59 protein-coding genes and 4 pseudogenes are annotated in these 57,671 nt (G+C 32.3%); 39 read left to right on the forward strand and 24 right to left on the reverse strand.

The genetic code is table 11. The features are described from left to right. Both BAQ46_RS31230 and BAQ46_RS24435 read left to right on the forward strand, forming a co-directional pair. The coding region (locus BAQ46_RS31230) for an adhesin (protein WP_071742970.1) at positions 1-1,866 on the forward strand (1,866 nt) is incomplete at its 5' end. Between the two features lie 280 nt (positions 1,867-2,146). Next, on the forward strand, positions 2,147-2,596 hold the full coding sequence (locus tag BAQ46_RS24435) for a hypothetical protein (protein ID WP_001028512.1): 450 nt from the start codon (positions 2,147-2,149) through the stop codon (positions 2,594-2,596). 235 nt (positions 2,597-2,831) lie between these two features. Here the strand turns inward: BAQ46_RS24435 and lepB are convergent, their stop codons facing one another. Then, complete coding sequence (lepB, locus tag BAQ46_RS24440) at positions 2,832-3,386, reverse strand: signal peptidase I (RefSeq protein WP_029948453.1); 555 nt, start codon at positions 3,384-3,386, stop codon at positions 2,832-2,834. Positions 3,387-3,655: 269 nt separating this feature from the next. On the opposite strand from lepB, the gene BAQ46_RS24445 reads away from it, so the two are divergent. The 10 genes from BAQ46_RS24445 (at position 3,656) to BAQ46_RS30825 (ending at position 11,426) form a co-directional block, all read left to right on the forward strand. Further along, on the forward strand, positions 3,656-4,177 hold the full coding sequence (locus BAQ46_RS24445) for a hypothetical protein (RefSeq protein WP_000695115.1): 522 nt from the start codon (positions 3,656-3,658) through the stop codon (positions 4,175-4,177). A gap of 23 nt (positions 4,178-4,200) precedes the next feature. Beyond that, positions 4,201-4,389, forward strand: a complete 189-nt coding sequence (locus BAQ46_RS24450; protein ID WP_000939328.1) for a hypothetical protein — start codon at positions 4,201-4,203, stop codon at positions 4,387-4,389. A 66-nt stretch (positions 4,390-4,455) separates the two neighbouring features. After that, on the forward strand, positions 4,456-5,316 hold the full coding sequence (locus BAQ46_RS31235; RefSeq protein ID WP_249024567.1) for a hypothetical protein: 861 nt from the start codon (positions 4,456-4,458) through the stop codon (positions 5,314-5,316). A 15-nt stretch (positions 5,317-5,331) separates the two neighbouring features. Continuing rightward, positions 5,332-5,931, forward strand: coding sequence for a hypothetical protein (locus BAQ46_RS24465; RefSeq protein WP_000565598.1), 600 nt, complete (start codon positions 5,332-5,334; stop codon positions 5,929-5,931). Continuing rightward, positions 5,909-6,646, forward strand: coding sequence for a hypothetical protein (locus tag BAQ46_RS24470; RefSeq protein WP_000158352.1), 738 nt, complete (start codon positions 5,909-5,911; stop codon positions 6,644-6,646). The genes BAQ46_RS24465 and BAQ46_RS24470 overlap by 23 nt, the downstream gene beginning before the upstream one ends. A 16-nt stretch (positions 6,647-6,662) precedes the next feature. Beyond that, positions 6,663-7,658 carry a hypothetical protein gene (locus BAQ46_RS24475; protein ID WP_071742972.1) on the forward strand — a complete coding sequence of 332 codons (996 nt, stop codon included), beginning with the start codon at positions 6,663-6,665 and terminating at the stop codon, positions 7,656-7,658. Further along, on the forward strand, positions 7,655-8,056 hold the full coding sequence (locus tag BAQ46_RS24480) for a ThiF family adenylyltransferase (RefSeq protein WP_000615507.1): 402 nt from the start codon (positions 7,655-7,657) through the stop codon (positions 8,054-8,056). The genes BAQ46_RS24475 and BAQ46_RS24480 overlap by 4 nt, the downstream gene beginning before the upstream one ends. Before the next feature lie 699 nt (positions 8,057-8,755). Next, the gene (gene ltrA / locus BAQ46_RS24485) at positions 8,756-10,636 is read left to right on the forward strand and encodes a group II intron reverse transcriptase/maturase (RefSeq protein ID WP_084638383.1); all 1,881 of its coding nucleotides are present in this window, start codon (positions 8,756-8,758) and stop codon (positions 10,634-10,636) included. 63 nt (positions 10,637-10,699) lie between these two features. Beyond that, a complete protein-coding gene (locus BAQ46_RS24490; protein ID WP_001203209.1) occupies positions 10,700-11,227 on the forward strand; it encodes a hypothetical protein in 528 nt (175 codons plus the stop codon). 61 nt (positions 11,228-11,288) lie between these two features. Further along, on the forward strand, positions 11,289-11,426 hold the full coding sequence (locus BAQ46_RS30825; RefSeq protein WP_001030565.1) for a hypothetical protein: 138 nt from the start codon (positions 11,289-11,291) through the stop codon (positions 11,424-11,426). A 172-nt stretch (positions 11,427-11,598) separates the two neighbouring features. Here the strand turns inward: BAQ46_RS30825 and BAQ46_RS24495 are convergent, their stop codons facing one another. Beyond that, the gene (locus BAQ46_RS24495) at positions 11,599-12,570 is read right to left on the reverse strand and encodes a hypothetical protein (protein ID WP_000945234.1); all 972 of its coding nucleotides are present in this window, start codon (positions 12,568-12,570) and stop codon (positions 11,599-11,601) included. Between the two features lie 471 nt (positions 12,571-13,041). On the opposite strand from BAQ46_RS24495, the gene BAQ46_RS24500 reads away from it, so the two are divergent. The 10 genes from BAQ46_RS24500 (at position 13,042) to BAQ46_RS24540 (ending at position 19,096) form a co-directional block, all read left to right on the forward strand. Beyond that, positions 13,042-13,344 (forward strand): hypothetical protein, encoded by a 303-nt coding sequence (locus BAQ46_RS24500; RefSeq protein ID WP_001016162.1) that lies wholly within the window; start codon positions 13,042-13,044, stop codon positions 13,342-13,344. 30 nt (positions 13,345-13,374) lie between these two features. Beyond that, a complete protein-coding gene (locus BAQ46_RS24505) occupies positions 13,375-13,863 on the forward strand; it encodes a hypothetical protein (RefSeq protein ID WP_001103071.1) in 489 nt (162 codons plus the stop codon). Between the two features lie 305 nt (positions 13,864-14,168). Further along, complete coding sequence (locus BAQ46_RS24510) at positions 14,169-14,510, forward strand: DUF4257 domain-containing protein (RefSeq protein ID WP_000961792.1); 342 nt, start codon at positions 14,169-14,171, stop codon at positions 14,508-14,510. Positions 14,511-14,603: 93 nt separating this feature from the next. Beyond that, on the forward strand, positions 14,604-14,798 hold the full coding sequence (locus BAQ46_RS24515; protein ID WP_000087396.1) for a hypothetical protein: 195 nt from the start codon (positions 14,604-14,606) through the stop codon (positions 14,796-14,798). An 86-nt stretch (positions 14,799-14,884) separates the two neighbouring features. After that, complete coding sequence (locus BAQ46_RS30830) at positions 14,885-15,052, forward strand: hypothetical protein (RefSeq protein WP_000102280.1); 168 nt, start codon at positions 14,885-14,887, stop codon at positions 15,050-15,052. A gap of 132 nt (positions 15,053-15,184) precedes the next feature. Further along, positions 15,185-16,150 carry a hypothetical protein gene (locus BAQ46_RS24520; protein WP_025921774.1) on the forward strand — a complete coding sequence of 322 codons (966 nt, stop codon included), beginning with the start codon at positions 15,185-15,187 and terminating at the stop codon, positions 16,148-16,150. Positions 16,151-16,273: 123 nt separating this feature from the next. Continuing rightward, positions 16,274-16,789: an alpha/beta hydrolase gene (locus BAQ46_RS24525; protein ID WP_000888885.1), complete on the forward strand. Its 516-nt coding sequence runs from the start codon at positions 16,274-16,276 to the stop codon at positions 16,787-16,789. 647 nt (positions 16,790-17,436) lie between these two features. Then, positions 17,437-17,919, forward strand: coding sequence for a hypothetical protein (locus BAQ46_RS24530; protein WP_000865354.1), 483 nt, complete (start codon positions 17,437-17,439; stop codon positions 17,917-17,919). Between the two features lie 78 nt (positions 17,920-17,997). Further along, entirely contained in the window at positions 17,998-18,519 is a 522-nt protein-coding gene (locus BAQ46_RS24535; RefSeq protein WP_000822988.1) for a hypothetical protein, read from the forward strand. A 91-nt stretch (positions 18,520-18,610) separates the two neighbouring features. Next, positions 18,611-19,096 carry a hypothetical protein gene (locus tag BAQ46_RS24540; protein WP_025921775.1) on the forward strand — a complete coding sequence of 162 codons (486 nt, stop codon included), beginning with the start codon at positions 18,611-18,613 and terminating at the stop codon, positions 19,094-19,096. A 262-nt stretch (positions 19,097-19,358) separates the two neighbouring features. On the opposite strand, the gene cesH is transcribed toward BAQ46_RS24540, so the two are convergent. The 4 genes from cesH to BAQ46_RS24565 all read right to left on the reverse strand — a co-directional run bounded on the left by cesH (position 19,359) and on the right by BAQ46_RS24565 (position 22,244). After that, positions 19,359-20,141 carry a cereulide biosynthesis alpha/beta hydrolase CesH gene (cesH, locus tag BAQ46_RS24545; RefSeq protein ID WP_000291475.1) on the reverse strand — a complete coding sequence of 261 codons (783 nt, stop codon included), beginning with the start codon at positions 20,139-20,141 and terminating at the stop codon, positions 19,359-19,361. A 319-nt stretch (positions 20,142-20,460) separates the two neighbouring features. Further along, positions 20,461-20,781 carry a DUF960 family protein gene (locus BAQ46_RS24550; protein WP_000776829.1) on the reverse strand — a complete coding sequence of 107 codons (321 nt, stop codon included), beginning with the start codon at positions 20,779-20,781 and terminating at the stop codon, positions 20,461-20,463. Further along, positions 20,778-21,188: a hypothetical protein gene (locus BAQ46_RS24555; RefSeq protein WP_000024606.1), complete on the reverse strand. Its 411-nt coding sequence runs from the start codon at positions 21,186-21,188 to the stop codon at positions 20,778-20,780. Before BAQ46_RS24555 ends, BAQ46_RS24550 begins: the two co-directional genes overlap by 4 nt. Before the next feature lie 525 nt (positions 21,189-21,713). Further along, complete coding sequence (locus BAQ46_RS24565) at positions 21,714-22,244, reverse strand: hypothetical protein (protein ID WP_000146716.1); 531 nt, start codon at positions 22,242-22,244, stop codon at positions 21,714-21,716. 304 nt (positions 22,245-22,548) lie between these two features. Between BAQ46_RS24565 and BAQ46_RS24570 the strand changes: the two genes are divergently transcribed. The 3 genes from BAQ46_RS24570 (at position 22,549) to BAQ46_RS24580 (ending at position 25,031) form a co-directional block, all read left to right on the forward strand. Beyond that, positions 22,549-23,337: a sulfotransferase family 2 domain-containing protein gene (locus BAQ46_RS24570; protein ID WP_043937167.1), complete on the forward strand. Its 789-nt coding sequence runs from the start codon at positions 22,549-22,551 to the stop codon at positions 23,335-23,337. 88 nt (positions 23,338-23,425) lie between these two features. Further along, positions 23,426-24,199 (forward strand): sulfite exporter TauE/SafE family protein, encoded by a 774-nt coding sequence (locus BAQ46_RS24575; RefSeq protein ID WP_000027993.1) that lies wholly within the window; start codon positions 23,426-23,428, stop codon positions 24,197-24,199. A gap of 40 nt (positions 24,200-24,239) precedes the next feature. Next, a complete protein-coding gene (locus BAQ46_RS24580; RefSeq protein WP_043937166.1) occupies positions 24,240-25,031 on the forward strand; it encodes a sulfotransferase family 2 domain-containing protein in 792 nt (263 codons plus the stop codon). A gap of 68 nt (positions 25,032-25,099) precedes the next feature. Here BAQ46_RS24580 and BAQ46_RS24585 read toward each other — a convergent pair whose 3' ends face one another. From BAQ46_RS24585 to BAQ46_RS30835, 7 genes are all read right to left on the reverse strand, one after another. Continuing rightward, positions 25,100-25,504, reverse strand: a complete 405-nt coding sequence (locus BAQ46_RS24585) for a DUF6262 family protein (RefSeq protein ID WP_000247457.1) — start codon at positions 25,502-25,504, stop codon at positions 25,100-25,102. Next, positions 25,497-27,506, reverse strand: a complete 2,010-nt coding sequence (locus BAQ46_RS24590) for a tyrosine-type recombinase/integrase (RefSeq protein ID WP_043937165.1) — start codon at positions 27,504-27,506, stop codon at positions 25,497-25,499. Before BAQ46_RS24590 ends, BAQ46_RS24585 begins: the two co-directional genes overlap by 8 nt. Continuing rightward, positions 27,503-28,600 (reverse strand): tyrosine-type recombinase/integrase, encoded by a 1,098-nt coding sequence (locus BAQ46_RS24595; RefSeq protein ID WP_043937164.1) that lies wholly within the window; start codon positions 28,598-28,600, stop codon positions 27,503-27,505. Before BAQ46_RS24595 ends, BAQ46_RS24590 begins: the two co-directional genes overlap by 4 nt. A 186-nt stretch (positions 28,601-28,786) precedes the next feature. Then, positions 28,787-29,143 carry a class Ib ribonucleoside-diphosphate reductase assembly flavoprotein NrdI gene (gene nrdI, locus BAQ46_RS24600; protein WP_000959157.1) on the reverse strand — a complete coding sequence of 119 codons (357 nt, stop codon included), beginning with the start codon at positions 29,141-29,143 and terminating at the stop codon, positions 28,787-28,789. 100 nt (positions 29,144-29,243) lie between these two features. Beyond that, positions 29,244-29,717, reverse strand: a complete 474-nt coding sequence (locus BAQ46_RS24605; protein WP_000462742.1) for a hypothetical protein — start codon at positions 29,715-29,717, stop codon at positions 29,244-29,246. A 1-nt stretch (position 29,718) separates the two neighbouring features. Beyond that, complete coding sequence (locus BAQ46_RS24610; RefSeq protein ID WP_002170406.1) at positions 29,719-30,234, reverse strand: hypothetical protein; 516 nt, start codon at positions 30,232-30,234, stop codon at positions 29,719-29,721. 76 nt (positions 30,235-30,310) lie between these two features. Next, positions 30,311-30,484: a hypothetical protein gene (locus tag BAQ46_RS30835; RefSeq protein ID WP_000009395.1), complete on the reverse strand. Its 174-nt coding sequence runs from the start codon at positions 30,482-30,484 to the stop codon at positions 30,311-30,313. Between the two features lie 365 nt (positions 30,485-30,849). Here BAQ46_RS30835 and BAQ46_RS24615 point away from each other — a divergent pair, with 365 nt between their 5' ends. The 4 genes from BAQ46_RS24615 (at position 30,850) to BAQ46_RS24630 (ending at position 33,829) form a co-directional block, all read left to right on the forward strand. Continuing rightward, a complete protein-coding gene (locus BAQ46_RS24615; RefSeq protein WP_000613334.1) occupies positions 30,850-31,449 on the forward strand; it encodes a hypothetical protein in 600 nt (199 codons plus the stop codon). A 63-nt stretch (positions 31,450-31,512) separates the two neighbouring features. Next, complete coding sequence (locus tag BAQ46_RS24620) at positions 31,513-31,968, forward strand: hypothetical protein (protein ID WP_025921776.1); 456 nt, start codon at positions 31,513-31,515, stop codon at positions 31,966-31,968. 186 nt (positions 31,969-32,154) lie between these two features. Then, positions 32,155-32,376, forward strand: a complete 222-nt coding sequence (locus BAQ46_RS24625) for an aspartyl-phosphate phosphatase Spo0E family protein (protein ID WP_000961673.1) — start codon at positions 32,155-32,157, stop codon at positions 32,374-32,376. Positions 32,377-32,395: 19 nt separating this feature from the next. Continuing rightward, positions 32,396-33,829 (forward strand): hypothetical protein, encoded by a 1,434-nt coding sequence (locus tag BAQ46_RS24630; RefSeq protein ID WP_002170405.1) that lies wholly within the window; start codon positions 32,396-32,398, stop codon positions 33,827-33,829. 250 nt (positions 33,830-34,079) lie between these two features. Here BAQ46_RS24630 and BAQ46_RS24635 read toward each other — a convergent pair whose 3' ends face one another. Together BAQ46_RS24635 and BAQ46_RS24640 are read right to left on the reverse strand one after the other, a co-directional pair. Further along, complete coding sequence (locus tag BAQ46_RS24635) at positions 34,080-37,043, reverse strand: Tn3 family transposase (RefSeq protein ID WP_071742974.1); 2,964 nt, start codon at positions 37,041-37,043, stop codon at positions 34,080-34,082. Positions 37,044-37,352: 309 nt separating this feature from the next. Further along, entirely contained in the window at positions 37,353-38,480 is a 1,128-nt protein-coding gene (locus BAQ46_RS24640) for an exosporium leader peptide-containing protein (RefSeq protein WP_071742976.1), read from the reverse strand. A 348-nt stretch (positions 38,481-38,828) separates the two neighbouring features. Between BAQ46_RS24640 and BAQ46_RS24645 the strand changes: the two genes are divergently transcribed. Further along, positions 38,829-39,398 (forward strand): recombinase family protein, encoded by a 570-nt coding sequence (locus BAQ46_RS24645; protein ID WP_000583544.1) that lies wholly within the window; start codon positions 38,829-38,831, stop codon positions 39,396-39,398. A gap of 344 nt (positions 39,399-39,742) precedes the next feature. Here BAQ46_RS24645 and BAQ46_RS24650 read toward each other — a convergent pair whose 3' ends face one another. Then, the gene (locus BAQ46_RS24650) at positions 39,743-40,819 is read right to left on the reverse strand and encodes a Ger(x)C family spore germination protein (RefSeq protein WP_000724497.1); all 1,077 of its coding nucleotides are present in this window, start codon (positions 40,817-40,819) and stop codon (positions 39,743-39,745) included. A 177-nt stretch (positions 40,820-40,996) separates the two neighbouring features. On the opposite strand from BAQ46_RS24650, the pseudogene BAQ46_RS30220 reads away from it, so the two are divergent. The 5 genes and pseudogenes from BAQ46_RS30220 to BAQ46_RS24690 all read left to right on the forward strand — a co-directional run. Then, positions 40,997-41,163 (forward strand): annotated as a pseudogene (locus tag BAQ46_RS30220) (IS4 family transposase); the annotation flags it as partial. 152 nt (positions 41,164-41,315) lie between these two features. Continuing rightward, positions 41,316-41,546: pseudogene (locus BAQ46_RS24660) on the forward strand (helix-turn-helix domain-containing protein); the annotation flags it as partial. A 719-nt stretch (positions 41,547-42,265) separates the two neighbouring features. Next, the gene (locus BAQ46_RS24670) at positions 42,266-43,429 is read left to right on the forward strand and encodes a Ger(x)C family spore germination protein (RefSeq protein WP_000876124.1); all 1,164 of its coding nucleotides are present in this window, start codon (positions 42,266-42,268) and stop codon (positions 43,427-43,429) included. A 420-nt stretch (positions 43,430-43,849) separates the two neighbouring features. Continuing rightward, positions 43,850-44,197, forward strand: a pseudogene (locus BAQ46_RS31615) (DUF421 domain-containing protein). Between the two features lie 1,232 nt (positions 44,198-45,429). Next, positions 45,430-45,735, forward strand: coding sequence for an ArsR/SmtB family transcription factor (locus BAQ46_RS24690; RefSeq protein WP_001123520.1), 306 nt, complete (start codon positions 45,430-45,432; stop codon positions 45,733-45,735). Positions 45,736-45,891: 156 nt separating this feature from the next. Here the strand turns inward: BAQ46_RS24690 and BAQ46_RS24695 are convergent, their stop codons facing one another. From BAQ46_RS24695 to BAQ46_RS24715, 5 genes are all read right to left on the reverse strand, one after another. Then, positions 45,892-47,046, reverse strand: a complete 1,155-nt coding sequence (locus BAQ46_RS24695; RefSeq protein WP_000766211.1) for a Ger(x)C family spore germination protein — start codon at positions 47,044-47,046, stop codon at positions 45,892-45,894. Then, entirely contained in the window at positions 47,043-48,578 is a 1,536-nt protein-coding gene (locus BAQ46_RS24700) for a spore germination protein (RefSeq protein WP_001255449.1), read from the reverse strand. Before BAQ46_RS24700 ends, BAQ46_RS24695 begins: the two co-directional genes overlap by 4 nt. 3 nt (positions 48,579-48,581) lie before the next feature. Then, positions 48,582-49,661 carry a GerAB/ArcD/ProY family transporter gene (locus BAQ46_RS24705; RefSeq protein ID WP_001190587.1) on the reverse strand — a complete coding sequence of 360 codons (1,080 nt, stop codon included), beginning with the start codon at positions 49,659-49,661 and terminating at the stop codon, positions 48,582-48,584. Between the two features lie 321 nt (positions 49,662-49,982). After that, on the reverse strand, positions 49,983-50,828 hold the full coding sequence (locus BAQ46_RS24710) for an AraC family transcriptional regulator (protein WP_000383879.1): 846 nt from the start codon (positions 50,826-50,828) through the stop codon (positions 49,983-49,985). A 112-nt stretch (positions 50,829-50,940) separates the two neighbouring features. After that, positions 50,941-51,516, reverse strand: coding sequence for a recombinase family protein (locus tag BAQ46_RS24715; protein WP_001226075.1), 576 nt, complete (start codon positions 51,514-51,516; stop codon positions 50,941-50,943). A gap of 147 nt (positions 51,517-51,663) precedes the next feature. Here BAQ46_RS24715 and BAQ46_RS24720 point away from each other — a divergent pair, with 147 nt between their 5' ends. The 4 genes and pseudogenes from BAQ46_RS24720 (at position 51,664) to BAQ46_RS24735 (ending at position 55,656) form a co-directional block, all read left to right on the forward strand. After that, positions 51,664-54,630, forward strand: a complete 2,967-nt coding sequence (locus BAQ46_RS24720; protein WP_000861527.1) for a Tn3 family transposase — start codon at positions 51,664-51,666, stop codon at positions 54,628-54,630. A gap of 118 nt (positions 54,631-54,748) precedes the next feature. Then, positions 54,749-54,945: pseudogene (locus BAQ46_RS24725) on the forward strand (AbrB family transcriptional regulator). Between the two features lie 60 nt (positions 54,946-55,005). Next, a complete protein-coding gene (gene hfq, locus BAQ46_RS24730; RefSeq protein WP_000850601.1) occupies positions 55,006-55,239 on the forward strand; it encodes an RNA chaperone Hfq in 234 nt (77 codons plus the stop codon). A gap of 225 nt (positions 55,240-55,464) precedes the next feature. Next, positions 55,465-55,656 (forward strand): hypothetical protein, encoded by a 192-nt coding sequence (locus tag BAQ46_RS24735; protein WP_000283264.1) that lies wholly within the window; start codon positions 55,465-55,467, stop codon positions 55,654-55,656. Between the two features lie 133 nt (positions 55,657-55,789). Here BAQ46_RS24735 and BAQ46_RS24740 read toward each other — a convergent pair whose 3' ends face one another. The 3 genes from BAQ46_RS24740 to BAQ46_RS24750 all read right to left on the reverse strand — a co-directional run bounded on the left by BAQ46_RS24740 (position 55,790) and on the right by BAQ46_RS24750 (position 57,418). After that, positions 55,790-56,383, reverse strand: coding sequence for a TasA family protein (locus tag BAQ46_RS24740; protein ID WP_000118547.1), 594 nt, complete (start codon positions 56,381-56,383; stop codon positions 55,790-55,792). Positions 56,384-56,673: 290 nt separating this feature from the next. Then, entirely contained in the window at positions 56,674-57,006 is a 333-nt protein-coding gene (locus BAQ46_RS24745; protein WP_000448097.1) for a hypothetical protein, read from the reverse strand. A 112-nt stretch (positions 57,007-57,118) separates the two neighbouring features. Further along, positions 57,119-57,418, reverse strand: coding sequence for a hypothetical protein (locus BAQ46_RS24750; protein ID WP_000694314.1), 300 nt, complete (start codon positions 57,416-57,418; stop codon positions 57,119-57,121). Positions 57,419-57,671 lie beyond the last annotated feature (253 nt).

Consider the following 57,671-nt stretch of genomic DNA (forward strand, 5'->3'; position numbering starts at 1 on the left):
CCAACAGGCGGAGATGGTAACGATGGTGGAGGCGGTACAAAACCACCAACAGGCGGAGATGGTAACGATGGTGGAGGCGATACAAAACCACCAACGGGCGGAGATGGTAACGATGGTGGTACAACAAAACCAGAAAAGGATACAGTGGCACCAGTAATTACAGCGAAACAAGGTGTAACTGTTTATGTAGGAGATAGCTTAAATGCAGGAGATTTAGTAGAAGTAAAAGATAATAAAGATCCAAACCCAGTAGTAACAGTGGGAGCGTACGATACAAGTAAGGCAGGAGAAATTCAAGTAACAGTAACTGCAACAGATGCATCAGGAAATAGCTCAAGTACAACAGTAACCGTCAGCGTAGTAGAAAAAGAAGAAGAGAAAGATACAGAAGCACCAGTAATTACAGCGAAACAAGGTGTAACTGTTTATGTAGGAGATAGCTTAAATGCAGGTGATTTGGTAGACGTAAGAGATAATAAAGATCCAAACCCGGTAGTAACAGTAGGAGCGTACGACACAAGTAAGGCAGGAGAAATTCAGGTAACAGTAATAGCAACAGATGCATCAGGAAATAGCTCAAGTACAACAGTAACTGTTAACGTAGTAGAAAAGGAAGAAGAGAAGGATACAGAAGCACCAGTAATTACAGCAAAACAAGATGTAACTGTACATGTAGGAGATAGCTTAAATGCAGGTGATTTAGTAGAAGTAAAAGATAATAAAGATCCAAACCCAGTAGTAACAGTGGGAGCGTACGATACAAGTAAGGCAGGAGAAATTCAAGTAACAGTAACTGCAACAGATGCATCAGGAAATAGCTCAAGTACAACAGTAACCGTTAAAGTAGTAGAAAAAGAAGAAGAAAAGGATACAGAAGCACCAGTAATAACAGTGAAACAAAATGTAACTGTACATGTAGGAGATAGCTTAAATGCAAGTGATTTAGTAGAAGTAAAAGATAATAAAGATCCAAATCCAGTAGTAACAGTGGGAGCGTATGATACAAGTAAGCCGGGTACAATATCAGTTCAAGTAACAGCAACTGATAATGTGGGTAACAGCTCAACTGCAACGGTAACTGTCAACGTAGTCGAGAAAGAAGAGGAGAAAGATACAGAAGCACCAGTAATAACAGTAAAACAAGGTGTATCCGTACATGTAGGGGATAAATTAAGTCCTGAAAGTTTAGTGAGTGTAAAAGATAATAAAGATTCAAATCCAGTAGTAACAGTGGGAACGTATGATACAAGTAAGCCGGGTACAATATCAGTTCAAGTAACAGCAACTGATAATGCGGGTAACAGCTCAACTGCAACGGTAACAGTAAAAGTAGTAGAAAAGGAAGAAGAGAAGGATACGGAAGCACCAGTAATAACAGCAAAACAAGGTGTAACCGTACATGTGGGAGATAAATTGAGTCCAGGAAGTTTAGTGAGTGTAAAAGATAATAAAGATTCAAATCCAGTAGTAACAGTGGGAGCGTATGATACAAGTAAGCCAGGTACAATATCAGTTCAAGTAACGGCAACTGATAAGGAAGGAAACAGCTCAACTGAAACAGTGAATGTGGTAGTTCTTGAGAAAGAAAAGCCGGAACAGAAGCCGGAACAGAAGCCAGAGCAGAAACCAGAACAGAAACCAGAGCAAAAGCCAGAACAGAAGCCAAAACAGAAACCAGAACAGAAGCCAGAGCAGAAACCAGAACAGAAACCAGAGCAAAAGCCAGAACAGAAGCCAGAACAGAAACCAGAACAGAAGCCAGAGCAGAAACCAGAGCAAAAGCCAGAGCAGAAACCAGCAGAAACAACATCTAAAGAGCAGGGAAATGGATTGCTTGCATCAAATTCTAATGATGTAGCGAAATAAGATATTAGCAAAATGATAATTTAGTAAAAGTATAGAATCTCAACTACTAGTTGGGATTCTTTTTTTAATCGATTAATATATGGAAAATTCTATCATTTCGTCTTATAATGAATTTATACTATTTTCTTTTTTATTTTTAAATTCTAACTATAACTTTTAGCCCTTCGGGTTTTGTTAAATTATGAGATTACTCTATGTAGTCTACTAATATGACATATCCCAAAGGGCTTTTTGTTTTGAAAAAAGAAATTAGTAAATACAGAAGCGAAGGGGAATAAAAATGAACATTGTACAATTACCAAATCGTGTATTTAAAGCAAAAGAGGAAAGGGAAAAAAATGAGTATGTAAACTATATTCGAGATGTGGTTTTTGCAAATTGCACAAAGGGAGAAATAGAAAAGTTTAATGAAGTACTAATGAGTAAGAAAGAGAACTTAATTAAGAGGCAGTTAAGTTTATTGTTTTTCAACTCAATAGTTCGGTCTTCGTTAAAAGAAGCTTTATATGTTGCTTTAGATGCAGAAGTGGAATTTTCAATAAATCAAGAGCAAGGTGAAAAATTACTAGATTTTAAAGTTAGGAAGGAAAGAGAAGAAGTTAAGGATTATTTTACCGTTTTAGAAGATAAAATAATAAATGAAGTAGATGACGAAACAAAAATTCAGCTAGCTGAAAATTACAATAGCGAGAATTTTAGAAGGTTCATTTATAAATTTTTGTATCAGTAATGAATAGCTAATTAAAAGTTATTTTAAAAAGAACTGACAGCCCTACTATTAGTTTAAAATAAAGAAACTTCATAAATTCTTATTTTAATACCAGCTAAATACTTCAAAAGTTTCATTTAAATGTAACTCATAAAAAATAAAATGTACCCTATCGAATACATAATTAAAATGTATATTCGATAGGGTATTTCACTTTTTACAGGACATTTTTTTAAGTTGTTACAATAATGTTTTCTTAAAACTTCACAAATCTGTCCAAAGGTTTATAGCGTAGAACCACCTTGCCTTCTATATTATTCAAAGGTACAAAGCCTATTTCTTTAAAGCGGCTGTCTAAACTTTCCTCGCGATTATCTCCTAATATAAAAATTGTATCATTCGGAACTTTATCGAAACCGTAAATACCTTTTAATGAAAAATCAGCTGTTTTACCTTTTGCGTATAGATCTTTTACCACAAGTCCATTTATATAAAGCTGCTGTGATTTATATTCTATTGTATCTCCAGGTAAACCAATTACCCTTTTTATAATGGTTTTATTATTAGAAGTGTTTTCTAACGGGGAATTAACAACAACTATATCAAATCTTTGCAGATCTTCTATTGAATGGGAGAGGTGATTAATTAAAACCTTGTCATTATTAAATAAGGTATTTTCCATAGAGACTCCAGAAACCTTATATGGAAAAAAAACGAACTGTCTTAATAAAAGTAAGGTAACGCCAATTATAAATATTAATATTGGAAAAATAGAAATTAGACGTTTTTTCAATTGTAAATCAAACTCCATTCTGAGGGTTTATAATATTTATCATAACATAAATTTAACGGATTAAATATTCTGAAGATTGTTGTTTTTGCAGGTGTAATTTGTTAAAATTAAGTATACCTTTTTTTAATTTCAATTTTTTATATCTATAACTACTATAGCCCTTTCGGGGTTTCGATTTTCAAAGATAGTTTAAGTTTTTTACTTTTACTTTCTTTTTAAATATAACTCCGAAAAGGGCTTTTTTGCGTTTTTTGGAGAACATCACATTGTGAAAGGATGAAGATTTTATGAAGATCAAAAGATTATTTTTAGTGTTAGGCGTTTTAGCTATGATGTTTGTTTTTTATAACACCTTTATAAAATATGAGCCTCAAACTGATGCTTTAACTCCAATCAAAGTAGAAGATTTGAAACAAAAGATTCAATACGATTATTTGTTTGAAGATGAATTATCACAAAATGTGATTAATGACTTAGGTGGGCAATTCAAATTAATATTTGATGATATTGATAAGAACGGTCACTTAACTATTTATCAAAACAAAAAAGAACTAGAAATGTTTTTAGGAAATCATGTAACAACTGCAGAATTAGCTGATGGATATATATCAGACTATTTTAGTACAAATAAGAATTACAAAGTTACTTATAAAAGTAAACCAAGTCTATTTAATTATGAAGAACCAAGAACTGTTACAAAAGTAAAAAAAGGATTGTTTTTGGTTAAACAAAACGACTTAATTCTGGAATTTAAATATGTACCAGAAATAGATGGATTTCGAATTTCTGAGATTACATATTTAAAATAAAAAAATATTAGGAGGAACTTATTATGTTACAAATTAGAACTGTTATTGCTGATGCATTAAATATTGATAAAGAAGTGAATGGTTTTTTGAAGTATTGTGATAATCACGGGAAAATAGTTAAAGAAATAAAACCAGGTGGGATCATTAATCGTGAATATGATCAAGGCCAACCACTTGTAACAGTTTTAGTTGTTTATGAAGAGAAAAATTAACTGCAGTTATGAAAAAGACGAGGATCAATTCCTTGTCTTTTTTATTTTCTAAGAAGGGTGGATAAATTGACTATGAAAATAATAAAAAAAGTGGCCGTCTTTAATTACAAAGAATTTGAGAATTCTTTGTTAGAGATGAATAATCGTGAATTAGATGTGGATGATTTAATGGTACCTATTGATTTAGCGAAAGTTCTAAAGTTTATACGTAAAGATTCATTCTCGGTTAAAGAGTTATTGGATCAGAACTTTCAACTTGAATTAATAGTTGCAGCTGCAGATTACATGAGACCTGAATTATTCGAAAATCAAACTATTTTAGATGAAATCACAGGAAATGTTGAATATGCAGATACAACAGATGAAGACTTCCCATTTTTAAATGGTAGAAAAAGAGGGGATTATATGTGGAATGATATTGAAGAGTTTTTTGTTGGAAATGATACTACTGGTATATACGACATGTACAATTCTTTTTTTCAATTAATCTATTTTATTTGTAGTTCTAAAGACTTGCTAGCAAAAGCTAATATGGATGATTACGAAATTGCTATTCAAGATCATGATATTGAGTCTAATAGTGAATGCGCCCATATTAATTTTGTTAATGCGTTACTGCAATCTATAAATGATGAATGTAAGTTTCAAGCAGCATTTTTAATGGATGAGGAAGAAGTATATTTATTTCAATTAGAAGACTCAGTATTTCGAGAATACAATAAAAAGCTATTTTTAAATGATACGTGTTTATTACAAATTAAAAGTAACATCGATTTAAAAAATGTAAAGGATATATTTCCGGATTTAGTTTTAATAAGTGACTATGCTAATGAAGATGTATTTTATGTAATCCATGAGGACATTCATGATGTGTTAGATACAAAGAAATTGAATCGATATATAGATTTATTGATATTAATTAAATAGTAAGGAGTCCTGATCATGATAGATATATGGGAACGTTTAGAGATGGATGAACATGAAGAAAATTCTAATCTAACAATAATAAATCTTATTTCTTTATTTATCTCAATGAAGAATGAAGGGGTACCAGCGGAATTATTTGAAGAGGTTGTAATTCAAAAATTAGATTGGAATGCAGAATTCTATTCCTATAATGGCTTCAATCCATATACAGAGCTTGTAGAAGGAATACTTAACTGTATTGGTTATTTAGAAGAAGCTACTGTTAGAGAGTATCTAGAATGTGAAGCAAATGAACTATTTGAAGGAGATTTTGATGAACCTATTATATTAGTTTTCATTCCCCTACCTTCAGGATATGAAATGAATGATATTAAGAATCTATTTAAGGAAAAGGTAATCCATTTTAAAGAAGATGTGGATAACGAATTCGATAATGAATTTGCTTTTGTTATGTGTAGTCAATTTGAATATTTTGACGTATTTACTTGGATTGAACTATTTGAAGTGGTGTATTTCATAAAAAAAGTTCAAGAAGAAAAAGAAAAATTTAATTTAAGCCTTTATAAAGAAGAGATTGTTGGGAGGACTTACTTTGACAATTTATTTAAAAATTGAGGAACATTCTCCAATAGTAGAAGCAAAGATTGTGGATGATTTAGGAGTAATAAAAAAGGATTTTAAATTTCCTGCGGTTGAGCTTGGAAAATCTATTGCTAGGTCTATTTCACTAGCAAAGGAAGAATTAGATTTTGAATTTAATTATGATTCAGGTTTTATGCCTAAGAATTTAAAGCAGCATCTTTCTGTTGGTACAAAAGATGGAATTAAGCACTTTTATTTTTTGGAATTAGAGAAAGCAAATAGAAAAGTTGAGTTATGGAGAGGTAATCATAAAGAAAAATTAACTTTTAATATTGTGGGTTTTCCAAAGGTCTTATTAGTACTCGCGGTATTACAAAATCCAAAAGGGGTTAAATCTTTTCAGAGTGCATTTGCATATGCGATGAAAGATGAACCTATTAAATTAGATTCTCCACTATATGTATATCCATTTCCGAATGTCTACTATAGTGGGAATGTATGCATGGGTGGGAATAAACCTCCAACAATAGAAAATTTAACAGCTTTTGAACGATGGTTTCACCAATTACCATTCGGTGCAGATATGTATACACCGGATAGAATTTCGAAGGATCTAGAATTAAAAAATAAATCTGATGTTTTTCAACTTTTTAGTTTTTTAGATGGAAAAGAATTTAATGATAATTGGTTAGTTTCATATAAGAAAACATATAAGCAATTGGTTAATGAATTTAAGAATTCAAAATAATAAGGAGTAAGTTATTATGAGTAAAAAAGAACTTGATATTTTTGATTATTTATTAGAGGAAAATAAACAAAGTGAAAAAAATGGAGCCGAAACAATAAATAGCTTAGATGAAGGAACGATTTTGGCAATACAAAAGATGGAGGAACAAAAAAGGGCCAGCGAAGAAAATAGAGCATCAAGATTAAAAGAACCTAATAGAAGTAAACAGCAGCAGGCATCTAAGAAAGAGCAAAAAGATAATAAACAGAAACCCGATAACGATGCAATAATTAGAGATTATAAATTGTGGAAGCTTAATAATGAAACTGTAGTGAAGTATTGGGGTAACACACATGCTTTAATAGAGTACTTTAGTGAAGAAGAGATTCTTAATAACGGAAAACCAGACTTCATGGAAATTAGTGGAGAAAAATTGAGAGAAAGAATGGAGAACTCAGGATACGATGAATTGGTAAAAGGTCATGTAATAATGGGTTATATCAAAGATAAAAATATTATCACAGTATCCATTGACATGAAGAAAAAGGGGAATAGTACTAAAATTACACCTTTCTTTCCAATACCACAGTATATACTTCAAACTTTTATAGAGCATGCAAAATTCTACGCTACTAAAGAGTTAGAATTACATGCAGAAGTATATCTTGATCAAAATGGGTGTTATGAAATAGTCTTTCCTAAGCAAAAAGTAAATAAATATTGGGTTAAACCTGAGACTGATATTTTAATGCAAATGGGGAAGAGATTAGTGCTTCAAATACATTCACATCATAATATGAGTGAAATACCAAGTGTATTGGATAATCAAAATGAGGTTGTTCCAAATATTATTTATGTAATTGTAGGTAGATTACATCGATATTTTCCTTCAATACATGCAAGGATTTATAAAGATGAGTTACATCAACAAGTAGACCTTACAAAGGTATTTGCATCACCTTTTAATGTTAATGGACCACTGGAACAAGTGGAGGTTGTAGAGTCTGCAATTCATGAGGTGGACGAAATATGATTCAATTATATCCATTTAATGTAGATATTCCTATTCATATTGTTCAAGTTGGTACTGGTGGTACGGGGTCATTAGTGGCTCAGTATGTAGCGCAGCAAATGGTTACTTCTAGAATTACGGAAATCAAGGGGATTTTAGCAGATGCAGATAGTATTGAAGAGAAAAACTTAAGAAATCAGTATTTCATTAAAAATGAGATAGGTAAGAAAAAAGCAGACGTATTAGCAAAAAGATATTCTAATCCGTTTGGAATTGATTTGCGGTCATATTCTGAAGAGTATATAGAAACTACTGATCTTTTAATGAAATTATTTGATTCATTGAAAGTAAATAATAAAAAGGAAACAATAAAAATTCTTATCAGCTGCGTCGATAATAATTGTGCGATTCGTTCCTAACTGAAAAGGTTAGGTACTAATCCTTAATTGGATTAGGAAAACTAATATTCTGAAAGGTAGAATGAGGAGGTAACGCTCTAAAATGCCTTCCCTGATACTCCGATATGCAATCTTGTTGATAAAGACAAGATTGTATAAAGCTCGGTAAAGTCGGTTGAATGTTACCCCAGTATGCTCTAAAAGGCATATGGAAAACTGCTCAGAGGTGAGTGGCGTAGCAGATAGACCGGGGGTCTATAAAATACCTATGGTTAGAATGTTACTAAATGTAACTGACGAAATTCTGAATGTAAGTGTCTAAATATCGATATGGTAGAAATGCCATACCCACCGAAGTTGTGGGGGTTGTGAGGTGGAGTAAGAATAATTGTTATGAAACACCTTATATTGTTAAAGGCAATATCCAGCAACCAGGCGCAAAGGAATGACCTAAGGGTATATGAAAAGATAAGAATATTGGAACGAAGAAAGCTAGGAACACGGAGGTTTTATCGCCTGTGAAGTGTTGAAATGGAAAGGGTTTAAATAAATTTATAACATTTCTTTATCCTAGTGAGAGCAATGGCATGACCTATGAACTATTTGTAATAAATAGGGAGGAATAGCCATTAGTCAAAAACAACTATCAAATTATTGAGTGATGTAAGTGGACGTGAAATCGCAAGGTTCGTGTAAGACTAAGAGAGGTGAAAGTAATTTATGAGTAACCGACTTGAGATGGAACGAAAGCCAAAGAAACATAAGAAACTTAGATTTAATGAGTATTATGATACACAGCAATTGTTTGATGACCTTTACAATAGAAGTAGTAAAGGGGAGATATTCAAAAATCTAATCTCCCTTATAATGAGTGAAGAAAATATAAAACTTGCCTATCGGAATATAAAGAGGAATAAAGGAAGTTACACTAAAGGTTCTAATGATACTACTATTTTAGAAATAGCTGAACAAAATTTAACTACATTTGTAGCAAAAGTACAAAAAGCGCTAGAAAATTATAATCCGAAACCTATTAGGAGGGTGTACATTCCAAAGAGGAATGGTGACAAAAGACCACTAGGTATTCCAACAATGGAAGATAGGATTGTTCAGCAATGTATTAAACAAATTCTGGAACCTATTTGTGAAGCGAAATTTTATAACCATAGTTATGGTTTTAGACCAAATAGAAATGCAAAACATGCTATTGTTAGAGCTATGTCCCTTATGAATATTTCTAAGTTCCATTATGTAGTTGATATTGATATTAAGGGATTCTTCGATAATGTAAATCATGGAAAGCTACTAAAACAGATTTGGTCGTTGGGAATTAGAGATAAAAGTCTATTATCTATTATTTCTAAAATTCTCAAGACGGAAATTGAGAACGTAGGAAAAATGGAAAAAGGAACCCCTCAAGGTGGAATCATTTCTCCATTGCTTTCTAATATTGTTCTTAATGAGCTTGATTGGTGGATAAGTTCACAGTGGGAAACTATGATTACAAGACACAACTATGAAAGTATTGATAAAAGAAATAATACAATTATTCGCTCCCACAAATATACTGCATTAAGAAGAACGAGTAACCTTAAAGAAATGTTTTTAGTGAAATATGCAGATGATTTTAAAATCTTTTGTAAAGATTTTAATTCTGCACAAAAGACTCTAATAGCAGTTAAGAAATGGCTTAAAAATAGATTAGGACTTGAAGTGAACAATGAGAAATCTAAAGTCACTAATCTTAGAAGAAATTACACCGAGTTTCTTGGGTTTAAGCTTAAGGTTGTTAAAAAGAAAGCTAAGAAAACAGACTATGTTGTAAAATCGCATATTACCGAACAGGCCAAGAATAATATCACTGAAAAATACAAAAAGGCTATTAAGCGTATCAAAGTTAGACCACATGCTGATGAGGTTCGTTTGCTTAATTCAAAAATTTTAGGGTTTCACAATTACTATAATATCGCTACGATGGTAAACAAAGATTTTGCAGACATATACTATAAAACAAAAAACTTTGTTTACAATCGGTTACATCGTATATCGTCTTTAAAATTTAAAGGTGGAGAGACTCCTCCAACTTTTCTGAAATACTACGGTAAGTATAATTTTAAGACGTACTATATTATGGAAAAGCCAATATATCCGATAGCAGGTATTACACATAAATCTGCAAAAGCGCTAAATAAAGAGGTAAATTCATACACCGAACGAGGGAGAAGGCTAATTCATGATAGGTTAAAATCGATTAACATAACAATATTAAGGTATTTGATGGAAAACCCTATTATCGATCAATCAATTGAGCTTAATGATAACCGTATTTCACTCTATGTAGGGCAAAATGGTAAATGTGCCATTACGAAAGAGCCTCTAGAAATAGGGGATATGGAGGTCCATCACATCATTCCAAAGTCAAAAGGTGGGACTGATGAATACGTAAATTTAATTTTTGTTCGTAGTGATATCCATAAACTCTTTCATGCAAAGAAAAAGGAAACAATAAATTACTATTTAGATAAAATCGGAATACTCAGCAGGTCTATGATACGTAAGATAAATAAAATGCGTACTTCTATTGGTAACGAGGAGATTTAATGAATTAACACTCAAAATGATAGTTTGGATTTGATGGAACGCCGTATGCGGTGAAAGTCGCACGTGCGGTGTGAAGCGGGGGAAAAGATAGAGATAATATCAAAGTCTTACCTATCGCTATTTTCAAGACAACAATTTCATCAATTTTTCAATGAACAAGAAAATATTGTTTATATAGACACAGGTAATGATGCAGTAGATTTAATAAAAGGAAATCCAAGTGAGGAAACTATTAAACAACAAGAAGAGAGCGGTTATACAGGGCAAACAGTAACAGGGTTAAGAGTGAAAGGTGAAACAATTTTAGCACCTGTTGCTGAATTGTATCCAGATGTTTTAACAGATGAGGATACAATAGCACCCAGTGATATTTCGTGTGATCAAGTAATAGTATCGCAGCCACAAAGGCGTATTACAAATCAATACTCGGCTTTGGCGGTTAATAATATGTTGAATTTTATTGTTAATCAATATTTGATTGTAAATCATCATATGGTATTTCATGCGAAAAAGGGATATAGCAGGGCATTTCCTGTAACTGAGGAACAAAGACTGCTGTTTAATCGAACAAATAAGGGTATTAAAGAATAATTATTTAAAATATGTAATTTGATTTTGAGTATCAAACGGGATATTGAAAGGAGAATGAATAATGAATAAGTGTACATTTTGTGGAAGAGAATCAGATTTTCATGATACTAAAATCGTAGGTGGTTATCAAATATTAACATGTTGTACAGATTGTGAAGAAGAAATACTTCAAGATCAAGAGGGTTTTAGTATAAATTAAATTTAGAGAAATAAAAGAAGTGAATGGACCAATTGGTTCATTCATTTCTTTTATTTCTCTACCCATAGTACTACATAGAATTACTATTTCTAATTGAGCTTATAGATGTTGTTAACTAAACACATGCTAACTATGTCAATAATATGAAAGGTCTTCTATGATACTAATTTTATCATTTCAATCTTTCCTCAATTTTAAGTACTGGGAAGTAATCACCAATCTCATTTGTTTCCTTTTCGTTACGAGTCATACTAATACTTCCTATGTTAGCATATGTAACAGCTAGTGTTTGCCAACCTTCATGTTTTAGTAATTCATCTGATAATTGACTGTATCTATTAACAGCCATATCCTTAGCTGGAAATAGATTGTTAGATGCTAATACAATAGTTGCTTTTATTTCACCATTTTCAACAGCTACGTCATTTAATTTGTCATTTTCTCCAATAGAATAATACTCAATAATTTCTTTTACATTATCAACTGTAAGTTGCTGTGGCGATTGTTCTACTACTGATTCCTTGTCCGCGGCTGGTATCTTCTCTTCTGCATTTTGTTCTATCGGTTGCGTTTGGGTATCTTTAGTCGCTAAGTCTACCTCTTGCTCAGACGGCTGTGTTTGGGCAGTTTCAGTTTCTGCTTCTACTGGTGCATCTTCTTCAGATATTTTTCCAATACTTTTTTCTGTTGTACCTACTTTATTTCCGTATTGTATATCTACAATATTCCCAGCTGCAATAACATACATATTTGTCGCTTTATTGAACTGATTAATACCATCTTTCCACTCGGTACCTTCTGTATCAGACATTCCTGTTAATAGTTTTGATGTAGATAATTCATATTCTTCCATTGCTTTTATTAGGTTCTTGTGTTGAGTTTCATACTTTTTGTCAGGAACTAAGTCTTTAAATTCTTTAGTTACCTTTCTAAATTCCATAACCGCTTCTTTATACTCTTTTTGTGACGAAGATAGCGAATGGTCTTTCTCTTGTATTTCAGTCATTTTATTGGATGCCTTCCTCATAGCTCCAGTTCCTTTTAAAAATCCTTTTTCATACTTTGTTTCATCTTCTATGTTTCCGCAACCCCCGACAAATAGCATAAGTGGAAGTAATAAATATACAAGCCTAAGCCTTAACATGTTGTAAACCCCTTACTTTCTAATTTTTTGTTTTATTCGTTATAGATTAAACTACTACACTCTTTTTAGGGATTCTAAAAAAATGTAGTAAACCCAGATTTTAAAATGTATGTATTTGATATTCATCTCAATATCTTGGTTTACGAATAATATGTTTGAATAATATTGTAATTGTAACATTTAAATCGAATACTGCACTATAAAAGTTAAAGAAATTATTTCTTGTTTTGATATACAATAAAATAAAAAACAGACCATAAACCAGCAATATAATTTAAAGTTTTTGTATTATTTTCAGTTTATAAATTAGCTGTTTTTGGTTATTGATATGGTATAATAAGTATATAATCTTTTTTCTTTTTCCTTTCTGTAATTAAAGCAACCTATCGGGTTGAAGAGTACGCATTTTTATGTGTTATGTCTTCTCCTTTTAGGTTGCTTTTTTATTTTGCTTAAAAAAGGAGTTATAATTTGAATCATTTATTGAGAGTTTCAAAAACAATACATCCTGTTATTTTAAATGCTTATCGATGGAAAATTACTAAAGGGAAACTTATTAGCAAACGATTAATTAGAATTGAAAATATCGATTTAAGAATCGATACAGAACTCGAAGGTGTTAGCGTAGGTGATACGGTTTATATTCATGTAGGAGATGTTATCTCGTATATCACAGCTGCTGAATGGGATCAGTATCAAAAAGAACAACATGTAATTGAAGATAGTTACAATAAGATGGTAACTAGTAGCATTGGTAATAGAACCTTATTTTAATAAAAACGATAAAAAAAGGAGTGTATATTGATGAATGTATCTATTTATAATCGCGAAAATAAAGAATGGAAAGAGAGAAAAGAAACAAAAAACAACAGTTTTAACGAAGTACTGAAGACATTGCAAATTCTAGAAAAAAATTTAGGAGGTAATACCTGTATTGCACCGTCAGAAATAGATATGGGAATTTATCCAGAGCTGATAAATATGGAAAATATAATACGAAATAAGTTAATAGGATATCAAGAAGATTTTTATTTCTTTGATATATATTATTATTTCTTATTTGAGCGAAAGGTATTGTGGTTAGTACGAGAGACAGGAACGAGAATAATAAATTTATGCAATTATGAAAACGTTGAAGAAAAACAGGTAGCATTTGAAATACTGGAATTCTATATTTATCAAAATTGTAGTGTAATCTATAGCATAATCGATGGGAGATTGAAAAAATTAAATAACCATCAGGCTTTAGAATTATTAGAAAGAGTAAAGATATCAAAGAATTTGATTTGTTAACTTGAGAAAGTTAAATAACAAAATAAATTTTCTGAATTTAAAGATAAAACAAACTTCAATGTGATATAATTTAGTTGCATTTTTTTCTTTTTCTTTTTTATATCACTAATTACTTATAACCTTTCGGGTTAATGAAATTACACAAAAAGGAACTTTATGTTACTTTATTTCATTGTGTAAACAATTCATTTTCCTGGAAGGTTATTTGTTTTGCCTGAAAGGGGTGATGCTATGTTATAGCAACTAATTATTAAATAGAAACTGCTGCTGCAATGTCAAAAGTTTTTCGAAAAGGGGTGCATATTATGTTGGTTACAGTAATTGTGTCAGTTGTGGCTGGTATGGTCTCAGGATTGGCTAGTCATTACATCACAAACAAAAAGTTTTTGTTGCCTCGTAAGAGCAAGCTTGCATTTCACCCGGGTTTCTTGGGAGAGATGTTTGTAGGAAGTATTGCTTCACTCGTTGGTGTTGCAATGTTTAACCCTGAAACAATGATGGATATTCTTAAGGTGAGTATTCTTGCTGGGATTTCAGGGCAAGCCTTTTTGCTGCACAATCGTTTGGCAACGGAACAGGTGAAAACCGACGAGATTCAGTCGATTTCAAAGAAATTGGCCGAACTCGAAAAAAAGAATAAGGAATAAAAGAGGAGTAATTTGGTATAAATAGAAATAGAGAGATGAGGAGATTTGGTTATGTAACGGCCAAATAAAGAGAGTTGAGTTGAGGTGAGCCCGATGTCTCGAAAGGAAGTTTTTGATTATCTAGATGATCAAGAAAAGGAAGATTTAGCAGAATGGACAGAAGAGCTTAAGAATGCTCAATCTACGAAAGCGGTTATACTTTATTCAAGTAAGATAAAGGAACTGCTAGGAAAGATTGAACAACGAATGATTAGTTCAGGAGAGGAAGCAGCGACGGTTAGCTTCTAATTGAATAGCAAGAAATAGAAAAGCTGGTGGAGGATTTATCCATCAGCTTTTCTTTATTATTAAAAAAATTATGAGGAGTGTTTACAATGAGTACAGATTTATTACAACAATTATTAGAGGTTGATCAAAAAGCAAGAGAACAAGAAAGAATACATTTAATACAAAACTTTTTCAATTTAGGTGTTTCAATTAAAATCATAGCGGAAGCAACTTCAGTAAGCGTAGAAGATGTAAAAAGGATAGTTAATAGTTAAATAATGAATATATAAAGTTAAAAACGTTTATAATTGTTTTAAAAGTCCCATCAATAATTACTAAAATAAGGTAAAATGGGTAGAGATGGAGAGACTGGCGATAAGGTCAGTGAAGGGGGATCTGTATTCGATATGTTAAAAGATGATATTATTTTGGATAAGTTACAGCAATTTGTTTCTGGGGAATCTATACAACGCCAAAGTATGAAGAGTAGCCTTGCTGATTATATACTGTCATCTGGTGAAACGTCTAAAGCTGCAAATTGGATAGTTAGCTATATTGAGAGCTTATGTCATGACAAGCATGACAAGGGTGTTTACACTCAAATGAACAATCCTGAATTAATTGCTGATTTATTAGAAGTGGCTTATGAAAGTCTGAGTAGGGACGCTGATCTACAACCATACGTTACAAAAATCGTACGATTATTGTATATTGATAAAAAGGAACGAGATAAGTTAGATTCTGAACGATATGTTCAGTACTGGGCAGCTGTAATGTTGGATGAATTAATTTCGTTAAACGTTTCGTTGCCACAGGAAGTAGTAGAGCTGATTCTATCGGATTATTATAGACAAGATATACCGACAAATGAGTTCATTTGTAGTATATGGAGGAGATTGGCTGAAAGAGGCATTAATATATCCAATCATATAAATTCACTTGTCATAAATGTTAATAACCACGAATCTTCTACTCTCACTAATAATAGTATACTAGCTTTATGGGCATGCATTCACAGGGGATTCTTTGATACACCTATCCCTGATAGTAATCAAACTTACCATGTATGGCTTTGGCATATGACTACAAGCTGTGTAGATAAACTAAAGAAAACATACGAGGAACCTACCCGCTCAGTGGCAGTTGGCTGTCTTCTTGAAACTGCAAGGATATACCCGGAGACTCAATCTTTGATTCTAGAGTGCATGAATAAATGGGGAATTGCAGAACCAAAGCGTCCACGTAGTGATTTTCAACGAGATTTAAAAGAGCTTTTTTCACGTTGCGAAAATCATCCAGGCATAAATTGCTTACCAGAGAATTATGTTATTACTAAAAGAGGAATCATGTTGAGATCTAAATCTAACTCGTAATTCAAATAACATAAGGATCTTACGAATCAAGTCTATTCTTTCAATTAGCCTATCAAAACTGAATTAAGTAAATATATGGTATTCCAAATGAAATAGTAATGCTAAAAATGAGGGGGGCTAAAAATGCTAGAAGAATTTATAGTAACTATGTCAACTTTAGATAGACAAAGACGAGTGAGAGTGTATTTACCGAAAAGTTACGAGAACTCAACTAAACATTATCCTGTTTTATATATGCACGATGGCCAAAATTTGTTTCAAGATGAGGAATCTTTTTTTGGAACTAGTTGGAGAATAACGGACTGTCTTAAAGAAAGTCGTCTAGACATTATTATTGTAGGAATTGATTGCAATGGAGAAGGTACAAAACGTTTTGATGAGTATGGACCTTGGATAAGCAATAAAACCATAAATCGAGGATTATCATTAGATGAGACCATCGACTTAGGTGGGGAAGGAGAAAAATATATAGATTTCATAGTGAAGGAATTAAAGCCACATATTGATAAAAAATATAGAACACTAACAGATGATACAGCAATTGCAGGAAGCTCATCAGGGGGACTCATTTCAACTTATGCAATGGTGAAATACCCATCTATTTTTCGAAGGGTAGCCGCTCTTTCTTCTGCATACTGATTAAATCAACTTGAAATTGAAAACTTTGCCAAAATAAGCGATTTATCAAATATAAAGTATTTTTATTTTGATGTAGGAACAGAGGAATCGACAGTTACGTTTGATTCCAAGGCCTATATTGACTCGAATCAATCCTTTAAGACCGTAATAGAGGAAAAGGGTATAAATTATAGATTTAAAATTATTGAAGGAGCTCCTCATAATCAAATAGCCTGGAGAGAGAGATTTCCTAATATTCTTAGATACTTATATACTAGTTAAAGATTTGTATCATTTCTATTATAAAAAAACAGATATTAATATTGAATAAACTATATTCACTTACTTCCGTTTTCAAGAATTATGTAAATCAGCTGTCCATATGGGCAGCTGATTTTATTTTTCGGCATAGCATAGATTATTGTGAAAAACGCTGACGGTATCCTAGAGAGAATAAAAAGCAACAAAATACTAAACTTTAGAAGTTGAATAAAGGATTATTAAAAAAGAATATGGAGCCAGATACTTTGCAATTGTGATACATATTTTAAGATTGTAAGAACAATAGCAATTTATCGTAAGAATCGCTATTTTTTTATAGTATATTTATGTAAATTATGTTATGGTTTCATATGTTAATTACTTACAATTTCTTAGGGGGTGGGGGGTTGAAGGTAAAGAATCTAATTTTATTAGCATTTTCACTTATGTTTGTAGCATGGGGATCAGCAGGGTGTACTACAAAAGAAAAACAAGTAGACAGTAAAATTTCTATTGAGCAAAATAAGAAAGCAGACTATGAGGAAAACTTAGCATATCTAATGAAAGATGTTTCTGAACAGTCCAAGGTCGTAAGTGACATATTAACAGGCCAAAAGTCAGTAGAAGAGAAGAAGAAAGAATTTGATTTAGCTTCTAAAGACTTACTTGAAACATCTGAAAAGGTTAAAAAATTAAAGCATGATGAAAAGTATAAAGATGTGCAATTTACAATAGATACTGCTATGGGTTTACTAGATATGTCACTTAAATCAATTGGAGACGGTCTAGAATTAAAAGATAGGAAATTAATAGAACTAGGTAATGATGCAGTAGTCAAGGCTTCTAAGAAGATAAACGAAGCAAACGAGATGATGAAAGACATTAAGTAGTCAGTTAATTTCATACAGTGGTAATTTAGTTAGCTTCTAAACTACTAGAAAATGAGTTTGAAGAAAGTAGGAAAAGATATGAAACGAAAGGCACTAAAACTTGCTTTACCCGTCATGCTATTAATAGGAGGAGTTGGTTGTGGAAGTAATGCGATAGATGAAGAGAACGCTATTGTTTCGAAAGAAGATGCAAAAAAGGAAGACATTTATGCAGGAAATCTACTCCAGTTAAATAAAGAGTTTAACACTATTATTGAAGATCTAGCTATAGCCGAGGAAAAGGGGTATAGTTCTGAATCATCCAAAGCTGAGTTTGAAGAGAAATTTAAACAAGCAAAGTCAGTTACAGCACAAATGAGAAGATTAGCACCAAGCTCAAAATATAAAGATGCCCATAAAAAGGTATCTCAAGCAACTGCAGCGATAGATAAATCATTTAATAAGCAATTAGACGCTATTAAACAAGAAAATTCAACTAAACTTAAAGAAGCTACAGACAGTATGAGTGAACCATTTGACCAGTATTTAGAAGGGATAAGTGATGTGAACGATATATATCTAAAAGAGATTGAAGATATTGCTGAAACATTAGGAAAATAGGTAAAATAAACGATATTCGTAGTGGCGAATAAAATGGAAACAAATATAAAAGTGGAAAGAATAGAAAAAGCATTTTTAAATAAAGGGGTATATGTCAATGAAACGTAAAATTTTATCTTTTTTAGTAGTTCCAATGTTAATGTTAACTGGGGTTGGATGTGAGACAAAGGTTAAGAAAGATGAAGCAATGGAAGCTTCTGTTAAACAGAATAAAAAAGAAGACTTCAGTAAAAACCTAGAATATTTAATGAAAGATTTCTCCGAACAATCTAAGGAAATAGACGATATTGTAAAAAGTAGCAAGTCAATGAAGAAAAAGTCAGAAAAGTTAAAAGAAGTATCTAAACCATATTTAGAGTTAGTGGACAAAATAAGTAAGTTAGAGTACGAAGAAAAAGATCACCCAGTACAACAAAATGTAGGTGTAGCGATGATTCATGTAAAAGATGGAGTGGCAATCATACAAGAAGGTTTAGATAAGGGTAAAGAATATGAAGTTGATGCTGGGGTTGAAAGATTAGAGACTGCTTCTAAGTTAATTGATAAAGCAAACAAAGAATTAAAAAAATCCAAGTAACCTAACTATTGTAAATGAATAATAAAATTGTTTAATTTTGATCTAAAAAATAAGAGCCTTACTACATTTGAAATGTAATAGGGCTCTTTGAAGTTGTTTAATATCAAATTGATCTATACAATTTCATTCATAAAAAAGATAATAAAGTTGTTTAATTCTTACCGAGCAAACGCCCCCGTTAGTTAATAAGTAGGAAACTCTACTACGGATATAAGTAAATCAAAATCATAAAATGGTGAAGGCACATTAAAGACCTAAATTTTCAACTATTAGATGCCAATTTCACTTCATCTATAATTAAATTACTATCTAACCATTCTTCTAACATCTTATTGAATAGTTTTGGATTTGCTAAAGGTACCCCATGACCAATCTTAGGAATGATAACTCCTTGACAATTGGGGTTGTTAGCCATAATTTCCTTCATTGAATCCTTCATTATTTTTTTCTCTTTTTCACCAACAGTAACTAATATATTGTGTGGGTATTCCCTGAATGTTTTAGGTATTTTAAATGAAGAATTTTCATTCATAACCCTTAAAAAAGCGTCTTTGTTTACTTGTAGACTTTCTTGATAATAAAGATTAAAATACTCCTCGCCTATATATAGGGTTTTTGCTTGAATTTTAGAAAACGTTTTATTCTTTACCAGTGGTAATGCCATTGTCATTATCTTATTTAATATATTTGCAAAAGGAATTGGTTTAACCAAAGCACTATTAATCATTGCAAAATCAATTAAATCTTTTTTCTTACTAAGCATTGAAAGGAGTACTTGGGAACCTAAAGAGAAACCTATTGCCACAACAGACTTGCCTTCTCTTTTTTCTTCTATTAATTTAATTATTTGCTCTGCTGCATAATCAATTGAAAAAATTTGTTCATCTTTTCTGCTATATCCATGTTCAGGTAGGTCAAGAACTAAACAATGAAAATTTTGAGAGAAGAAATCAACTTGTTTATCCCACATCCAACCACTTACTCCACCACCATGTATATAAACCATCATTCTTTCATGTTCTACTCCAAATTCTTTATAATACAAGGTAATTCCCCCCAGCTATGAATTTCCCCCCTTACCAAGATTATACAGTACTTTTTTACTTGAACTATATTTATTCGTACATTGCAGGTACTTTTCTTACACTAACCTGCCGCTTTAGTTCAATAAGAATTAAACAACTTTATTGTCACTAAACAACTATAGGGGAGTGTGTTATATCTAGAGGCTATCCTATAATTAATGAATCCTAAAGCTTAATACATAATAAAAATACCGGTTCTTATTAGAACCGGTATTTTTAATGGTATTATTTCGAAGCACTTATTTTACTTAGTAAAATAAGTGTGTAGTCTAATTCCTATCAATAATCCGTAGGTAACATCATAATAAAACTTCTACCGTTATCAATAATCCATATATGGTGTGCTAATGGAAGTTTATCCACTTTTACATTTGTTTTGGAACGTATCTCAAAATCTTGACTTTCTTGTTGATAATTTAATACTAAATAATTATCTTCCAATTTTAAATCAAAGATGTGTTTATAACTTAATAATGAATTGTTTTTTAAAAGTATTTGTGTTTTGAAGAAATCCCAGATACTTTTAGTTATTATAGAAGGAAGCATTTTATCTATACTTGCAGTTCCATAACATTCACGGTAAATATTACGTAGTTTCATATTGTATCCTCTCTTTCAAAACCAAAGGAGATTGAAACATTTAAGGATAAATCTAATGATGGTACACGTAAGTTACCCCATGTATCTAATGGATCATGCCCATCTATAACATACCTTTCTTCAATTCTCGCTAAATAATAGTTTTCAGCACCAATGCAATTTAGCCAATAAAATAATAGTAAAATAGGCTCGCTATTTTTAATATCGCTTATATTGTTACCTAGTTCTTCTGGCATATCCCAATTAAACTCCGACCAATGCCATAACAGACCGTGTGGCAGTGTATTTTTTGTTTTTGCCTTATTTAGTAAAGCATGCACTTTTTCTACTGATTCAGAATTAGTTAATATTTCATTCATAGATTTTAATAAATCTGAATTTCTTATAATTAACACAACATTTGCCATGTGCTTAATACCTCCTAAAGTATTCTTTATAAAATTTCACGTACCATATATTTAATATATTTTTAAACACCAAGTAATCAAGGGAATGCTGTCCTTGAAGGGACGGAAATATCATTTTAAACTTGACACGTAATTACGTAAAACATAATCACAATCGCTACATATATCCTCATATGATTTTCCGTGTATGGTTTTCTTTTCAATTAGTTCAATTGTCTCGACATAATAGGAACAATTTGTACATTTTTTTAAGTGTAAATCCAATTGATCGGTAGGTAATTTATTTTTATATAGCCAAATATCTACATCAAACTGTATTAGTTTTTTGATTCTTGGAAATTTCATAGTAGGAGTTTGGGATTTAAAATTAACTAAATTAAGCATTAAGGACCTCCTTAAAATATTTCTGATTCACCTCAATTATTTTGGTGAATCAGAAATTTTATCCAAGTATTTAAAATTCAAATCTCATCAAAGTTAAACTTAAAAAGAATATATTGACTATTAATAAGTGAAAAAATTTTCTTAAATACGAATAAATTCATGAGTGTTTATATGAAAATCTTTTTGTTTTTGAAACATAATCACTTCAGAACAATCTTCACTCTTTTTTATTTTGTTTATAAAGGTATTTAATTTTTTTTGATCATAATTTTCTAATTGCCAATATACTAACTCATTCTTCATCGACCAGCCTTTTAAATAATTTTCGCGGAGACCAACTACTAATAAGATTAAATCCTTATTCTTTTTACTAATTTTTTTATATACCTTTTCTAAATTTACATATCCGAGTAGTAGTGCAAATAGCATTTCTATATCACGAGACATACTGGAAATGAAATTTTCATGTTTGGCATATGCAAATAATCTTTGCTTAATAACGGTTAAATCATAATTATTAAACTCCAATACCATTGGGCCGCCCCAATCACCATCAGATATATAGCCAGCTTTTTTTCCATCTATATATACCACTGCTTGTTGAAGTGGTTCACCCTCATGTCCGCGTTTAATTGTGTAAGTCTTGATTTCAATTCCGCTAATACTTGCCATTTAACCATATTATCAAGACTTTTTTTCGATTATTGTAGCGATATTAATGCCTCTATCGTTGTATACATATCTTCATACATAATTCTCTTTATAATAGATTTCTATATTTTAAAGTTTGTTAAGCAATTATTACATTTTGATAAACCTGGAAAATTAAAACACCTATGTAAGGTGTTTTTAATACACTGGGATTTTATATGCCAACTTAAGTACCTTTACAGTGGTGTTTAAATACAATGGTATGAGTAGTTACCATTGTATTTAAGTGTTCAATAAATATCAGAATAACGAAGGGGTTTGGCTGATGAAGAACAATATTAAAGGATTAATTGAATATGGCGAACGTATTCCACATTTTCATAAAGATTTCCCCATAATTTTATTTTGGAGTCACAGAAGTGGTTGCACTTCTCTGGCGAATTGGTTTTTCTTCCAAATTGGGTTATATGAGGAAGCAATGAAATATGCACCGTTCATTCATTACTATGAATCTGAAATATACAAAAATAAAGTTGATTACTACACAAATTTAGAAATGCAACTCTTGGAACTAAGTAAGGATACCATAAAACTTGTGCGCAACCCTTATAAAAGAGCTGTAAGCTCATTTTTAATACTTTATGACAACCCTTACGCCTCGAAACAATGGGAACAGATTAGAGAATATTTTTATAATGATAAAAATGAATCGAAAGGAATTTCATTTAAACAATTTTTATATTATGTAAAAGAAATAGGGGCTAAATCCATTCTGTTAGATCAACATTTTTCACAACAATATATTGAGGGAGAAGAAAAGGTCATCAAACAAAATATAAAACTAGAGAATTTTAATACAATAATTCCGCAGCTGGAGAAAGAATATGGATTACTTTCTTCTGATATATCACTCCTTACAAACTCCAATCACCATAGGGCACATCAAATGATTCATAAAGGAAATTATGCAGATGATGATATTACAAATCCACACTTCCCTTCATTACCAACCTATCGAAGTTTTTATGATGAAGAAGCTCTAAACCTTGTTTCAGAAATATTTACTGACGATTTTGAAGCATATGGATATAAGAAGAATGGAATTAATTTTTAACTAATATACCTATCACCCGACTATGTATAGAGTCTCTTTAAAAACTATAACCACTATGAAAAGCCAGCGGTATGGAAGGGGAATTATAATGAGCATTTCTATTATAATGATGGGTTTCATCATAGGGGGATTGGTTGGAGTAACAGGGATAGGTGGGGCCGCATTACTGACTCCATTTCTTCTAACATTAGGCATAAGTCCTTCTGTAGCTGTTGGAACGGATCTAGTATATAATTCTATCACTAAAATGTTTGGAATATCCCAACACTGGAAACAGAAAACCATCAATTTTAAACTAGTGAAATATCTAGCTATTGGGAGTTTACCTAGTGCAATTATCGCAGTAATAATAATTCATTTCTTGCCAATTTTTCATGATAATCGAGAGGGAATTATAAAATATATATTAGGATATGTTTTAATCCTTGCGGCAATTTCTATTTTTATAAAAACATTTTTCTATAATGAATCTACACAAAGTTTTTTTCAAAAACAGACTATGGTCCAAAAAAAGAACCTAACAATTCTTATCGGTGCAATACTCGGTTTTATCGTGGGACTTACTTCCGTTGGATCAGGCTCTTTATTTGCTATTGCAATGATATATTTATATCGACTGAAACCATCCGAATTAGTAGGCACAGATATTACACATGCGTTTTTATTAGTGACGGTTGCAAGCATACTAAATATGAATTTAGGAAACGTAGATTATCTTTTATTAATTCACTTACTCATTGGTTCTATCCCAGGTGTCATACTTGGTAGTAAATTCTCCACTAAGATTCCCGTTAAACCTCTTCAAATATTTTTAGCTATCATTATTGGTGTTAGTGGACTAAAGTTAGTTATCGCTTATTAAAAATATTTCATGTTTTGCTATATAAGAATGGAGGTTCAAAATGGATCATATAGAACTATATAATTTTATATACAAGCAAGGGCGTGTCCCTCATTTTCATAAAGATTTTCCCCTCATCTTGTTTTGGAGCCAAAAAAGCGGATGTACTTCGCTAGCCCACTGGTTTTTTTATCAAATTAATTTATTTAAAGAAGCGATAAAGTACAATCCGTTCATTCACAACTATGAGTATGAAGTATATAAGAACTCTACACATTATTTAGCACAATTAGCTAATGGATTACAAACTAAAGAGAAGAAGACGTACAAACTAGTAAGAAATCCTTATAGAAGGGCAGTAAGTTCTTTTGTTGCTCTGGTTCCACCACCAAATATTGAAAATCCCGTATGGAAACCCATTCGGCAATTTCTGTATGGTGATGAAACTTGCAATAAACCTATTTCCTTTAAACTATTTTTGTATTACTTAAAAGCACACATGACAAAATTAGATCAAGTAGATCCTCACTTTACACAACAATATATACAAGGAGAAGAAGAATTTGTTACAAACTATATCCATCTAGAAAATTTTAACACAGGTATTTCGAAGCTAGAAGAGGTATATAAATTAAAAAAATCACCATTAGATCTATTATCAAAATCTTGGCATTATCAAGGGAGTAAGATGATTTACAAAGGAGTTTATGCAGACGCTGATATTACAACCCCTGTTTTTCCACGATTACCTACTTATGATAGTTTTTATGACGCAGAAACAATTCAGTTGGTTCAAGAGGTATTTGCAAAAGATTTTAATATGTATCATTATGATTTAAATTCTATTTCTTAAAATAAAAATGTTCAAATCCTGCTTTATTAAGGGTGTTATTTTACAACTGATAGGACGATATCACATATTTATAAATTTTCATAAACCTTTCCTAAATCTTTTTTCAGTTGTGTTTTTAAGTGCTCATTTTCACTTTCTAATAGCTTGTTCTTATATTTTAAAAGATTGAGCTTATTCTTTAAAGTTTCTATGATTACATCCTTGGAGGCATCCGATGTCCTTCTTTTTATATTCTTAAAATCATGTATGCCTTCTTGCTGTTGACGTAAGTCTTCAATCGTTTTTCTGATTAAGGGTTCTCTATATAAATATGCTTTTGAAACCTGTGCTTTTTCTGAAACTGAATTAAAATTAATTTTTTGTCCTTCTTTAACCATTAACTGTATTACTTCATTCACTCTATATTGTGTTTCCCTCTTTTTTTTAGAGGCATGATTCAATAACCCCGTTGTATTCGGATGTTTGTTAACCATCAATTTTTCTTTCCTCTCCTATATATTCTCGTTTATGTTTCGGCATACCGAAAATTCCAATTTCATTTTTCAATGAATCCCTAATTTCCTTATACTTATTAAGTTTTGGTTGAATCAATTCAATAGAACGAATACGACCGCTAGTTTGATACTTTATAATATCTTCTTCCATCTTTGATATCTGCGCATTATAGTAATCTAAAAATGTTGTATCTACATGAAAACTCCTACAATTATTTTTAATACAAGGGGTTTCTAAAGAATAATCTAAGAATTCACAGCTAACCTTAGGACTCTTTATGCATAATCCATGATCCAAACGAATAGAGTCCATGTTATGGCGAATCCATTCTAGTTCCAAACCGTTTTCTTCTGCCTGCTCAGGGAGACTGGCTTGTATTAATTCTCCAGTTGTGTCAATACGCACTGAGTTTTGAACTTTTTCCCATTCCCTACGAAGAGTGTTATCTGAAATTTTTGCATAAGTTAATGTCATTTCAGGACTAGTATGTGCCATTAACTTTTGTACATGAAGAATATTCATACCATTATTAATTAGATTGACCCCATATCTATGTCGAAAAGCATGGTTCTTAAATAGAAATATTTCTCCATTTTTATCAAGGATTTTATATTTTTCGGCTAGTTGATTTAATGCATAGGTAACCGATTTTTGTGAAAAGGCCATCCCTCTATTTTTTCCAGTAAGAACAGGGAACAAAAATTGATTTAAGTTGTTATGATTCTTTTCATGATTGTTAATATATTCTTGTTGTATTTTAACGATTTCCACAATTTCTTCTGAAATAGGAACAATATGTTCTTTTACATTTACTTTTCGTTGATCTCCTACCAACCACCAACCATCTTGCTTATATGTTAGACAATTTAATTGTAACTGACATACATCTGAGACTCTAAATCCTGTTGCTTCCATAATGACTATTAATCGTGCAATTTCCGAATCTAAATCATGTAGATTTTCCAACACTTGCTCCCATATAAAATCTGGCACATGTTTAACATGTTCGTGATAGTTTTTCTTTTCTCTTCGAGGAAAGTCTTCGGGAAATATTAATCTGTTAACAGGGGTTTTAGGTGCTTCTTTCCATTCAAAACCTTGCATATATTCAATTATTCTTCTGACATTTGAAAGGCACTCTATTACATGACGATTACTAGGAACACGATTTTTCGTATAACTCTTTCCTCCCATTTCACGATTTCTAACATAAAATAAAAAATCTTCAATGTCCTGTCTTTGTAGATTCTGTAAATCTATCCACTTTGGATACGTTTCTACAATGTAATCAAAAAACAAATACATTTTCTTTAAAATATTTTGGGCGGTGGCAAAGGTAATTTGTTGGTGTATAAGTAATGTTTGATTTACATACTTTTTAACTAATTCCCGAAAGGGAAATTTTATACTGGTGAAATTAAGAAATCTGTCTCTTCGAGACATATTATATGGAATCCCTAGTCTTTTTATATTCCATTTATCTTTTTGATGTTCAGGTCGTTCGTCATAATAATTAGAGAAAAAATCATATAAACTTTTACATACTCCAAGATAAGGTGAAATAAATTCTCCTCCACGATGATGGGGGTATTTTAACGGCTTATTATTTTCAGTTAGATATAATTTGTATTCATCTAATAATGTAGTGTAAGGAATATCAATTATCGATGTGACTTGAGGAAATTTTTCGACTAAAAATTTTGAAAGAAAGTACATTTTATAAAAATGTTTCTCCATAAAGCTGGATAAAAGCCAAATTTCATTGGTTAAAGAATAAAAAGAATAGTACTTTATCTCCAGTTTAATATATTCATTACTAATTTTATTGAAATCAACAATTTTTTTTGTTTCTTTAATTTTTCCTCTTCTATCTGGCAGGGGAAACTCTTCGATTTTCCATTCATCTAAAGCCCAATAACCTTTAAGGTCGTTCATAACTTTACGTTGTATTTTATTGGAATTAATAGCTACGATATTCATTTTCTCATTCTCCTATGCTGCTGGGCTTCATCCCAGTGCTTTCTTATAGTTTCTTCTGAAGGATGAATATACATATTTAAAGTAGTTTGTACCTGGGCATGTCCTAATAATTTTTGAATGATACCAGCGTCCATGCCTAGATCATAAAGTTGTGTTGCACATGTATGTCTAAGTGTATGAGCGGTAAAGTTTATTTTCGTTTTTTTAGACAATATACGTATAACAGCTTGCAAAGCCCAATATTGCATTGGTTGCCCTTTATTTTTCCCTTTTAAATTAATAAACACATGGTTAGAATCTACATCATTAGTATGGTAATCGATAATATAATCTTGGAATAAATTCATTGTTTCATTTGATACATATACTTTTCTTTTTTCTCCAGCTTGTGTTTTAGATTCTCTAACAGTGATACTACCATCATTGATATTGAAGTCCTCTATCCATAAACTTAATAACTCAGAAGCTCTTAATCCTCCTTCATATAAAATACGAATTATTAACTCATCTCTTATGTTATTACATGCTATATGAATTAATTCGGCCTGCTTAGTAGTAATGGTTTTTATTTTTCTTTTAGGTTCCTTAAGTTTTAAGATATTAATTTTGGTTGTTGGGGTATGTGTTATATGATCTAAAAATTTACGATACTTCCGCCTTGTATTATGGACTTCTTTTGTAACTTTGGATTTTACATTAAATAAAATTTGACCACTACGCCATTGGTAGTCCAAAAATTCAATAACACAATTAGCGATTAAGTTAACGGAAGATTCAGTTCTTTTAGCGTGCGCTAACTTCTTTGTGTCATTTAAATAGATAGTATTCATATCATCTGTTGATTTTCTTAACCAATGAATAAATTCTGTTAATAAACTTATATCCACTTCTCTGTAATCTTTATTCTTTTCGTTTAGAAAACACCAGAATATTTTCAAATGATAACAGTATGTTTTAAGTGTATTAGGTGCTTTTCCTAAAGAATCCTTATGTTTTATAAATTTCATGATTGGGATAACTGGTTCACCCTTGTTATGTAAAACCATCCAACGTTCTTCCCCAAACGATGTAATAATACTTTGTACTTTAAACATTTTTCCACCTCCAACTGTTCAATCTATCTATACTATAAATACTATCTCTTTTTTACTATTATTATAGCTTCTACAAAGAGACAAAAAAAGAGAACTACCTATCGTTGTATACGTTATCTCTACTCATATATTATACTATTGTTAAGTATTCCCCCTGGTCTGCATAATTTAATCCTTAAATATCCCTCATACAATCTGTGAATAAATAGATTTAAATTTCTTGCGATCATTTATCGTTCCAGATAACTCAAATTTCATTAATACTGGTACGTTGTATTTATCAGAAATAACATCTGCACTCTTTGCAAACATATCTCCCCAATTGCGATTACCACTCGCTGCAACGCCCCGTAAATACTTGTTATTCTTAGTTAAGAAGTCTTCTACAAGTTGTGGCACTTGTCCAAAACCTGTTGTGTAAGTAACGAGTATAAAATCTTCTTCAAGGAGTAAATTATCAGTAATTTTTACTGACTTTATATCAGGAAATGATTTTATAAACCGTTCAACATTACTTGTCTTAGATGCAAATGCCACTAACATAAAAGTACCCCCTTGACTATTTTTTAAAGCAGAAAAGGGGCATATTCTAATTGAATATAACCCCATTTTGAAACTATAAAATTAGGTTCTCACCCAGGTTCTAATTACTGATAGTTAGTTGTTCATTTAGGTCTTCTATTATTGATTCTTTAGTTGATTCCATACCGACAGGAATAACAACTCCATATATAACTCCTTGAATTAAGCCATCTGGATAATTCGGAGTATCTTTAACCCGTTCTAATAGAAATTCAGCAAATTCTTCAATAGTTTCATCATCTTGAGCGTAAAATTGAATGTTCCCAAGAAGGACTAGTTCCGGAGTCTCTGAACTCTGTTGCATTGGCACTAGTTCCTGCATTAACGGTTGACGTATTTCTGGTAAGCAATAATCTAAAAATATGCCTATTGTCGAAATAACCATAGTATCCATGAAAGAAGTAATAATCAGATTTCCTTTCATTCCATAAACACGAATTGCTGCAGCTATTTGACGATAATCTTCGCTATTTAAATACCCTTGAAACTCACCATTTAAATATAAACTAAATAACTCATTATTATTTTCAAACATATTATAATTCCTCCTTATTATCTTTAATAATATTTCTATCATCTTCATAATGACTTGCTGCTGCATCTGAAAATTGGTCCAACAGAAAGTGAATTTGTCTGTCTAGCAGAATAATATCGTCAAATACATGACTTCCAAAGTACATGCTAATTGATGTAATACTTTCAAAGTTAATGCTTAATTCATATTGACCGATCTTACTGTTGAAATAGAAAGTTGATTTTTGCTGTGTGTTTTGGAATTTATGTCGTACTTCTGTTTTTTCGAGAAGTTTTCTTTCTTCAAGTTTCGGGGCGATAAAACGATATATCGCTTTAATTAGACTAGAAGAGAGTACTTCCATCATAAAAGTAAATATTTCTGGATTCTTTTTGTAGATACGATTATAGGAATCTAAAAAAAGCATAGTTTTTGTAAATTCAATTTTTGCTTTAGAAAACTTTTGGATTTCAGTATGTTCGTGAATTAAACAACTATCCCAGTAAGTTTCATTTAGCAGCTCAATAAAATTAGTCATCATAACTCCCTCCATAATAAAAACTCCTCAAAATTGAGAAGTCTGTGTATTACGCATAAATGCGTTTAATATTTTCTTACTGTGCTTCTAGTAGAAATTCTTCGTAGTCTTTTCTCAAAAGTAGATATTGTTTTGAGATGATTTCTTGAATGTCTTCATGTGTTAGATACTGATTTTCAATCAGAGTTTCATTTTTTAATTCTGGCCATGTTTTTCCACATTGATCTAATACGAATTCGTTAAAACTCATTTACTCTCTCCTTTCTAGACAATACAAAAAGCCCTTCAAGGATACAGGATAGTAAGAACTAATGCAGTTTGCATTATATTCTTCTTTCAAGTAACCCGAAGGGCTTATGTGTATTGAGATTGATTTAAAAAATTAAAAAGGTGTATATAACAAATAATATCTCAAATTTCTGAAAATGTAAATTGATTATAAAGATTTCATTTTAGAGTTTGATAAATATAATTTATAAGAAGTAAATATGAAAAAGTTAGAGAATTATCTTAGTTATTAAATAGATTCTGCCTATACTTTAAGTAGAGCCCAATTTATTAAATTTAAATAGTTTATATGTTCATATATAGAATTTTGAAGGGGGTAAATTGTAAATGATTCCAACGTCAACATATGTGGCTAAATGGGTATTAGATGACTTAACACTTGCATCAAGACCGAATCAGGGGATCAAACTAAGTACATTTAAAAAATTAGAGAAACTTTATGTAGAATACAGAGAAATGATTGAGGGAGATACTAGCTTTGAAATCACACATTATTTACTAGAATTTATCAATCCACATAATCTATTTGTAGTAAGAGAAGGTTATTATATATTCGATAATAAAACGATGAAATTCATTAAAGTATCGGACGATATTCATTTTTCTAATCAAAGCTTAGCATATTGTAATAATGGAGTTGCAGTGGATTTAATAAACGGAAAAATGCATTTTTTAGAAGGACATTATTATAAAGTTAAGACCTCATATGTTGATTTGTTAAAAGGAGAAACTATCCCTGTAATGGTACTAAGTCATTTAGATAATAATGTTGGAGTATCAGTTCCTTTGACAATGTTTAATGAGGAAAGAACTTTTAAAATTGCAGAGAGTTATATAGTGGATCTCACCTCGAAAAATTGTAACAATGAGAGTGAATTTAGTGAAAAGGGAAACGTAGTACGATTTCTAAAACCGTCTATTGTGTAGTTAAATATATATGTTAATTAAATTCATAATGAATTTTAGAAGGTGATAAATTTGTCTTTTGAAATGTATACAGCCTTTCGAGGTAAAGTAATTATAAAGGAAGAATATAAAGAATTGGTGGAATTAATAAATACAGGAAGCTGGGAAGAAGCCGCGTTAAAGTTTCCATTTGTTAAAGAATATATAAAAGTTAATCGTAGTACAGACATTCCATTTACAAAGGTACAGATAAATAAAGCACTAGCAGAAGATGATTTTCTATATATGAGGTGGCACGTAGGAAACTGGGAAGAAGAGAATGACTATTATACAAATTTAAAAGGTAATGAATGGTCATTTATAGCCAATTTAAAGAATTACAGAGATAAAGAATATAATGTGACACCTATTTCATTATTTATGAATTTGATATTAAAAGAAGTAGCAGAACATATTATAAAGCTGGAAGCTTGGTATGGTGAAGCTGATGAACCAGAAGAATATGTTTATGTTAATAACAAATTTATAAAGAAGTTGTAGCAGTAATGAATTATTGCTGCTTTTTTATTATTAAATACACTAAAATTATTGTTGTTGGCTTTATGTATATTCATTTATAATAGAATATGGAAAATTTTACACTGCAATAATAAAGATTTTTATTAAATAAGAGCTGGGAGCAGCTCTTTTTATTTTGCTCAGGGGGAGTGTGAAAGAGAATAGTATATGTTAGTGACAAAATTAAACGATCTAATAGAGAATAAAAAATTACAATTAGTTGAACTGGTAAAAAAACATGGTTTTAGTCATACGAAAGTCCTCTATTTAAGTCAGGAAATCGATAAATTAATTAATAAATATATGATTATAAAAAAGGAACCCTATAATAGTAGGGTTCAAAGGGAACAGATACATAAAATAAATAAAGAGAATAATTTAATTATATAAGAAAATTGATACCGTAATATTGAGAAAGTGTAAAACCTTAATTAATTATTTTCGTTTGAAAAGTGATGTGATTACTATTTTAAAGTTAAGAACAGATTTAATAGAGAAAGCTATTAAACTAACTCATATAAAAGAAGACACCAATGTTAGTAAACAGGAAATTGATATTGCATTTAATTTATATGAAGAGTTACAAAAAATAGATGAACCCAAGAAATTTAAATTTTATCCTTATAATGAAAAGCAAGCCAGTCAATTCTCACTATCTGATTTCTCGAAAGACCCTAAAATAATTCCTCGTTTGAGAAACTGGGTTTTAGAAGTGTTACCTATTATTGATTTGTATAACCAGGTTGGGAAATTACCCCTAACTAGGGAGAATGATGATTTTATAGAGTATCTTGAAGATTGCTTCAATACTTATATCTCTGGGTTAGAGAGCATCTGCAGTGCAACATTAGAAACAGTCATTACCAAAAAGGATTTGGAACTTGTAAGGGATTTGTGTAATGGGATTACTAATTCTTTAAAAGAATATTATAAAGGTTTTCCGTCAAAGGCTTTTAAAGAATTTCAGAGAGTTTTAATAAAAAACGTGTCTAAACCAAATCATTTCAATGATATAAAAACACTTCAAAACTTTGACAATGAATTCCTTTATAAAATGCGAGTCGGTACCGATCATGTATTTACAAGTAAAGAAATGTTTCATATTCCGTTAGAACTTCGGGGAATAGTTAGCACAAATAGATACAGTATTCCTGGATTACCATGTATCTATTTAGGAAGCTCACCTTTAACCTGCTGGGAAGAACTTAATAAACCGGATTTAAACACGGTTCAGACTTCAGTATTTAAATCAGATGATATAAGTTATATAGATTTATCTACACCACCTGTTGCTTTTATAGAGAAGATAATTAAGAAATTCGATGATTTCGGTACAATTATGAAAAAACGCTTATTTGCGGATATGTTAAATGAACCAAATGAAGTAATTTCTTATCTAATTATTTGGCCATTAATGGCAGCATGTTCTGTACGTGTAAAAAATACGACTAACACATTCAAACCAGAATATATTATCCCACAACTATTATTGCAATTTATAAGGTATGATGAATTTTTTGATGGCGTAAGTTACTTCTCAACTAAAGTGGATAACTATTCTGCTGCAACAGCCGTACTTTATAAAAATTTCGCTTTTCCAGTTCAGGATGGAGCAACTAAAGATCTTTGTCCAAAATTACTAAGTAAATTTGAGGTTTCCGATGCAGTACCGTGGAATATGTTTCAGTTATATAAGGATTCACATCATTGTCTCCCCAATGAGGAAGAGAAACGAGTTGAACATGAATTCATTAATGGAATGAGTTTATTATATTCTTCTACAGATTTTAGTAAGCTTGAAACTTTTTTACAGAATAAATTTTTATTAGAAAGATCTAATTGACATTAGTATAGAATGCGGGAAGGTATTCAATCTATAGATTCAAATGTTTAGGAGACTAAATGAATTTGTGATATATTTTTAAAGTAGTGCACAAGTGCAAAATCACAAAAAAGATCACCTATGAAATTTTGTAGGTGGTCTTTTCATGTTCGTTAAATAAACTTTGGATTCAATTAGGGGTACAGCCAGCATTTCGGAAAAAAACCACGCTAAGCAAATTTATATGAAAAAAGAGCCGTATTTTACTCCGTTAAGAGTAAATCGGCTCTTTTATATTCAAAGGGCGTAAGGATTGTAAACTTGTTGCATGTAATCCCTCAAACTTATATTCACCCAAGAAATTGATGTGTTCCCAACCTAAAGGCCATATATACGGCATTAAATCCTCTCGAAATTCGCCTGTATCTTTTAATTCTTCTACGGCTTTTTCCATATAGACCGTATTCCATACACTTATCGCATTAATAATAATATTAAGTGCACTGGCCCGTTGCAATTGATCTTGGAGGGCTCTTTCTCTAAACTCTCCGCTCTTTCCGAAAAATATAGCTCTGGCTAAGGCATTTGTGGCTTCGCCTTTATTTAAGCCTTTTTGTATTTTTCTCCTCACTGATTTACTCGAAATATAATCTAAGGTAAAGATCGTTTTTTCTATTCGACCCATTTCACCAAGGGCGGTCGCTAATTTATTTTGTCTTGCATAAGATCCAAGTTTCCCCATTATAAGTGAGCTAGATACTTTACCTGTTCTTACGGAGTATGCTAACCGTAAAACATCATTGTAATTTTCTTGAATAACCTTTAAATTAATTTTCCCTTTTAATAGTGACTGAACATTTGGATATTCTTGCACACCGTTAATAGTAAAAAGTTTTGTATCCATTAAGTCACGAATACGTGGTGCAAAGCGGAAGCCTAGAAGATGTGTTAATCCGAAAACTTGATCTGTATATCCGGCGGTATCTGTATAATGTTCTTCAATCATGAGGTCTGTTTCATGATGAAGTAAACCGTCAAGGACGTATAGTGCATCTCGGGCATTTGTATTAATTACTTTTAAATAGAAGGAAGCAAATTGATCACTTATAAACCTATAGATAGTTGCTCCTCTTCCTGTTCCATAATGCGGGTTTGAATCAGCATGTAAAGAGCGAACGCCAATAGGTACCCGCATTCCATCTGAAGACGATGTATTACCGTCTCCCCAATATGTTGCTAATTGTCGCCTGTGTTGAAAGTTAACTAGAACAGACTGAGCTCGAACCATAGCATCATCATACATTCTCCATTGTGCAGTGTTTGCCATTTGTCTATAAGAGATTCCAGGAGTAGCCTCTGCCATTTTTGTAAGACCAATATTTGTACCCATTGCCATCAGAGTTGCTAATACTACATTCTTCTCTTCTTTATCAGGAGATTTGTTCGTTGAAGCATGAATAAATTGCTCATGAAATCCAGTCCAGCTGGAAACTTCTAATAGTAAATCTGTGAGCTTTATTCTTGGTAACATATTATGTAGACGGATACTAAATGCTTTTGCTTCTTCTGGAGTCCCTTTATCTAACCTCTCCACATATAGCTTTCCTTGGCTGATATCAACACCTTCTAATTTTTCACTATTTTTTGATAACCAGTCCAAACGTTGGTTTAGCGAAGTAATCCTTTCTGTTAAGTACTCCTCGACCGTTAAAGGAACTGCCAAGTAATTTTCCGCATTTATTATGTTTCTCCAATCCTCTTCAGATATTAAGTAATCATCAAATGCCTTATGCTGTCTACTTCCTGAAACAAATACATCTCCTGATCTTATGTAATTTCGCAACTCTGTTAATGCTGCAAGTTCGTAATAATGTCGGTTAACATTCCCTTCGTCGTCATACACATGTTTTTGCCAGCGATTTGATACAAAATTCAAAGGTGCACTCATCGGTACTTTTCGCTTTCCGTTTATGTTTAAATCATGTATAGTATGAAGCGCTTGAAGTACTGGCTCTGCCGATTTAGTTGATCCAAACTGGAAGACCCTTAATAGGGTAGGCGCATACCGCCTGATATAAGAATATCTAGTCTCCAACAAATCTAAATAATCATAGCTTATAGGTCTTGATAACTGTGTGGCTTCCTCAACCGATTCCACCATTTTATCCCACGGCATAACGTCATCTAGAGCTGTAAAAGCATCTTTTCCTACTTCTTTCGCTTCAATAAGTGCTCCACATATCTTGATAAATTGTACAAGTTTTTCATTCAGTTTTTTACCATTTACTTTTTGCATCTCATCTTGTGCTTTTTTTCCTTTTAATTGAAGATTCATCATAATACGGTCGTGTATTTCAATTGCATAATCGATTAAATCTTGTGTAATTTCTAGCATAAAAGCAACTAAAATACTGTATCTTCTCACTTCATCAAACCTTCTAAAGGCATATGGTTCATATTTTGATCCTAATCTTGCAAGCTGCCGAAGGCGGTTGGAATTAATCTTGCTCGTATCAACTACAAGCCCTATATCTTTTACATATTCAAATCGCTCCACAACCTTGAGGAAAGACTCTGGTGATGGTTGAGAGGGAAGTTGTTTTAACCAAGCCAATGGCGAAATTCCATTATTTGTGGGTAGAAGTAAAGCATCTATTCTTTTCTTTTGCTCAGATGTTAAGTCATCATACAAAATACTGTATACTTTTTGATCTGCTTGCTGTTTGGCTTCCCAAACTATATTTTCAATTACATACATGGCAGGAAGAATAACTTTTGATTTCCGTAACATGGACAGTGCTATTTCAATTAAATGAAGTGAATTGCTGTTTTCCATAGCTTGTTGTGTGAGATGTTTCAACAGATTTTCTTCATGGCTAGAAGAAAAATTAGTGAAATTATACTCCTCACGAATTTCACTAAGATGCTCCCATAATGTGTTATTACGATTGGCATATTTAGAAAACCCTTCTGCAGGAATCTGTAGCTGTCTTGCGATATGCTTGATTACTGACATAGGAATATCGTTATACTCAGTTAAAGCCCATCCAGGATAACGAATTAATGCCAGTTGAAGAGCGAAACCTAAACGATTATATCCTCTACGATGCTTGAAGATTAAATGTAAGTCATGTTTAGAAAAGGTATGAAATGTTACCAAATCCCATTCTGTTAAACGTGATAAATCCATTAATTCATTTCGTTGTGCCTCCGACAGTAATTGTTTAACTCCCATTCTTTCTTTTTTCCTCTCTTTAAGAATTTATTTTTATTTTTTAGTTTAAATTGTTTAAAGTTATGGAGCGCAATGTTGTATATACGGTTAATAAAGATCTCTGCAGATGCTATAAGGGGACATGAGAATAGCCTTTATTATACAAATTATAGCATTTAACTAAGTATAATTTGATTAGTATATATCAAATGTAAAATCCCAGTCTTAATCCATAAAAAAAGAGCCCTATATCCCTTGGGCTCTACCATAAATTCGTATACAATAGTAGTCCTTCAAAACTAGTATTGTATGTATATAGTATTAATTTTTTTAAACTGCAGTAGATATAAATACAGAGTATACAGCACTTTGAGTAATTCCTGGAGTTATAAAAAGTGAGATAGCATCTGTCCTTGCAACTGGATTACCAGGTATTGTACTAGTCCATGTAACTGTTGCAGGGGCTACCACTGGATTAGGATTAAATACCTTTACAGGTTGTGCTCCAATATCAGTTGGTTTAATCGAAAACACTATAGTTCCAGTAATATTGGCTGTAAGTGTAAGCGTAATTGTAGAGACTATTTGACCAGCACCCGGTGAAGCTAGATTAGTAGGTACATTATCACATACTCGCAACAAATATACACCTGTACCTAAGTTATTTACATTTATAGAAGCAGAAAACGCAACAACACTACCAGCTCCTGCTGTTACATAAGGGAGCGTTTGTGAATCTGCACCAGGTGATCCTGCTATGCGCTGAAATCCCGCATTAGTACCACCAAAAAGGATAGCCTTTGTAGAAGTTGTTGCTGTAGCGCCAGTAGCTCCGGTAGGTCCTGTAGCTCCGGTAGGTCCTGTAGCTCCGGTAGGTCCTGTAACTCCCGTAGGACCAGTAGCTCCCGTAGGACCTGTAACTCCAGTAGGACCTGTAACTCCGGTAGAACCAGTGGCTCCTGTAGGACCAGTGGCTCCCGTAGGACCAGTAGCTCCCGTAGGACCTGTAACTCCAGTAGGTCCTGTAGAACCAGTTGTTCCGGTAGCTCCAGTAGGTCCTGTAATTCCCGTAGGACCTGTAACTCCGGTAGGTCCTGTAATTCCCGTAGGACCTGTATCTCCGGTAGGTCCTGTAGTTCCCGTAGAACCAGTGGCTCCGCTAGGACCGGTGGCTCCAGTAGGACCTGTAACTCCGGTAGAACCAGTGGCTCCAGTAGGACCAGTAGCTCCCGTAGGACCTGTAACTCCCGTAGGACCTGTAACTCCGGTAGAACCAGTGGCTCCAGTAGGACCAGTAGCTCCAGTGGGACCAGTAGCTCCGGTCGGACCGGTCGGTAGTGTAAATGGTGGAGTTGGCGGCAATGTAGGGCCTACAAGACTAGGATCAAACGCTGCAGCAGATATGAAATCAGCTTGGGCTAATTCGTTTGAATACTTTTTTTCATTCTCATCTGACATTATATACCTCCTTTCTCTTTAAAAAATTTATTTAATGTAGGGCTTGTACATACTATAAATTATAAAAGAAACAGTCTTTTCTAAAATAATTGAAAATATTCTTTGGATTTTCAAAGATTTATTTATTATTAATCAAGGTTAATCTCATTTGTATTTTATAAACAAATCCATTAAAAGAACTCTTACCAAAAACCAATATTTTTGTAACATTTCTCATCTTGCTTCTATTTCTATATTTATAAGGTTTTTTGAGTTGCAAAAAATAGTTACCAAAAGTATTACCAAATACCTTTACAATAAATGAACCTTCGGTACAATGTAAATATATGATTGTACAGGAGGAAGCAAATGATTATTGGTTATGCACGCGTATCTACTATCGATCAAAATTTAGATCGGCAAATCCATTCACTTACTGAATACGGATGTGAAAAAGTCATACAAGAGAAATTCACTGGAACGATTCGAGAAAGACAAGGTCTTATAAATTTGTTTGATGTGATAAGAAAAGGAGATACTGTTGTAGTTGAAAGTATCTCACGTTTAGGACGGAAAACATTAGATATCCTAAGTATTATCCAACAGTTCGAAGAAATAGGAGTTCAATTTGTATCATTGAAAGAGAATATGGATACAAGAACGCCTACAGGTAAGGCTATGTTGCAAATGATGTGTGTCATTGCAGAATTAGAAAGAAATTTAATTGCGGAACGAGTGAAAGAAGGATTAGAAGCAAGTAAGAAACGTGGAAAAAAATTAGGTAGACCCAAATTAGAAAAAGAAAAACTCTCAATTGCATTACGCATGTATGACAGTAAAGAATACTCTATTAAAGAAATTGTAGAAGGAACTGGTGTATCACAAGGTTCTCTTTATCGAGCAATTAATCAACGAAAACTCGAAGAAACACAGAGGTGACAAATCTCTGTGTTTTTACTTTGCGGTCTATGACTGCAACCCTGTCACTACCCCCATATTGGTGAAATAAAAGTGGGTTCAAGTCTTTAATTCAATACAAAAATGTCAATTCTATTATGGAATTGACATTTTTGTATTGAATGAGTAGCGTATTTTTGTCATATATAAGCAATGAAAATTGCATTGAATAGATAATAGCACAATTAGACATAAAGGGAAACTTAGATTTGTTTAGCATATAATTTTTGGAAAAACTAATTTGTTTTTATATTTGAAAGTATTACAAGCCTCGGCAAACATATAGATGGTTTTCATAAAACTCATGGTAAACCATTTCAATTTTCTTACTCAACGACTCCTGAATTTTCAATATTTACAATGTATTTCACTTTTACTGGTACTGTTTTATATATTTTGTTCCATTCTTTTAACTTAAATGATTTATAATGCTGTTTAAATTTAGAGCCTAAACCAAGTGGATCTACATTTAGATTTTGTAGTTTTTTTAGTAGCTTTTTACTATCTGTATTAAGTTGTTTTTCTATGTTCTTTGTTATTATCTCGAAATTCTTTTTATTTTCTAGACTTATTCTTTTTGAGACTTCTTGCAGACGAGCATCCACTTTAACTTGAATATAAAAAGATGGTTTTCCATTTTTAATCCGAACATGATAGGAAGGAGTGGAACGGATGTTGTTAATTAATACATAACCGCCGTGGCTTTTAAATTCTTGAGAGTTCAATCTATGTTTTTCAAGCAATCCTCTAAAAACAAACATCTCTTTTGGTTCCAATTTCCCTACATATGTTTCTTCATTGAAAAGAGCTAAACCTTGAATTTTTATTTTATCTTTTTGTTTTTTTAATATTGGCAGAAAATTATCTTGTCCTACTGTGTAATAGCGATTAGAGTTATGATGTAAATTATCATACGGTAATGAACCTGTTTCCATATTGTGTTCCAACAGATTTTTTATATAAATTGCAACATTAAAGTTATTTTGATATTTTCCAGAGAATAGATCATATCCATTACCTTCCAGTATCCCTAGATATATTGAGTGTCCTATACTACTATCTCGTAGAAGTGTATCATACGCTACCGCTATATCTTTTTTAGCTAATTTTTCTGTAAAAAGAGCAACACGTAATTGGCCAATGGCAAACGGCTGTGCAGATTCGAAAAAGGCATTTTCTCTTCCTTGTTTTACTGTGTTTGCAATATTCTCAAATACTTGAACTTTATGACCTTTTTGTTGAATAGGACAGACAATTGTTGCTTTTATTTTATCTTTTGTTGTATCGTATACAACGCCTTGAATTAATTGAACATCATCAATAAGAGACTTTTGCAAGCATCCTGTCATAAATATTAATGAAATACCAAATAGTATAATTTGTTTTTGTGTAATTTTTTTCATATTCCCTCCATCCAGTCACAAATCAAATTGAAAAGTAACTCGTTGTAAGTTTTGGATTATATTGTATTAATTATTAAATTATAGGATTTGATTATTTATGATATTTTCCCATAATAATCACCATTATATGTATGTTTTTATTAAAACTACCAATAATAGCAATTATGTAAAAAGTAAACGAATACACGTATTTATCAAAAAATCCTAACCTTAATTATTTTCAAGATGGAAGAATCAAAAAAGGTATAGAGTATATACAGATAGATATGGAGATTTTAATGAACTCTCTTCAACTAGGACAAACATGTGAAATGTCCAACGCTTATGTAGGAAGGACTAATCGATAGCTTTTTATATAGCTTAAAGTAATTTTTAATCAAACTTTATCCTAAACCTACAGAAGAAACGCAACAGTAAAAAACTTTGCGTTTCTTTTTTATTGTTATATTTATTGGAAACTACTTTGCACTTCCCGGCACAGTTGCTCCTTCTCCCCCTAAAAGAAGGATTAGAAGCAAGTAAGAAACGTGGAAAAAGATTAGGTAGGCCTAAATTAGAAAAAGAAAAACTCTCAATTGCATTACGCATGTATGACAGTAAAGAATACTCTATTAAAGAAATTGTAGAAGGAACTGGTGTATCACAAGGTTCTTTTTATCGAGCAATTAATCAACCTCTAAGTTTTTCGATGCTCCCTTTACATATCCAAGAGCCAATTTACTCTTAACGGGGTAAAATACGGCTCTTTTCGCATATAAATTTGCTTAGCGTGGTTTTTTTCAAAAATGCTGGCGGTACCCCTTAAAGAGGGATAGCTCTTTTCTCGTATATATTTCTTTGTATTAGTGTAATCTAACTAAAAACTTACTGAAAAGGAAGTTTAATGGGTGAATTTGTTAAAGCTAGGGTTAGGCTACTCAAATTGATGGGACAAACAATTGGTATTGTAGGTGGTCATATAATTTGGGAATTGGTAGTGAATGCAATGATTATAAATCCGCTTTTATATAGTGCCACCTCGTAGTGATTAATATTTCAGTTGCTGCAGTTACTGTATTTTCACTTCCTCATATATAGCATCGTAATTCGGTATCGGATTTTAATTTTTGTGTTTTTGCTAATAGTGAATGATGTAGGATTACATGGGATTATTTTAGCTCTTATTGTACATATGATTCATTTTATAAATTTAAGATTGTTAGTGTTTTTTTACAACACCTATTGCTTCTTCACCTTAAAGGGATAGGAAGGAAGAAATTATTCGTCTCCCAAAATCGACGTTGAAAGAAAGACGAGAAGTTTGCAAATAATAGATTCTAAAATACGTTCAAGGGAACAAGATAGTGCAATGCAAACTTTATTTTTAAAAGGTTGGGTTGATATGAAGTTTGTTGAGCTAGTACCTTTCCAGTTTTTTATTTTATATAAAATGGAGGAATCGCTGGAGTGAAATACCTTTTTAAAATTATTATAGTTACGCTTTTAGTTGGATCTATCAGCGGTTGCTCCGAGTTAGTAGAAATAGAAGAAAGGGGATTTGTAGTAGGAGCTGCTTATGATATTGTGAAGGAAAAGCAATCAAATCCAATTATGAAAGGGACCTATCAAGTGGTACTCCCTCATGTGGCACAACAAGGTGGACAGGGTGATGGAGATAGTGGTAATTTTATTAATGTGAGTGCAAAGGCAGATAGCGTTTTTGAACAAATACAAATTATCGCTAAAAAAATCAGTCGTACATTGTTCTTCCCGCATATACAAGTAATTATTTTTTCTGAAGAGTTACTCTCGAATCCATATATTTTACAGAATACGTTAGATGTATATATTCGAGATCATGAAATGAGACGAAATATCCGTCTATTCGTTACTGAGGAAAATGCAGAAGCTGTATTGAATCAAAGTGCAAAACCTGAAAATTTACCGGCACAGTATATTGATATGTTAGCTGAACATCCTCCGAAAAACGCTCAAATGGTTGGGGCTGCAAGAATTGGTGATGTGCAGGAAAAGATTATTTCAAAACGAAGTTTTGTATTACCTATCTTAAAGTTAACAGAACAGGGGATACAAATGGGAGGGGCTGCACTGTTTCGTGGAAAAGATAACAAGTATATTGGAACGTTAAGCGGGGAACAAACAATGGGAATTAATTATATAATAGGCAGAAAAATAGGAGGTTTCTTTACCATACGTAAAAAAAATCAGCTTATTACATATGAAATTCATAAGTTGCACCGAAAAATAAAGATATTTACTGAAAATACCTTAAAACCGAAATTTGATATTCATTTATCCTTGGAGGGTACATTGGCTGAGTTGCACTTTAATGATCATAAAAGGGGTCTGAATGAAAAGCGTTTAGAGAAGGATATTTCGAGGGAAATGGAGAAGCGCATCCAAAAATCAATTAAGCTTGTTCAAAAAAAATATAAGGTAGATGTATTAGAACTAGGAGAAGTGTATAAGCGGCATAATTATAAAGAATGGAAAAAAATCAGTAAGAATTGGGATCAAGGAAAAAATTATTTTAGTGATGCCGAAATTACTGTTCATGTTCATCCGACTATTGAACATTCAGGTTCAGCTTTACCCAAGAGAGTAAAATAAAGTGATTTCTGCCTTTACGTATTAGACATTAACTGCACAATGTTATTAGTGGGAAGACAATAATGGGAAAAAATATCCCAAAGGGTAGTAGAAGCTGTTGAATTATATAATTATAAACAAACAGTGTCGCTCGAACAGATTAACTTTCCATGACAGAAACAACTGAGATAGTAATAGGCGCAGACCTATCAACATCCATTACAAAGGCAATACCCGTTACTAAAAGCACATCTTGCAAAATATTAAGTAAAGTAGTATTTCAAGTACAAAAAGGAAATGTAAAATGAAGATTCGTTGTTAGAGGGAGATTATATGAATTTTATTTGAGAATCATTTATTTTAATCTTGAGTGGTATTCTTTTATTACGAATAGCATGTAGAGAGTTTACTTCGCAGATGACATTAGCACAAGCTGTAGTAATGATTTCTATTGGTACAGTTATTGTACGACCTATAGTAGAAAAAAGTGTATTAAAGGCAATTGTAAGTTCATTTATATTTGTCATTTCAGTGGTTATTATAGAATATCTACAATTAAAATCTAATGCATTCCAGGAGTTTATTACTGGTAAGCGTAAAACAGTGATTAAAAATGGTATTTTAAATGTTTCTAACTTGAAGAAAATGCGTTTAACAGTAGGTCAATTAGAAATGACGTTACGTAACTAAGGAATTTCAAAGGTTAGAGATGTAAAAACAGCAACACTAGAACCCAATGGTCAATTAGAGTATGAATTAGAAGCGGATGCTAAGCCGTTAACAGTATGAGTCTTAAAAGGATTAATTTAACCCCAATTTTCAAATCAAAATATACTATCAGATAACCCAACAGACTTACAATCAAAAAATAATAATTCAAATATACTTCAAGAGAAGGATGTATAATCTGATTTTAAAAATCATGATTTGAAGTAAGAAATAAAAAATGCAGCTAGCGAAACCTAAATGCTCCCACAAACACTGCAACAAAGGACCACTTCACAAAGTATGTGTAAATACCAGTTTATACCACCCTAATCTTAAAAAAGTACCAGTTATAAATAAAAGATTTTTAAGTATCGTAAATGTTACTTTCATCTTATATACTCCTGTTAAAAAGTTTCTATAATAGAGCAGTCAGTAAAACTAATTTGACTTGTCATACATGCTTATCAGGCTAAGTTTAGGTTTTCTATGAACTATATAAAAATAGGTTGTTTTAAGTAAGTTATGTTGCGTTAGCAACTTAATTTGAATAGTTTTCCTCACTTTAATGCAACACAAATGACATTGTGTCGCATTAAACGACCTTATCGTTGTTCAAATCACTTATTTTCATGTCAGGATTTTAACGTGGGGGTTTTCAGAAGTGATGTCCCCTTCTATAAGTTTTATATAACAAAGAAAAAATCATCTACTTTCGTGGATACTTCATCGTATTTAATTAAATGAAAGTAAACCTTTGGGTAAAATTCAATTGGATTTTAACTAAATTTGTAATGAATTTCTCAATACAGATATACTGCCTAATTACGGGTATAATATTCAAAATTAACAAAAAGTAGGTTATGATATAAATATGATAGTTATCCTTTTGTTTACTCCTTGTGCTAAAGATAAGATTATGTTCCCTGATCTTATCTTTTTATTTTTGGATTTTAGATACAAAAAGGAACCTTTAATAGCTTAAAACTACCCTGTCACTAGGCTAGAAAGATGAAAAGCTTCAAATCCCGGTCTCTACGCAGCAGATTAAAGTAGTAAAAATTACTTGAAGGAAAACGCTTGGACGTAAATTAGAAGTACCAGGAAATATACAGCAAAGAGAACTAAATGGGTTATATATTATAATAACATCGGAAGCAATGAGAGATACCAAGAGAACATAGGGAAATTCTTTGGGAATGATATGGTTATAAAAACATAAGCACTTGAAGGGATCCCTTGTGTATCTAAACATTTGCCAAACAAATAAATGATGTTAGGATGTAGAAAAGGTACACTAACAAGGAGAAGTGATTATGCCAAAAGCTTTCTATATGAATATTAATGATTACGAGAGACCTGCAGATATATTGCGGATGCTTGGACATCCCATGCGTTTGATGATAGTTCGAGAATTAATTTTAAAAGGTCCATTAAATGTATCCCAGTTACAGAAGCTACTACGTGTTCCACAATCTACAATGTCACAGCAATTAATAAAGTTAAAACAGTTTAAGATGGTTTCCTATGACCGAAAAGGAAATGAGATTTATTATATAGTGAGTGACGAAAAAGTGATTGAGAGTATGAAGGGATTAGAATGTTTGCAACAGTGGACGTAAGAAGATATGAAAAATCTCCTTATTTCTATAGTAGGGGTAGCGTCAGGAAAATGCGGATTTACAACGTTAAGGAATTCAATATAAAAAAGCCTAATTTCTCGGTGTTGCAAGAGCTTAGGCCTTTTTAAAAAACTATAAATACCGTTTGAATTAATATTAGGATCCATCTTGGTACTTCAACTTTCCGGAGTTAACTAAATTAACTTTAACTTTTAAATTCTTTATACTGTGTTCATTTAAGTAAAACGAGTCTGTTTTTACTTCTTCTTTCCATTTTCTTGGATTCTGACGGTATAATGATTCACCTAATTTGTAGATATCTGCATTTATTTCTATTCCTTTTTCAAAGGATTTTAGAATTTCTAATTTGATAATATCTTCAGTTTTTGTAATCAACTCTTTATCACTAATTTCCTTGATCTTCTCATTTATTCCAGCTTGAACTTCAACTCGAATATTAAAAAGTATGGGCTTACTACTCATAATAGGGGAAATTGTAATCTTAGGTTTCTCTATCACTACGGAAACAACAGCGCTATCATTCTCAATAATCCACACAGGAGATCGAACGTTTTTTTCATCCATCCATCTTAGACCGTTTAAATCAGTCTCAGAAAGCCATCCTTCTAGGCGATTATTCCTTACAAAGAACGCTCCATCATTTCTTAATAATGGTGCTTTTTTGGATTCTTCTTTCCAATTTTCTGTTGAAATTTTAAGTGATGGGATATAAGCAGTTTGCCCCATCGGATCACTATCTCTAATAAATTGATAAAATTGTTTAGGTTGTATGTAAGACCGTTGTTTATACCTTTCCTTTGGTTCATGGAGAATGGTAGACAACCCCGATAATGTAAAAAAGGCTTTTGTTTTAAGTATATCATCAATGGGTTCCTTTGTAGCGTATAAGAGAATATTATAGCGTATTTCTCGGTACCGATTAATAAAATCAATAGAGTCTTTAATATCTTGTCTGAGCAGTCTTTCGCTTAATATTATTGTAGATACATGTCCCCAAAAAAGTCTTTGTTGAGCATCCTTATATAATTGATTTAATGCTTCCGTAATGGTAAAACCTTCACCTCTTCCTATCCACACTGGTGGTTGTTTATCAGGTCTAGCCCCCTCTAACTTAGCAACGTTAGAAAAGTCAAGTAACTGAGCATAAGCTATATATTTTCCTTCTTTAAAATCTATACCAAGAGCTGCAACATAATAAATATCTTGAACTTCTTTAATATTCCAACATCCAGATAACATTGCACTAGTGATAAGCATCATAATTATTAGTTTTATTTTGTGCAGCTTCACTGTTTTCCTTCTCCTTCGTCCGTTTTAGAACTATCATTGGTTCGGAGATAATCAACTCTATGTCTATAACTTCTCCACGGTAAACGAAACAATCCCTTGAAAAAATCTGAACTAGATTTTGGGAAAACTAAAGCTAAGTAAGGGATTCCAAAGGAACGTAATCTTGAGATATAAAGAACGATTACGAATCCGGCAAGCATAAATCCATATAACCCCATCAAAATTGAACATAATAGTACAAACCCTCTGAGTATGGATACTGCTCCTGCTAATATTTGGTTTACTAAGGTATATCCCGCAATAGCAGATAAAGCAGTAATAACAATGACAGAAGGGGAGATAAAACCCGAACGGATTGCAGCATCCCCAATGATTAGTCCGCCTACCACTGAAAGGGTTTGACCAAGGGGGGAGGGTAATCTTTGACCGGCTTCACGGAACATCTCAAAAAGGAACAAAACAATTATAAGCTCAAGTGGTGCTGGAAATGGTAGACCTGATCTTGCAACAGTCACAGTCGCAAGAAGAGGGAAAGGAATTTGATCTTGGTGATAAGCAAGTAATGCCATCCAAAATCCGGGTAGGAAGACAGCTAAAAGAAATCCTATCCACCGATAAAAGCGTGCAAATGATACAGTTAGAAAATTAAAGTGGGAATCTTCTGCAGCTTTTATTAAAAAAGTTATAGTAACAGGAGCGATAATAACAATTGGGGAGCCATCAATTATAATCACTACTCTACCTTGCAATAAGCATTCCACTGCAAAATCTGGTCTAGCTGTATCACCACAAAGAGGAAAAATAGATAAAGATTGTTTCGATACCATCTCTTGAATTTGAGTTGAACTAATTACGCCATCGATATCAATTAAAGTTAGACATTCTCGAATGTTATCTAAAATCTCTAAATTAACTACATCTTTTAAATATAATATCCCTATTTGAGTTTGGGTCCGTTTACCTAACGTCAACGTTTGATAAGACAAGGTGGGATGTCTTAATCTTTTACGAATAAGTGCCACGTTTGTTGAAATATCTTCAATAAAATTGTCTCTTGGCCCACGTACGGATATTTCGTAATTAGACTGTTCAGTAGAACGGTTTGGTTTATTTGAAGCATTGACAGAAAAAAAGGTAAGCGACTTAGGAAAATACAGAACTAAATTTCCGTTAAATATTTCCAAAGAGATAGACTCTAACCCTTCTCCCACTTTTAAAGGTGTCCACTCTAGCTCTTGTTGATACTTATGGATTTCTTCCTTTAAGAAAAGATATTGATGTTTTTGAGCTATTTTTTCTAATTGAGGAATAACAATCTGATTTATTTGTTTTTTGTCCACTAAACTTTCGCAATAAATGAAAAAGGTCTCAACAGCTTTTTCTTCACTCCCAATTTTATGGAGAACAACTTTGACATCCTCACTATTTTGATATGTTGAACGTATTTTTTCCTCATTTAATATTGGATTTGGTTTATAGATAGAAAATTTTCCATTACCCTCTTTTTTTGTATTCTGATTCCATCTTCGCAAGGATTATCTCTCCTTTCCTCTTTTTAGAAAAACTAAAAGTCCTAATACTATTGAAAAGGAAAGTAAAAATAAAAAAGTTAAATGAAAATAAACATTTTGTAAAAAACGAACAAATTCGATATCACTTATAGGAAGAAGAACAGCCACAAATGTAATTAGTGAACTGATTCCTATTAATACATTCCTTTTTTTCTCGTTTTTAAATGAAAATAATTGTCCAATAATATATAAACCAAAACTAATCCTAATAAATCCACCTGATAACCATTGGTAAATTGAAAAGAAATCTACATGTTCGATATACTTTCCTATCTTCAATAATCTCCATTCTTCGTAAGCAGGATACCTCTGATTAGAAGCCTCTTCAGGTCCAAAAATAGCAATAGAACCCAATAAAGGTCCAAGCGTTAAGCCTATCAATACTAAGCCGAGCATAATAAAACTCCGTGACTTGATATTCATTTTTAATTTATGTTGAATAAAAAATATTAAAGTCACTTCTAGCAGAGAACCTAAACTATAGACGGTTCCTTTGATAACGGGTGTCAATCCATTCTCAAGGATAGGGAATAATTGAGAATAATCCTTATGAGGAAAATTAAGACTCATAACGAAAAAGCCTAATGCAACAACAAATACTAATAAAAAACCTGAGAGAATAGATAAGGTTGTAAAGGTAGAAGTTGCAGCAAAAAAGCAGATAACTAAAAATAGCATTGCTAATATAGGCGCAGGACTTTGTGGGAAATAGGATGTAACGGTCCATACAATCATATCCTTTAAGGTAACTCCAATAAATAAGAGGATAAATATATATATTAAAAAACATAATCCCCTTGCAATAATTTTGCCAAAATGGTTATTTAACCATGAATACAGATGTGTATGGTCTAATTTTTTCATAATAAATTGAATAAAAAGTAACCAACCGAGAATGAATCCTCCAGATAAGAGGACAGAAATCCACGAATCCCTCTTTGAGATCGCTAATAACATAGGAATTACCATTACGTGATTCATTAAGCCAATACTCATCATAAACAAAACAAATACTTGTGAAAAATTTGCTTTATGTGATTGCATTGTTAAACCTACTATCTGATTAGGATTTAATAATTAATGAGCAAATAAAATAAAATTTATTTCTAGGTTACTCAAAGGTATTCTTTCCATTTATTAATTAATTATCCATAAAACACCTCATATTATACTCATTAGCATCAAACCATCCCCACACGGTTTGGAATATTTTTGCGATAATCTCCTAAAGGAAGCGCTTCAGGTAAATGGTGATTACAACAATAAGGAAATTTCAATATAAAAAGCCTTATTTCTCGCCAACTTAATCGAGAAATAAGGCTTTTTTGTTCACTATAAACAGAGTTCTATTATTGAATATGTAAATTACTTAGGGATGACAGGAACCCAGAGTTCATGTCTTGGTTTATGATTCGGCCCGTAATAACATTCTATACATGGTAAATTTGCAAGTTCGTACTCGGAGGTAGGGACCCACTCGGAATATAATCGTTTCCATGCATCTACTATGTTCGGAAAAACTGCCCATGTACTTGCGGGAAGAATAAGCGTCTCCATATTTGAGGGGGGGTCACCATCGTATCTTACGCCCATGAAATAGGAAAACTTTTCATCTGTGATGGCTGCTTCTTTTCCGCAAACCCCCAGAAGGCTTTCAAGCGTGCATTTTGGGTTTTCCCATGACATATCTACTAGTTCTTGCATAAATCCATCTTTTTTCGCAGTGTTCCAAAGCGTAGGGATTGTTTTAAATGCTCTGCTTGTTTTTACTGGCTTGCTTTTTCCGACAATTCTTAATTCAAAATCAAGGTTTTCAATTCTGTAGTCCATCTCGGTATCTCCTTTAATAGAAATTTGAAAGGAAATTTTGGGAAAGGCTTTTAACTGTACCCCTCTATTACGAGCATTGGAAGGGGTTACCCCATGCATTTTTTGAAAAGCACGTGAGAAAGTATCAGAAGAAATATAACCATATTTAATTGCCACATCGATGATCCGAATATCACTTTTTTGAATTTCAAATGCTGCAAGTGTTAACCGTCTTCGTCTAATATATTCTGATAGCGATACACCTGAGATTGAAGAGAACATTCTTGAAAAATGAAACTCAGAACAGTTAGCTGCTTTTGCAATCTCTTTGTAGTCTATTTCTTCATCCAGGCTATTTTCAATGTAGTTTAACGCATTGTTCATTCTTTCTAGCCAATCCATAAGTTTACTCCCTTTCAATATTTACTTTAAAACAAAATAGATAATAATTACCGACATTTCATGCCTAAAAATGTTGGTGAAAAAATACACCTTTTGATAGAATCAGGACAAACTATTTGTTTCTTTCCGATAGATTTCTATATAATGAAGCCCTAGATACATTAGTAATTTCACAAATTTGATTTACAGTCATGCCGCCTTCTTTATATAGTTTTACTGCATAATTCATCCCTGCGTGATTTTTATGATACTTCTTTAAACGCCCCTTAAACTTTCCTTCTTTCTTTGTTAACTCAATCCCTTCACGTTGACGCATACGGATAAGGTCGCGCTCTAATTGGTTCACACCAGCCATTACTGTAATTAAGAATTGGCTGTATGGATTATCCTCTGATAAATTTAGCCATGTATCCTTGAGTGATTTTAAGCTTGCCTTTTTCCTTCGTATTAAATCAATCAATTCAAATAAATCCTGCGTACTCCGAGTGATCCGAGTTAAGTCTGTAACATAAATAATGTCGCCTTCCTGTAAATCCTGCAACATTTTTTGAAGTTGCTCGCGATTCTTTGTTGCACCAGAAACTTTTTCTTCAAAAATAATATCCATCCCGATTTCGTTTAATTGCTGAAATTGCCTTGAAGGATTTTGGTTAGTCGAACTGACACGTATATAACCAATTTTCCGCATAATATCACCTCATTTTTGAGATAAGTCTTATGAGACACTCTTAACTATGATTTTATCAGTCTACTATAATTGTATCAATAGAGTACACTCTATTGATTTATAATTGAACTAATTAACTGAACAATTACAGAAATGAGATGATACTGTATGAAAGTTGCGAGAGGTAGAGAATTGCTTACATCGGAACAGCGACAGGTCCTTATGCAAATTCCTGAAGACGAGTGGGTGCTAGGAACCTACTACACTTTTTCCAAACGGGATTTAGAAATTATCAATAAGCGAAGGAGAGAAGAAAACCGTTTAGGGTTCGCCGTTCAATTAGCTGTTCTTCGATATCCCGGTTGGCCATACACTCATATCAAAAACATCCCGGATTCAGTCATACATTATATATCAAAACAAATCGGTGCTAGTCCATCCTCGCTAAAGCTTTATCCTCAAAGAGACAATACACTTTGGGATCATTTGAAAGAAATTCGAATTGAATATAAACTAGTAACTTTTACTCTGAAAGAATATAGAATGACATTTAAGCACCTACATCAATTGGCTTTGGAAAATGGTGATGCCATTCATCTACTACATGAATGCATAGATTTTCTAAGAAAAAACAAAATCATACTGCCTGCTATCACTACACTTGAAAGAATAGTGTGGGAAGCAAGGGCAATGGCTGAAAAGAAGCTATTTAACACGGTTAGTCAATCCCTAACAAATGAACAAAAAGAAAAACTTGAAGATATTATTACCTTGCAGCATTCGTCAGAATCCAATAAAACGATATTGGGTTGGTTAAAAGAACCACCGGGACATCCTTCACCCGAAACCTTTTTAAAAGTAATAGAACGACTCGAATACATACGAGGAATGGAATTAGAAACGGTGCAAATTAATCATTTGCACCGCAATCGCCTGTTACAGCTGTCTCGCTTGGGTTCAAGATATGAACCTTATGCATTCCGTGATTTTCAGGAAAATAAACGATATTCAATACTAACCGTCTATTTATTACATCTTAATCAAGATTTGACGGATAAAGCTTTTGAAATTCATGACAGACAAATACTTAGTCTCTTATCAAAAGGTCGTAAGGCTCAAGAGGAAATTCAGAAACTGAACGGTAAAAAGCTGAATGAGAAAGTTATACACTTTACGAACATCGGACAAGCTTTGATCAAAGCAAAACAGGAAAAATTAGACGTTTTTGAGGTTTTAGAATCCGTTATTGAATGGAATTCTTTTGTCTCTTCGGTCGAAGAAGCCCAGGAGCTTGCACGTCCTGCTGACTATGATTATTTAGACTTACTGCAAAAACGATTTTATTCACTAAGAAAATATACGCCAACGCTATTAAGGGTGTTGGAATTTCATTCTACAAAGGCAAATGAGCCACTTTTACAAGCTGTAGAGATTATCCGAGGAATGAACGAATCCGGAAAACGAAAAGTACCTGATGACTCACCTGTGGATTTTATTTCAAAACGTTGGAAAAAGCATTTATACGAGAATGATGGTACAACAATCAATCGTCATTACTATGAAATGGCTGTTTTAACAGAACTTCGGGAGCATGTTCGGGCAGGAGATGTTTCCATTGTTGGCAGCAGACAATATAGAGATTTTGAGGAATATTTGTTTTCCGAATTTACATGGAATCAAACGAAAGAGAATACGAGATTATCAGTTAGTTTATCATTCGAAGATTATATAACGGAGAGAACCAGCAGCCTTAATGAAAGGTTAAAGTGGTTAACTGCCAATTCCAACAAGTTAGATGGAGTTTCTCTTGATAAAGGAAAGCTGTCACTTGCACGCTTAGAAAAAGATGTACCAGAAGAAGCAAAAAAGTTTAGTGCAAGCCTTTATCAGATGCTACCAAGAATAAAATTAACCGATTTACTGATGGATATTGCTTATATAACAGGATTTCATGAGCAATTTACTCATGCTTCCAATAATCGAAAACCGGATAAAGAAGAAACGATTATTATTATGGCTGCCCTTTTAGGAATGGGAATGAATATAGGTGTAAGCAAGATGGCTGAAGCAACACCCGGACTTACATATAAGCAATTAGCCAATGTATCTCAATGGCGCATGTATGAAGATGCAATGAATAAAGCCCAAGCCGTATTAGTAAATTTTCATCACAAATTACAATTGTCTTCCTATTGGGGAGACGGTACAACATCCTCATCAGACGGTATGAGAATGCAGTTAGGTGTTTCATCACTACATGCAGATGCAAACCCACATTATGGAACTGGAAAAGGAGCCACCATCTACCGTTTTACTAGTGATCAATTCTCTTCCTACTACACAAAGATTATTCATACTAATTCAAGGGATGCGATTCATGTTTTAGATGGTTTGTTGCACCATGAAACGGATTTAAACATAGAAGAGCATTATACAGACACAGCTGGTTACACAGATCAAATATTCGGACTGACTCATTTATTAGGATTTAAATTTGCCCCAAGAATAAGAGATTTAGCAGACTCAAAATTATTTACAATAGATAAAGCAAGTGAGTATCCAAAATTAGAAGCCATTTTACGTGGACAAATAAATACAAAGGTCATTAAAGAAAATTATGAGGATGTTTTGCGATTAGCTCACTCAATAAGAGAAGGAACAGTTTCAGCATCCCTTATTATGGGGAAACTAGGATCTTATTCAAGACAAAACAGCTTGGCTATAGCCTTACGTGAGATGGGTCGAATAGAAAAAACAATTTTTATTTTGAATTATATATCGGATGAATCATTAAGAAGAAAAATACAAAGGGGATTAAATAAAGGAGAAGCCATGAACGGATTAGCAAGAGCTATTTTCTTCGGAAAACAAGGTGAGCTTAGGGAACGGACTATACAACATCAATTGCAAAGAGCCAGTGCTTTAAACATAATCATCAATGCTATTAGTATTTGGAATACCTTACATCTAACTAAAGCAGTTGAATATCAAAAACAGTCTGGTAGTTTTAATGAAGAATTATTACACCATATGTCGCCTCTAGGTTGGGAACATATTAATCTACTAGGAGAATATCATTTTAATTCGGAGAAAGTGGTCTCGTTAGATTCTTTAAGACCATTAAAACTTTCTTAACGTTGTAAAAATGGGGGAATCGTCAGGAAAATAGGCTTAGCGTTGTAAATCCGCATTTTCCTGACGGGACCCCTAGTATATAGTTTTAAAATAACGAAAAGTAGATAATTTAGGACGAATTGTAATACCAAAAGAAACAAGAAAAAATTCATAGGTGGATACAGTGGATGCGCTAGAGATCTTTGTAGAAAAAGATGCGATTATTCTACAAAAATATACAGCTCATGGCGCTTGTCCTACCACAGGAGAAATACTTCAAAGAATGTAAAACTAGTAGGGGGAAGGCTAACGCTAATTCCAAACGGCGCAAAATAACAGTTAGCTGAACTAGAACCATACAGAGCGACTGTATGAGGAGAATAGGGGGAGAACTCATTGAAAACGAAATTACAATCATTTCAAAAGGATAGAAGTAAGAACATGCTATTTTCACAGGAATACTTATTACAAGAAGCGTTTCAAAAGAGGAAGAATATCATGTTAATTCTGTTAAAAGGACTACATATAAAAGGAATAATAAGAGGATATGATATTTTTTCTATTTTAATAGAATATGAGGGGAAGCAACAGCTTGTATATAAACATGCAATCTCCACGATTCGATTCTAAAGCCCACGGACGGGACTTTCGCACATTTGTAGTTACCTGATACCTTTAGAAAAATAACTAGGAGTATAACTTTTATGTTATAATTTAAGACTCAGCCAATATTTATACTATACAACGACGTCTAAAACAGTAACTGAAAAACCCATCCCTATTCTATATAGATATGGGTTTTTCTACTTCTGATTTATCATATAAAACCCAACATGAAGCGGAGAGAATGGTACTATGTATCCTAAGTTTTTTGATAAAATGGCCTTTTCAAAAGAACATAAAGATTTATTAATTCAATTATATAATAAAGAAATTACAAGGAACGAGTATAATCGTGTATTAAACAATCTATATGAGACAAAGCCTAAGGTAAAAGAAAATGAGAACCAAGATAACGTGCTGGGTTCTGCTGCAAAATTTTTTTAACAGATAAAAAATTAGTAAGATTACAGTTTACTCTTTTTTCACAAGTCTTGCCCCAATTTGAAATATGAAAGTAACACTTCTAAAATGTTAAATCTTAGAAGTGTTAGATTTTCCAGATGTGGGTCTTGCAATATTATCTTTCTTGTCCTTCTGTTTGATTCGCTTGGAATTCCATTTTTATCGCAAGACTATCTCCCTGGAACATATTCTGGTCCATTTTATTATCTTCAAATATAAACTTTATCCAGAACCAATCCATCTTACCTGCCTTTAATCCACCCGTCTCTGCCCATTTTGAAAGGAATACTTTATGAGACGCGACTTCCGGATTTTGTGATTTTAATTCTGCAAGAGTTGTTTCGTATATAGGACTTTTTGCTGGATCCCAATCCCAAAGAAATTGTACTTTAATATGTTTACCAAAATCATCTTCCTGATTATCTAGTTTCAAATCGTTCACGGTATAATCTACCTTCATTAGAACATCTTTAATATCTAACGTACCACTATTTTTTACATTAAATTTTTTTAAAATTTTATCCCCAGGTTTTAAATTATTTAAATTGAGAGAAGTGGTAGGCTGCATAGCAAGATCTAATGTCCCCGCGGCTAATGCGTTATTTGTCACAACCTGATCACTAAAATAAGCATATGTCCCCCCACCGATTAAAGATAAACCAAGAGCGGCTGAAACCACTCCCACACCTAATTTCTTTTTCCAAGACATGTTTTATTCCTCCCTATAGTATTTTTCCCTATTAAATCAAAAAACTTTCCTCATACAGGCGTAACATAAATTTGAATTTTCTTAATCAATCATAAGATACACTTATATTGAGAAAAGCACAGGAGTATTCTTTATGTAATAGGTTCCCGTGTCCGTCTACATAAGAAACTTTATTCCCACAAGTATCAAAAAATCTTATTCTTTCTAAACAAGTTAAATAGAAAGAACTACGAAGTAACAGATAAAAAAGAGACTAAAAAAATATTTCGTAGTCTCTTTTTTGATTTTACTTATTGAACCATGGCAGATACGATTACAGTAAATTCAGAGGTAGCATTCTTAGGGTTGGCAATATAAAGAGATCTTTTTGATATAACACTTGTCCGATTGCCACTTAATACACCAGAGAAATGAGTAGGGTCCGTTGCAGCGGACTTATCTTCCATTACATTAAAGCTAATAAAGTCCGGATCTCCGCCTCCTATAACCTCCCATTTCAAATATTTTGTTCCTGCAGGAAGATTCTCAGTACTAAAGTTGCCACTTGAACGATTTTTCTGTCCTGGTTGTGGCTCTTTACCTGATCTTACTCTTGCAATCTCTACTGTCGCTTTTGTTTCCATTTCCATTCCCCATTTCATAATAATTGTATATTTTAGTTAGGTTACTACAGCAACCTAACTAAAATATACAATTTGTAGAAAAAAATGGGTATTGAGAAATATTGCGGCGTCTTTATTCATAAATTAAAGCATATATGTTTATTCCAACTAATGATGTAGCATTCCGAACATTATCAATGTAGAGTTCTTTATTTTGTACTACTTCAGTTCGATTTTCGTGTAAAACATCACTAAAAATAAGGTCATCTATGTCCCAGAATTTATCTTCCATTACGTCAAAAAGAATATCATCTAAATCACCGCTACCTGCTAATTCCCATTTCAAAAAACTCGTGCCTTCGGGTAAAGTTGCAGTACTAAATAACTGACCTGGATATATAGTTGCTACCAATTGCCTCTTTTTTATCTTCATGTTCATTAGCCCCTTTTCCAATAAGCATCATTTACTAAAATATATATTTTTTAGAGGTATTTAGGTATTGATAAAATCTACAGAATACTTATTATTGGTGAATGCGAAAACATAAAGATAGTCTAAAAAAATTACTTTATTAGGTTGAGATTTTTTAACCGTTTAAAAAGGTATACCTTTACAAACAGCCAAAGAACATCTATGAAACATTGAATTATCAAGTTTATAAAGGTGATGGAAATATTTTTATAAA

The sequence above is a fragment of the Bacillus paranthracis genome, from assembly GCF_001883995.1.
GTDB classification, from domain to species: Bacteria; Bacillota; Bacilli; order Bacillales; family Bacillaceae_G; genus Bacillus_A; species Bacillus_A paranthracis.

Excerpts from the sequence above, each read along its gene's own strand:
- BAQ46_RS24635 (WP_071742974.1), bottom strand. The coding sequence starts at position 37,043 with ATGGGAGTTAAACAATTACTGTCGGAGGCACAACGAAATGAATTAATG.
- BAQ46_RS24690 (WP_001123520.1), top strand. The coding sequence starts at position 45,430 with ATGCCAAAAGCTTTCTATATGAATATTAATGATTACGAGAGACCTGCA.
- BAQ46_RS24550 (WP_000776829.1), bottom strand. The coding sequence starts at position 20,781 with ATGAAACTACGTAATATTTACCGTGAATGTTATGGAACTGCAAGTATA.
- ltrA (WP_084638383.1), top strand. The coding sequence starts at position 8,756 with ATGAGTAACCGACTTGAGATGGAACGAAAGCCAAAGAAACATAAGAAA.
- BAQ46_RS24705 (WP_001190587.1), bottom strand. The coding sequence starts at position 49,661 with ATGCAATCACATAAAGCAAATTTTTCACAAGTATTTGTTTTGTTTATG.
- BAQ46_RS24480 (WP_000615507.1), top strand. The coding sequence starts at position 7,655 with ATGATTCAATTATATCCATTTAATGTAGATATTCCTATTCATATTGTT.
- BAQ46_RS30825 (WP_001030565.1), top strand. The coding sequence starts at position 11,289 with ATGAATAAGTGTACATTTTGTGGAAGAGAATCAGATTTTCATGATACT.
- BAQ46_RS24505 (WP_001103071.1), top strand. The coding sequence starts at position 13,375 with ATGAATGTATCTATTTATAATCGCGAAAATAAAGAATGGAAAGAGAGA.
- BAQ46_RS24595 (WP_043937164.1), bottom strand. The coding sequence starts at position 28,600 with ATGTTTAAAGTACAAAGTATTATTACATCGTTTGGGGAAGAACGTTGG.
- BAQ46_RS24525 (WP_000888885.1), top strand. The coding sequence starts at position 16,274 with ATGCTAGAAGAATTTATAGTAACTATGTCAACTTTAGATAGACAAAGA.
- BAQ46_RS24710 (WP_000383879.1), bottom strand. The coding sequence starts at position 50,828 with ATGGATTGGCTAGAAAGAATGAACAATGCGTTAAACTACATTGAAAAT.
- nrdI (WP_000959157.1), bottom strand. The coding sequence starts at position 29,143 with ATGTTAGTGGCATTTGCATCTAAGACAAGTAATGTTGAACGGTTTATA.
- BAQ46_RS24740 (WP_000118547.1), bottom strand. The coding sequence starts at position 56,383 with ATGTCTTGGAAAAAGAAATTAGGTGTGGGAGTGGTTTCAGCCGCTCTT.
- BAQ46_RS24750 (WP_000694314.1), bottom strand. The coding sequence starts at position 57,418 with ATGAAGATAAAAAAGAGGCAATTGGTAGCAACTATATATCCAGGTCAG.
- BAQ46_RS24495 (WP_000945234.1), bottom strand. The coding sequence starts at position 12,570 with ATGTTAAGGCTTAGGCTTGTATATTTATTACTTCCACTTATGCTATTT.
- BAQ46_RS24465 (WP_000565598.1), top strand. The coding sequence starts at position 5,332 with ATGATAGATATATGGGAACGTTTAGAGATGGATGAACATGAAGAAAAT.
- BAQ46_RS24650 (WP_000724497.1), bottom strand. The coding sequence starts at position 40,819 with ATGAAAAAAATTACACAAAAACAAATTATACTATTTGGTATTTCATTA.
- BAQ46_RS24515 (WP_000087396.1), top strand. The coding sequence starts at position 14,604 with ATGTCTCGAAAGGAAGTTTTTGATTATCTAGATGATCAAGAAAAGGAA.
- BAQ46_RS24555 (WP_000024606.1), bottom strand. The coding sequence starts at position 21,188 with ATGGCAAATGTTGTGTTAATTATAAGAAATTCAGATTTATTAAAATCT.
- BAQ46_RS24510 (WP_000961792.1), top strand. The coding sequence starts at position 14,169 with ATGTTGGTTACAGTAATTGTGTCAGTTGTGGCTGGTATGGTCTCAGGA.
- BAQ46_RS24590 (WP_043937165.1), bottom strand. The coding sequence starts at position 27,506 with ATGAATATCGTAGCTATTAATTCCAATAAAATACAACGTAAAGTTATG.
- BAQ46_RS30835 (WP_000009395.1), bottom strand. The coding sequence starts at position 30,484 with ATGAGTTTTAACGAATTCGTATTAGATCAATGTGGAAAAACATGGCCA.
- BAQ46_RS24735 (WP_000283264.1), top strand. The coding sequence starts at position 55,465 with ATGTATCCTAAGTTTTTTGATAAAATGGCCTTTTCAAAAGAACATAAA.
- BAQ46_RS24715 (WP_001226075.1), bottom strand. The coding sequence starts at position 51,516 with ATGCGGAAAATTGGTTATATACGTGTCAGTTCGACTAACCAAAATCCT.
- BAQ46_RS24625 (WP_000961673.1), top strand. The coding sequence starts at position 32,155 with ATGTTAGTGACAAAATTAAACGATCTAATAGAGAATAAAAAATTACAA.
- BAQ46_RS24540 (WP_025921775.1), top strand. The coding sequence starts at position 18,611 with ATGTCAATGAAACGTAAAATTTTATCTTTTTTAGTAGTTCCAATGTTA.
- BAQ46_RS30830 (WP_000102280.1), top strand. The coding sequence starts at position 14,885 with ATGAGTACAGATTTATTACAACAATTATTAGAGGTTGATCAAAAAGCA.
- BAQ46_RS24585 (WP_000247457.1), bottom strand. The coding sequence starts at position 25,504 with ATGGTTAACAAACATCCGAATACAACGGGGTTATTGAATCATGCCTCT.
- BAQ46_RS24445 (WP_000695115.1), top strand. The coding sequence starts at position 3,656 with ATGAAGATCAAAAGATTATTTTTAGTGTTAGGCGTTTTAGCTATGATG.
- BAQ46_RS24615 (WP_000613334.1), top strand. The coding sequence starts at position 30,850 with ATGATTCCAACGTCAACATATGTGGCTAAATGGGTATTAGATGACTTA.
- BAQ46_RS24570 (WP_043937167.1), top strand. The coding sequence starts at position 22,549 with ATGAAGAACAATATTAAAGGATTAATTGAATATGGCGAACGTATTCCA.
- BAQ46_RS24450 (WP_000939328.1), top strand. The coding sequence starts at position 4,201 with ATGTTACAAATTAGAACTGTTATTGCTGATGCATTAAATATTGATAAA.
- BAQ46_RS24640 (WP_071742976.1), bottom strand. The coding sequence starts at position 38,480 with ATGTCAGATGAGAATGAAAAAAAGTATTCAAACGAATTAGCCCAAGCT.
- BAQ46_RS24520 (WP_025921774.1), top strand. The coding sequence starts at position 15,185 with ATGTTAAAAGATGATATTATTTTGGATAAGTTACAGCAATTTGTTTCT.
- BAQ46_RS24580 (WP_043937166.1), top strand. The coding sequence starts at position 24,240 with ATGGATCATATAGAACTATATAATTTTATATACAAGCAAGGGCGTGTC.
- BAQ46_RS24605 (WP_000462742.1), bottom strand. The coding sequence starts at position 29,717 with ATGTTTGAAAATAATAATGAGTTATTTAGTTTATATTTAAATGGTGAG.
- BAQ46_RS24745 (WP_000448097.1), bottom strand. The coding sequence starts at position 57,006 with ATGGAAACAAAAGCGACAGTAGAGATTGCAAGAGTAAGATCAGGTAAA.
- BAQ46_RS24620 (WP_025921776.1), top strand. The coding sequence starts at position 31,513 with ATGTATACAGCCTTTCGAGGTAAAGTAATTATAAAGGAAGAATATAAA.
- BAQ46_RS24535 (WP_000822988.1), top strand. The coding sequence starts at position 17,998 with ATGAAACGAAAGGCACTAAAACTTGCTTTACCCGTCATGCTATTAATA.
- BAQ46_RS24565 (WP_000146716.1), bottom strand. The coding sequence starts at position 22,244 with ATGGCAAGTATTAGCGGAATTGAAATCAAGACTTACACAATTAAACGC.
- BAQ46_RS24720 (WP_000861527.1), top strand. The coding sequence starts at position 51,664 with ATGAAAGTTGCGAGAGGTAGAGAATTGCTTACATCGGAACAGCGACAG.
- BAQ46_RS24610 (WP_002170406.1), bottom strand. The coding sequence starts at position 30,234 with ATGACTAATTTTATTGAGCTGCTAAATGAAACTTACTGGGATAGTTGT.
- BAQ46_RS24645 (WP_000583544.1), top strand. The coding sequence starts at position 38,829 with ATGATTATTGGTTATGCACGCGTATCTACTATCGATCAAAATTTAGAT.
- lepB (WP_029948453.1), bottom strand. The coding sequence starts at position 3,386 with ATGGAGTTTGATTTACAATTGAAAAAACGTCTAATTTCTATTTTTCCA.
- BAQ46_RS24575 (WP_000027993.1), top strand. The coding sequence starts at position 23,426 with ATGAGCATTTCTATTATAATGATGGGTTTCATCATAGGGGGATTGGTT.
- BAQ46_RS24435 (WP_001028512.1), top strand. The coding sequence starts at position 2,147 with ATGAACATTGTACAATTACCAAATCGTGTATTTAAAGCAAAAGAGGAA.
- BAQ46_RS24475 (WP_071742972.1), top strand. The coding sequence starts at position 6,663 with ATGAGTAAAAAAGAACTTGATATTTTTGATTATTTATTAGAGGAAAAT.